The sequence below is a fragment of the Paraburkholderia sp. MM5477-R1 genome (genome assembly GCF_050436385.1).
GTDB lineage: Bacteria > Pseudomonadota > Gammaproteobacteria > Burkholderiales > Burkholderiaceae > Paraburkholderia > Paraburkholderia tuberum.
The window spans coordinates 1195928-1253598 of record NZ_JBNDMC010000007.1 but is presented as its reverse complement, the minus strand read 5'-3'; the positions used below and the strand labels follow the sequence as shown (position 1 = coordinate 1253598).

The following is a 57671-nucleotide window of genomic DNA, read 5'->3' as shown; positions in this document are numbered from 1 at the left end:
GTTCGCGCAGGTCGTTGGTGCTCATACCCTGGAACTGGCGCAGCGAATCGGCGAGCGCACGGCGCAGCATCGCCGCCATGCCCTTCGGATCGCGATGCGCGCCGCCGAGCGGCTCGTTGACGATCTTGTCGATCAGACCGAGCGCCTTCAGACGATGCGCGGTCAGGCCGAGCGCCTCCGCTGCTTCCGGTGCCTTGGCGGCGCTTTTCCACAGGATCGATGCGCAGCCTTCCGGCGAGATCACCGAGTAGGTCGAGAACTGCAACATCAGCACGCTGTCGCCCACCGCGATAGCGAGTGCGCCGCCCGAGCCGCCCTCGCCGATGATCGTCGCGATCAGCGGCGTCTTCAGCTCGGCCATCACGTACAGATTGCGGCCGATCGCTTCGGACTGGCCGCGCTCTTCCGCGCCGATGCCTGGGTACGCGCCCGGCGTGTCGATGAACGTGAAGATCGGCAGGCCGAACTTCTCGGCGAGGCGCATCAGCCGCTCGGCCTTGCGATAGCCTTCCGGACGCGGCATGCCGAAGTTGCGCAGCGCGCGCTCCTTGGTGTCGCGGCCCTTCTGATGACCGATCACCATGCACGCCTGGCCGTTGAATCGCGCGAGACCGCCGACGATCGACAGATCGTCCGCGAAGTTGCGGTCGCCATGCAGTTCATGGAAGTCGGTGAACAGCTCGCTTACGTAATCGAACGTGTACGGACGCTGCGGATGACGGGCGATTTGCGAAACCTGCCACGGTGAGAGGTTCGCATACAGATCTTTGGTGAGCTGCTGGCTCTTCTTGGACAGCCGCTCGATCTCTTCCGAAATATCGACGGCCGAGTCGTCCTGCACGAAGCGCAATTCTTCGATCTTCGCTTCGAGTTCAGCGATCGGCTGTTCGAAATCCAGAAACGTGGTCTTCATTGGTTGTAATCCTTGGACTTACCGGGCAGCGCGTATTCTAACCGCGTGCGCCGATGTCAAAACCATTTCTCAACTATCGATATCATATACGCGATAGTCTTTGAAACGGCTTCGTTTCCTGTTCTTCTTTAGTAGTCGACCGGTAACGGATCGAGACTACGCCACATGTACCAGGTCGCCACCGTGCGCCACGGCTCCCAGTTCGCGGCAACCTCGCGCGCTTCGCTGCGCGTGACGGGTTCGCCGCTGAAATAGTTGACGCTGATCGCGCGGATCAGGCCGAGGTCGTCGAGCGGTAGCACATCGGGACGCGACAGGTTGAAAATCAGGAACATCTCCGCGGTCCAGCGGCCGATGCCGCGAATCTGCGTGAGTTCGGCGATCACCGCCTCGTCGTCCATCGACGTCCACTTGCCGACGTGTAACGCGCCCGACACGAAATGCCTCGCGAGATCGAGCACGTACTCGGCCTTGCGTTTCGACAAACCGCACGCGGTCAGCTTCTCGATACCGAGCTTGATGAACTGCTGCGGCACGAGCTTCGGACACGCGACTTCGACCCTCGCCCACACGGCCTGCGCCGAGGCGACCGAGATCTGCTGGCCGACCACCGAGCGCGCAAGCGTGACGAACGGATCGCCACGACTCAGCAAATGCACGGGGCCGAACTTTGGAATCAGCTTCTTCAAAATGCGATCGCGCTTGACGAGATCCGCGCACGCCTTGTCCCAATACGCGGGACGCGTGACCTCAGGCGCGAGACCGCCGATCTGCACCGGCACCGCGACTTCGTTCGCGAGCGATGCGACACCGGCCGCTTCGCCGCCCGCGCTTTCCGTGCTCGCCGAGGTGGCCGATACGCGCGTCTTGCGCACGACTTCGCCCGCGTTCTTGTCGCGCGCGAGTTCCTGCACGTCGCCGGCGAGCTCGGCCGCGAGTTTGGCCGGCAACGCACCGTTGCCCTTCGCCCGCGACGCCGTTTTCGCGCGTTTCGCAGGCGCGTGCGCAGCTTCAGTGCCCGCGCCATTGAGCGAGCGTTTGGCCGCGTTCTTCTTTGCCGCGGCCGAGTCGGCTTTCGCCGCCGCCCCGCCCGCTTTCGAGGGCGCTTTGTCTACCGCGCCGCCGCCCGCACGAGTCGACTGAGCTGCGGCAGCCGATGCTGCGGCAGCCGACGCTGCGGCTGCCGCACTGGTTTGAGACGCCGCGCGTTTAGCCGGCGTCTTCGTGGCCGTTGCCATCCTGCCTCCTGCCTGGCGAGTCGTTCAGAGGGAAGTACGAGGTGCGCTCACACGCGCCGCCACTCGGTCAACCCGCCGGGTTTGTCTTCAAGGGCAACGCCGGCATCGAGCAATTCGGCCCGGATCCGGTCTGCTGCCGCATAGTCCTTTGCCTGCTTGGCGGCGATGCGCGCGGCGATCTTCGCTTCGATCGCGACGGGCTCGAGCGCGCCTTCGGCTGCAGCACCCGCTGCCTGCTGCAGGTATGCACGCGGTTCGCGTCCGAGCAGCCCGAGCACCGCGCCAAGCGCGCGCAATTGACGGGCCAGCGCGGGGTCGCGCGTGCGGTTCACTTCGGTGGCCAGCTCGAACAGCACCGACACGGCCACCGGCGTGTTGAAGTCGTCGTTCATTGCCGCCTGGAAACGCTGCGCGTACGCTTCGTTCCAGTCGAGCACGGCGCTATCGGGCGTCACGTCTTTCAACGCTGTGTACAAACGCGCGAGTGCATTGCGCGCGTCGTCGATATGTACGTCGCTGTAGTTCAACGGCGAGCGGTAATGCGCGCGCGCGATGAAGAAACGCACCACCTCTGCATCGTACTGCGCGAGCACTTCGCGAATCGTAAAAAAATTGTTCAACGACTTCGACATCTTCTCATTGTCGATCTGTACGTAGCCGTTGTGCATCCAGTAATTGACGAATGTTTGTCCGGTCGCGGCCTCACTTTGCGCGATCTCGTTTTCGTGGTGCGGAAACTGCAGATCCTGGCCGCCACCGTGAATGTCGAACTGTTCACCGAGCAGCGTGCAGCCCATCGCCGAGCACTCGATGTGCCAGCCGGGACGACCGCGCCCGTACTTCGAATCCCAGCCGCTGTCGGCCGGTTCCTCGGGCTTCGCCTGCTTCCACAGCACGAAGTCGAGCGGGTCCTGTTTCGCGTCGTTGGCCGCCACGCGTTCGCCCGCGCGCAGGTCTTCGAGCGACTTGCCCGACAGCTTGCCGTAGCCTGCGAATTTGCGTACCGCGTAGTTGACGTCGCCGTCGCTCGCCTGGTAGGCGTAGCCGTTTTTCTCGAGCGTCTCGATCATGCCGAGCATCTGCGGAATGAAGTCGGTCGCGCGCGGCTCGATGTCCGGACGCTCGATGCCGAGCGCGTCCGCGTCTTCATGCAGCGCGGCGATGAAGCGATCGGTCAGCGATTTGATGGTTTCACCGTTCTCGACTGCGCGCTTGATGATCTTGTCGTCGATATCGGTAATGTTGCGCACGTAAGTCACGTTGTAGCCAAGCGCACGCAACCAGCGCTGCACGATGTCGAACACGACCATCACGCGCGCATGACCGACGTGACAATAGTCGTACACGGTCATCCCGCAGACGTACATCCGCACGACACCTTCGCGCAGCGGCACGAAAGTCTGTTTGTCACGCGCGAGCGTGTTGTAAATGCGCAGAGATTCCATAGAGAGCGGTGCGTGGGCCGAAAGAAGTCCGCATTGTGCTTCATGCGCGCCGCGACCCGCGAAACGAACAGGATAACGGGTGCATCGCATACAGCTGAAACCGGCGCACCTCGTGCGGCGATCAGGCTGCAGACGAGGCTGCGAACCGGGCGGAGACGGCCACGAGTGGCGAAAAGACAGTCGGCGGTTCGACGGAACGCGCAGACCTTTTGTTAGAATGGCTCGGAGTATAACATCCAGACCTGAGCCTATGAAACACTCCAGCGGCCGCGCGCACAGCGCTGCGACCCTCGCCGCGACTGCGTTTGGCAACGTTGTCGGTGGCGTTACTTTCGAAGCGGCGCGTGCCCTCGCGTGGCGCGTCACCGTCGTTGCCGCACTTGCCGCGGTGCCGGTCGCGAGCGCTTATGCGCAGAAGACCGCGGTGATGCCGCAAGGCCCCGCCGTGCGTGACAATACGCCGGAAATCGACGCGTCGATCGCGCAGAAAAACTGGCAAGCCGCGCTGACCCAACTCGATGCGCGCGTCGCCGCGAATCCGCGCGACGCACAAGCGAAGTTCAAACGCGCAAACGTGCTAGTGCATCTGAATCGCGACGACGAAGCGATCACGGCGTTCACCGAACTCACGCAGCTGTATCCCGAGTTGCCCGAGCCGTACAACAACCTCGCCACACTCTTCGCGAGACAAGGCCGGCTGACCGAAGCGCGCGCGGCGCTTGAGATGGCCACCCAGGTCAATCCGAACTACGGCCTCGCGTTCGAGAACCTCGGTGACCTCTATCTGCGCCTCGCCGATGCCGCGTACCGTCGCGCGGAGAGCCTCGGCAAGGCGAGCCCGAGGACCGCGCAGCGTCTCACGGATATCCAGAAGGTCGTGTCGCCGGCAACGCCCGCTGCCGCGGCGTCACAGCCTGCCGCCGAGCAGACGACCGTGCCCGCCGCGCACCCCACGTCGAACATCACGGACAGCCCGAGCTTCCAGTTCGGCGGCCCGAATGGCTCGCTCGCCATGCCGCCGTACATGGCGCCGTCGCGCTGAGCGCCGGGCTCGTTGCCTGCCGCAAGTTTTCTCCAACCCCGAGGACTTTCATGAAATGGTTGATGTTGGCGCTCGGCAGCGCCGCCCTGATCGCAAACGCACCCGCCTTTGCGCAGTCCGGTTCGCAGGCCGCTCATCCTTCCGTGCTGCTGAAGACGTCGGAGGGTGACATCCGCGTCGAGCTGTATCCCGAGAAAGCGCCAAAGACGGTCGCCAATTTCCTCGACTACGTGAAAGCCGGCCAATATAGCGGCACGATCTTCCATCGCGTGATTCCGGGCTTCATGATCCAGGGCGGCGGCTATACGCAGAGCTTCGTCGAGAAGCCGACGCGCGCGCCGATTCCGCTCGAGAGCCGCACCGGTCTGAAGAACACCGCTGGCACGATCGCGATGGCGCGCACCAGCGACCCGAATTCGGCCACCGCGCAGTTCTTCATCAACACGGTGGACAATGCCAATCTCGACTACCCGAATCCGGACGGCAACGGCTACGCGGTATTCGGCAAGGTCACGAGCGGCATGGACGTCGTGAAACGCATCGAAGCCACGCCCACCACCACGCGCGGCCCGATGAGCGATGTGCCGCAGAAGCCGGTCGTGATCCAGTCGGCGACGGTGGTGAGCAAGTAAAAACGAACGGGCAAGCGAACCCGCGCGGCCGAAGTCCGGCCCCAACCAACGCCCCGGCGCGGCCGGTCGTCAGCACATGACGACGCGCCGCGCCTTTTATCCACCTGTTCATCAAAGGATTCCATCATGGTTGAACTGCATACGAACCACGGCCTCATCAAACTCGAGCTGAATGCCGAAAAGGCGCCGAAGTCGGTCGAGAACTTCCTGAACTACGTGAAGGCCGGCCACTACGACAACACGGTGTTTCACCGCGTGATCGACGGCTTCATGATCCAGGGCGGCGGCTTCGAACCCGGTATGAAGCAGAAGCCGACGGCCGAGCCGATCACCAACGAGGCGAACAACGGTCTGAAGAACGAGAACGGCTCGATCGCAATGGCGCGTACCAACGACCCTCATTCGGCGACCGCGCAATTCTTCATCAACGTGAACGACAACGACTTCCTGAACCACTCGTCGCCGACGCCGCAAGGCTGGGGCTATGCGGTGTTCGGCAAGGTCGTCGAAGGCATGGACGTGGTCGAGAAGATCAAGAAGGTCAAGACCGGTTCGAAGGGCTTCCATCAGGACGTGCCGGTCGATGATGTCGTGATCGAAAAAGCTGTCGTCGTCGGCTAAACCGTGAGTGAGTCGCGCCTCATGCGGGCGTCGACTCCTTTGAACTGAAATCAGGCACCTTCAATGCTGCAAGAGACGCCGCTGCGAAGCGTCGCCGCGGGCGTGCCAGGCGAGGGCCAACGCCCGCACGCCGCGCGCCCTTTTTTCTTCCTCTCCGATCTGCATCTGAGCGAGGCGATTCCGCGCACGGTCGCCGCGTTCGAGCATTTCATCCGCGTGAGCGCGGAAGCGGCCGACTCGGTGTTCATCCTCGGCGACCTGTTCGAGTACTGGGTCGGCGACGACATGCTGAGCGAGCCGTTCGTCGCCCATATTGCGGCGCTGCTGCACACGCTGTCCGAGCGCGGCATCGCGCTTTACATCATGCACGGCAACCGCGACTTTCTGCTGGGCAAGCGCTTCATGAAAGCGGCCGGCGCCATCTGGCTGCCCGATCCGTTCGTGATTACCGCGTTCGGCACGCGCATTGCGCTCGCCCATGGCGATGGTCTGTGCACCGCGGATCGCGGCTATCAGTTGTTCAGGTGTTTCGCGCGCAATCGACTCGCGCAGATTCTGTTTCTCGCGTGGCCGTTTCGTTGGCGTCGCAAGCTCGCCGAGAACATGCGCTCGAAGAGCGAGCATGGCCGCACGCGGCCGATGCCGATCAAGTATGACGTGACCCCGCAAGGTGTCGCCGCGCTGTTCAGGAAATCGAAGACCGCGACGATCATTCATGGGCATACCCATCTGCCCGCACGACATCGCGAGCCGGGCGGCACGCGCTGGGTTCTGCCCGACTGGGATCTCGATCACGGCGAGCGCCGGGGCGGCTATCTGAAGATCGATGCCGACGGGATTCGAGCGTTGCCGCTGGATTGACCTCGTGGGTACGGCGTGCGCTTCGCGCTGCCGAGGCGCCGATACCTAGCGCTCCCCCGCCAGCCCCTCCACCTTCCCCGCGATCGCCGCCGATAGCCGCCGCAAATCGAGCAACGCGGCATCCGCGCCTTGCAGACCTTCGAGGCTCGTGCCGAGCCGCTCGAGCGCATCGACGATTTCATCGATACGTCGCGCCTGAGTAGCCGCATGGTCGATCAGACCGTGAATCGCGAGCGAAACCGGATCGTCCGCGTTGGGCGTGATGCCGTATGCGCAAAACGCGCTGATTTCGCTGCCGCGCTTCGCGTCACGCGCGGCGTTGTTCGCATTCGGGTTCGCACCGTTCGCATCGTTCGCAGCCGCCGCGGCCGGCACGATGATCCGCGCCGGATTGCCGAGCGCCGTGCCACGCGCGGGCACCGGCTTCGTCACGACCGCGTTCGATCCGATCTTCGCGTCCGCGCCGACGGTGAAGCCGCCGAGCACCTTCGCGCCCGCACCGACGATCACACCACGCTCGAGCGTCGGATGCCGCTTCGCGCCGCGCGTGAGCGACGTGCCACCGAGCGTCACACCCTGGTAGATCGTGCAGTCGTCGCCGATCTGCGCGGTCTCGCCGATCACGACGCCCATGCCGTGATCGATGAACACGCGCCGCCCGACGCTCGCGCCCGGATGAATCTCGATGCCGGTCATGAAGCGCGCCATCTGGGACACGAAACGCGCGAGCCAGCGGCGCTTCGCGCGCCAGCACGCGTGAGCGATCCGATGCAGCACGAGCGCGTGCAGCCCCGGATAACACGTGAGCACTTCCCATGCGCTGCGGGCGGCGGGATCGCGCTCGCGGATGGTGGCAACATCTTCGCGAAGTCTCGTGAACATGGCAGGGACTGTATTGTTGGGGGAAAACCGTCTGCGTGAGCGAATCCGCGCGGTTTGCGCATGCGGGACTCTGCGTTTCGCGCCATAGCTAACGGCATCGCTGCCGCTTAGCACGGCGGCAGCTTTGCTTCTAACGTTTCGTGGATTGTAGGGCGATTGCGCGAAACCTGCCGGAAGTCCCCGTCACCTGCAAGGTTGTCGTCAGACGAAGGCGGCGCATCAGGTGCGCCGTCACGGGCTGGTCAACGGACCGTCAGCCGGTCCGCCTGGTCTTGAGCAGGATGTGCTTGGCGATGCCGCGCACGATGTTGACCTCCTCGCGCTCGAGGCCCGAGCGCGCGAAGAGCCGCCGCAGCCGTGACATCAGCTTCTTCGGATTGGCCGGATCGAGAAACTCGAGCGCGACCAGTGCGCTTTCCAGATGCGCGAACATGCTCTCGATCTCGTCGCTGGCCGCCATCTGCGCGCGTGGAGCGGCGGATTCGGCCGGCGCCGCGTGTGCTCCCGCGGTGGGTGCGCCGTCGCTCGCTTCGTCGGCGCCGAGGTACGCGGTGCGTAGCTCGTAGGCGAGCACCTGCACCGCCTGCGCGAGATTGAGCGAGCTATAGGCCGGATTGGCCGGAATATGCGCGATCGCGCTGCATCGCTCGACGTCCTCGTTCGACAAGCCCGTGCGCTCGTTGCCGAACACCAGCGCGATCTCGCCGTGCATCGCCTCTGCGTGCGCGGCGGCGGCAGCCGCACGCGGCGTCCATTGCGGCGGACCGTATTCGCGCAGCCGCGCGGTGAGCGCAATCGACCAGTGCACGCCAGTCAGTGCATCGGCGAGCGACGGCACCACGTGCACGGAGGCGAGTACGTCATCGGCGCCGCTCGCCATCGCGATCGCTTCGGGGTCGTTCTGCACGTTCGGCACGCGCGGCGACACGAGCACGAGCCGCGAAAAGCCCATGGTTTTCAGCGCGCGCGCCGCGGCGCCGACATTGCCCGGATGGCTGGGCTCGACCAGCACGAAACGCGTCGACGTGAAGCCGCCGCGCAAATCGGCCACGGCGGGGTCGGAGGAATGGTGGGTGTGATCCACGATGAAACTCGGCTGGCTAGGACTCAAGACGCGTATGGTAGCGCCAACGGGCACTTATGCCGAATCAGGCGCACGCGCGAGCCACGCGCGCGGACGAGGGCGCAGCATCGGACCGGCACCGGCGGGCGCCTGTGCGGTACATCAGCCGCACGTGAGCGAGCACCTGCGCGAGGGCGCCCGGACTCAGGTAAAATACCGCATTTCGCGTCCGGCGCCGACGTTTGCTGAAGCTTGCGTCGAACCGGTCGCACCGTTCTTATTCAATTCGTCTCCGTCGACGGAATGCTCTCCGGTTTGATAGCCGGTCTGCTGTTCCGTGCTGTTTTTGCGTCGTTGCGGCGCCCGTCAGCGCAGTTTCGCGCTTATTTACCGGCCGGCAGCCGTGCTGCCCCGGCACAAGGATCAGTTTATGCATCCCATGCTCAATATCGCTGTGAAGGCCGCGCGCCGCGCAGCTCAGATCATCAACCGCGCATCGCTCGATCTCGACCTGATTCAGGTCAGCAAAAAGCAGCACAACGATTTCGTCACGGAAGTCGACAAAGCGTCCGAAGCGGCGATCATCGAAACACTGAAGACCGCCTATCCCGATCACGCCATCCTCGCCGAAGAGTCGGGCAAGTCGGACCACGATTCCGAATACCAGTGGATCATCGATCCGCTCGACGGCACCACCAACTTCATCCACGGCTTCCCTTACTACTGCGTGTCGATCGCGCTCGCGCACAAGGGCGTCGTCACGCAGGCCGTCGTCTACGATCCGACCCGCAACGATCTGTTCACCGCATCGCGCGGCCGTGGCGCGTTTCTCAACGATCGCCGCATCCGCGTCGCCAAGCGTGACCGCCTGGCCGACTGCCTGATCGGCACCGGCTTTCCGTTCCGCGCGCAGGACAGCCTCGAATCGTACGGCCGTCAGTTCGCCGAGATGACCGAAGCCTGCGCCGGCCTGCGCCGTCCGGGCGCCGCCGCGCTCGATCTGGCCAACGTCGCGGCCGGCCACATGGACGGCTTCTTCGAGCAGGGCCTGAACGCATGGGACGTCGCGGCGGGCAGCCTGCTGATCACCGAAGCCGGCGGCCTGGTCGGCAACTACACCGGTGATTCGGAGTTCCTGCACGTCGGCGAAGTCGTCGCGGGCAACCCGAAGGTCTACGCGCAGATGGTTCCAATCCTGTCGCGCTACAGCCGCACGCGTCAGCAGTCGGCGTAAGGTGCGCCGCCGCGGCCGGTCCGCGGCAACGCATAACGGTTGCAGAGAAAAGCGGCTTCGGCCGCTTTTCTGTTGGCGGCGCTCCAGTGTCCGGAGCGTCGTGCTAAAAAGCGGGAAGTCATTCGGGGCGGTACTCGGCCGGGACCGTTCCCTGCTCCATGCCGCTTTGACCCTGCCCGACTTTCGCCCCGGGCGCAGCCTCCAATCTGCCCCATGAAAAAAGGCTTCCATACGATCATCGCGGCACAGTTCATTTCGTCGCTGGCCGACAATGCGCTGTTGATCGCCGCCATCGCCCTGCTTTCCGTGATGCGCTCGGCCGCGTGGGTTACGCCGCTGCTGCAGATTTTTTTCACGATCTCGTACGTGCTGCTCGCGCCATTCGTCGGCGCGTTCGCCGATTCGATGCAGAAGCGTCACGTGATGTTCATCTCCAACGCGCTGAAAGCGAGCGGCTGCCTGATGATGATTCTGGGCGTTCATCCGATGATCGCCTACGGCGTGGTCGGCTTCGGCGCAGCCGCGTATTCGCCCGCCAAGTACGGCATCCTCACCGAGCTGCTGCCCGCCGAAAAGCTCGTGCAGGCGAACGCGTGGCTCGAATCAGCGACGGTGCTGTCGACGATCGCCGGCACGATGCTCGGCGGTGCGCTGATCAGCACCGTCTTCGAGCATTTCGTCACGCGTGCGCATATGCCGCTGATCCGCTCGGCCGCCGATCTCGCGATGGGCGCGGTCATGCTCACCTACGCGATCGCCGCCGCGATCAACATCTTCATTCCGGACACTGGCGCGCGCTATCCGAACCGGCTGACCGAGCCGAATAAGCTGGTCGGCGATTTCCATCACTGCTTCCGGGTGCTGTGGGCCGACAAGCTCGCGCAGATCGCGCTGTGGGTGACCACGCTGATGTGGGGCGCCGCCGTGACGATGCAGCTGCTGGTGCTCAAATGGGCGAACGTGAACCTCGGGCTGTCGTTGTCGAAGGCGGCGGTGATGCAAGGCGTGACCGGCTTCGGCATCGCGATCGGCGCGGCGGGCGCGGCCGCGCTGATTCCATTGCGCCACTCGCTGAAGGTGTTGCCGGTCGGCGTGCTGACGGGCGCGGTGGCGATCGCGATGGCCTTTTACAACAAGGACCTGTTCCCGGCGGGCGCGGGCCTGCGCTTCGGCACGCACGTCGCGCCCTACTACATTCTGCTGGCCTATCCGCTGATGATCGTGCTCGGTGCGTTGTCGGGCTTTTTCATCGTGCCGATGAATGCGATCCTGCAGCATCGCGGCGCGACGCTGCTGTCGGCCGGTCACTCGATCGCCGTGCAGAATTTCAACCAGAACCTCGCGGTGCTGCTGATGCTCGGCGTGTACGCGCTGCTGCTCACGGCGAAGATGCCCGCGCAGTGGATCATCGTCGTGTTCGGCACCTTCATCACGCTGCTGATGTGGCTCGCGAAACGCCGCAGCGCGGCGAACGAACGCAGGGTGGACATGCGGGCGATGATCGAGGAATGAATGCATCACGGTGCTCCAGCAATGACAGCGCGAGGCTCGGCTCGACGGCCGTAACCCGCCGCGACGGCGCGCACCCCCCGCTTTGATCGAATCGGTCATGCTGACATTCAGCTCTTGTGTTGGGCATCGTCCGTTCGGCCAGGGTCCGCTCGCCGCGCCGGCGGGTTAAACTCACGCCCTGAGCATCTACCGCAAGAAGACACGAAGGATGGGTATTCAAACCGCAGCGGCCAACGACGTCGCACAACACACGCCGATGATGCAGCAGTACCTGCGCATCAAGGCGGAGCATCCGGGCACGCTGGTGTTCTACCGGATGGGCGACTTCTACGAACTCTTTTTCGACGACGCGGAAAAAGCCGCGCGCCTGCTCGACCTGACGCTCACGCAGCGCGGCGCGTCGGCGGGCAATCCGATCAAGATGGCCGGCGTGCCGCATCACGCTGTCGAACAGTATCTGGCCAAGCTCGTGAAGCTCGGCGAATCGGTCGCGATCTGCGAACAGATCGGCGACCCGGCCACCTCGAAAGGCCCGGTCGAGCGCAAGGTCATGCGCGTGGTTACGCCTGGCACGCTGACCGACGCCGCGCTGCTGTCCGACAAGAGCGACGTCTATCTGCTCGCGCTGGGCGTCGCGCACAATCGCCGCGGTGTCGCCACGAGCGTCGGTCTCGCATGGCTCAATCTCGCGAGCGGCGCGCTGCGCCTCGCCGAAGTCGCGCCCGATCAGGTCGCCGCCGCGCTGGAGCGCATCCGTCCCGCGGAAATTCTGGTCGCCGACGCCACCGCCGATTCGACCAGCTGGACACCGCCTGTCAACGCCAGCGCGCTCAAGCGTGTACCGGCCTGGCACTTCGATATCACCTCGGGCACGAAGCGCCTGTGCGACCAGCTCGAAGTCGCGAGCCTCGACGGCTTCGGCGCGCATTCGCTCGGTTGCGCGTGCGGGGCGGCCGGCGCGTTGCTGCTGTATGCGGCGTCCACGCAGGGCCAGCAACTGCGCCATGTGCGCAGCCTGAAGGTTGAATACGAATCCGAATACATCGGCCTCGATCCGGCCACGCGCCGCAACCTCGAACTCACGGAGACACTGCGCGGCACCGAATCGCCGACGCTGTGCTCGCTGCTCGACACCTGCTGCACGACGATGGGCAGCCGCCTGCTGCGGCACTGGCTGCATCATCCGCCGCGCGATTCGGCGGTGGCGCAGGCACGTCAGCAGGCGATCGGCGCGTTGCTCGACGCGCCGCCGGGCGCCGACCTCGATACATTGCGCAGCGCATTGCGGCAGATTTCGGACATCGAACGGATCACCGGACGTCTCGCGCTGCTGTCGGCGCGGCCGCGCGATCTGTCGAGCCTGCGCGATACCTTCATCGCGCTACCTGCATTGCGCGCGCAGCTCGCAGCGGTGGCCTCGAACGCGGATTCGCTCGCGCGCATCGACGCGGCGCTCGAACCGCCGCACGCGTGCGCCGATTTGCTGAAGCTCGCGGTCGCGCAAGAGCCGGCCGCGATGGTGCGCGACGGCGGCGTCATCGCGCGTGGTTATGACGCCGAGCTCGACGAACTGCGCGATATTTCGGAGAACTGCGGACAGTTCCTGATCGATCTCGAAACACGCGAACGCGCGCGCACCGGCATCAGCAATCTGCGCGTCGAGTACAACAAGGTGCACGGCTTCTATATCGAAGTCACGCGCGGCCAGACCGACAAGGTGCCGGACGACTATCGCCGTCGGCAAACGCTGAAGAATGCCGAGCGCTACATCACGCCCGAGCTGAAAACCTTCGAGGACAAAGCGCTGTCCGCGCAGGAACGCGCGCTCGCGCGCGAACGCGCACTGTACGACGCGTTGCTGCAATCGTTGCTGCCGTTCATTCCCGACTGTCAGCGCGTTGCGCTCGCGCTCGCCGAACTCGATCTGCTGGCCGCGCTCGGCGAACGCGCTCGCGCGCTCGACTGGGTTGCGCCGACGTTCTCGGCGAACGCGGGTATCGACATCGAGCAGGGTCGTCATCCGGTGGTCGAGGCGCAAGTCGAGCAGTTCATCGCCAACGATTGCTCACTCGCGACCGAGCGCAAGCTGCTGTTGATCACCGGTCCCAACATGGGCGGTAAGTCGACTTTCATGCGCCAGACCGCGCTGATCGCGCTGCTCGCTTACGTGGGCAGCTATGTACCAGCGCGGCGCGCGGCCTTCGGACCGATCGACCGCATCTTCACGCGCATCGGCGCGGCCGACGACCTCGCCGGCGGCCGCTCGACCTTCATGGTGGAGATGACCGAAGCCGCCGCGATCCTCAACGACGCGACATCGCAAAGCCTCGTGCTGATGGACGAGATCGGCCGCGGCACGTCGACTTTCGACGGCCTCGCGCTCGCGTGGGCGATCGCGCGCCACCTGCTCGCCCACAACGGCTGCTACACGCTGTTCGCGACGCACTATTTCGAGCTGACGCAACTACCCGCGGAGTTTCCGCACGCGGCCAACGTGCATCTGTCGGCAGTCGAGCACGGGCACGGCATCGTGTTCCTGCACGCGGTCGACGAAGGGCCCGCCAATCAGAGCTACGGTCTGCAGGTCGCGCAACTCGCCGGCGTGCCGAACGCGGTGATCCGCGCGGCACGCAAGCATCTCGCGCATCTGGAGCAGCAATCGGCCGCGCAGCCCGCGCCGCAACTCGATCTGTTCGCGACGCAGCCTGCCATGCTCGCTGAAGATGCGGACGACGACCACGAGGCGGCGAGCGACGCAACGCCCGCGTCGCCCGCGTCGCCCGCGATGCAGACACTCGTCGAGCGTCTGCGCGGCATCGATCCGAACGATCTGCGGCCGCGCGAAGCGCTCGATCTGCTGTACGAACTGCATGAACTGGCCGTCGCGCCGGATGCGGACCACTGACACGCCGGGACACCCGCCGCGCCCGCGCGGGCTTCGCGCGGCGCTGCGCCACGTGCTCGCACCAGCAGGCGGCATCGTCGTGCTCGTGGCAGTGTGCGCATGGACCGTGCCGGCGCACGCTGAGGCCTCGCGCTTCGCGTTCGCGGTGATTTCCGGCACGATGCACAGCCCCGCCGACGAAGCCGCCACGCAACGGCTGCTCGAGGCGATCGGCCGCGAGCACGATGTGCGCTTCATCGTCTACGACGGCAATCTGAAGGGGCCAAAGGAAGTTTGCCGCGACGCGCTGTTCGAGCGCCGCCACGCGCTGCTCGACAGCTCGCGCACTGCCCTCTTCTTTATCCCCGGCCAGCATGACTGGGTCGATTGCGGCACGGCGGAAGCCGGCGGCTTCGATCCGGTCGAGCGGCTCGACCAGTTGCGGCAAACGCTGTTCGCCGATCCAACGTCGATGGGGCAGAACCCGATCGCGTTGACGCGGGAGAGCGAGGTGTCGCGCTTCCGCCCGTTCCGTGAAAACGTGCGCTGGGTGGTCAACGAAAAAACGAACGACAAAGCGAACACCAAAGCCGGCGACATCGTCTTCATCGGCCTGAACGCGCCGGGTCCGAACAACCGCTACCTGAGCGCGGGCGGCCGCAACGGCGAGTTCGAAGATCGCGTGATCGCCAACGCATTCTGGCTCGAGCACGCGGCCGAATACGCGAAGCGCCGCGACGCGCGCGCGATCGTCGTGTTCATTCAAGGCGACTTCGACCCGGAGCGCTACGAGCGACCCGAACGGTTCGCCTGGCTGCACTTCGCACATAGCTCGCGCCGCGACGGCTTTCTGGAATTCAAGCGCAGTCTGCTCAGGCTCGCGCAGATTTTCCCCGGACCCGTGGTCGTCATTCATGCAGACGAGGACCGGCCGGCCGGCGGTTTCGTCATCGATCAGCCGCTACGCAACGACAAGGGGACGGTCGTGACGAACCTCACGCGCATTGCGCTCGCGCCGCATGATCGTCTCAACCAATGGATTCAGATAGAAGCGGATTTCGGCAGGAAGCCGCCGTTCAGAGTCAGCGTGCGCGACGTGCCGAAGCAGATGCCGCTGCCCACCACGCCGCCGGTCTTGCCGCCCGCATCGCCGCGCGGCGAATCCGGCGCGTCGATGCCGGTTGCGCCGGAGATGCCGAATGTGGAAGGTTTCGGGCCGGCGTCGGAATTGCCGCCCGTATTGCAGACACCTGGAGAGTCGCAGGAGCAGCAGCCGCGCATCCCGTCCGACCAGGGCGGCGGCGACTATGGGCCCGCTATCTCGATGCCGCCGGGTTCGATACTGCCAGCCTCGCCTGCGTTGCCCGCATCGGTGCCGTCTGCCCCCGCGACGACACCGCGCATGCCCGCAAGCTCAGTGCAGGGTCGGTTTTGAGCTGTCTTCTTCGTCCTCGTCTTCATCGTCGTCGAGAACTTCGAGGCCGTCCGCGCCATGCGCGTGCTCGTGCTGGATTTCGTCTTCAGTTGCCGGACGCACGTCTTTGACGGTCAACGCGAAACGCAGCGCCATGCCGGCGAGCGGATGATTGCCGTCGAGCACGACCTTGTCTTCCGCGACGTCGGTCACCACGTACACCAGCGCATCGATTTCCTCGTCGCCATCTTCGGGGGTGCCTTCGAACTGCATGCCGACTTCGAGCGGTTCCGGGAAGCGATCGCGCGGCTCGATCTTCACAAGGTCAGGATCGTATTCGCCGAACGCGTCTTGCGGCTCAAGCTGGATCTGGGTCTCGAAGCCAGCCTCGTGGCCGTCGAGCTCTTCCTCGATCTTGGGGAACGTGCCATCATAGCCGCCGTGAAGATAGACCATCGGCTCTTCGCTTTCCTCGATCAGATTGCCCTGCGCATCCGACAGCTTGTAGGCGACCGACACGACGGTGTTCTTTGCGATTTTCATTCGATTCTCCAGAATACAACTCACATTATACGATGCCCAGGCGGCCCACCCACCTCCCGGCCGATGCAGGTTCGGCACGCAATTCGCCGTCTGCTGCAAAGCCGGCCACGCGGCCCATTCTTCCGCCCTCGCCCGACGTTCCGACCGCACTTCTCGGCCATCTGAGCCCGTCGCAATTCATGCGCCGCTACTGGCAGAAAAAGCCGCTGCTGATCCGTCAGGCGATTCCGGACATCGAAGCGCCGCTGTCGCGCGACGAGCTGTTCGAGCTGGCCGATCGGGACGACGTCGAAGCGCGCCTGATCACGCACTTCCGCAACAAATGGCAGCTGGAGCACGGCCCGTTCGCGCCCGACGAACTGCCGTCCGTCAAACAGCGCGCATGGACACTGCTCGTGCAGGGCGTGGATCTGCAGGACGACCGCGCGCGCGCGTTGCTCGACCGTTTCCGTTTCGTGCCGGACGCGCGTCTCGACGACCTGATGATTTCGTATGCGACCGATAGCGGCGGCGTCGGCCCGCACTTCGATTCCTACGATGTGTTTCTTTTGCAAGTAAAAGGCAAGCGCCGCTGGCGCATTAGCGCGCAGAAAGATCTGACGCTGCAGCCCGGCTTGCCGTTGAAGGTTTTACAGCACTTCGAGCACGAACAGGAGTGGGTACTCGAGCCCGGCGACATGCTGTACCTGCCGCCGCACATCGCGCACGACGGCATCGCCGAGGGCGAATGCATGACCTGCTCGATCGGTTTTCGCGCGCCCTCCGAAAGCGAGCTGACCGCGCAGTTCCTGTACCACCTGGCCGAGCGCGGAGAGGCCACGGGCAAGGCGGGCGCCCTTTATCGCGACCCACGGCAGGCCGCCGTCGAACAGCCGGCCGAGTTGCCCGCGGCGCTCGTCGAACGGGTGGGCGCGATGCTTGCTAAAGTGCGATGGAATGAGCAGGACATTGCGTCGTTCCTTGGCACGTACCTCAGCGAACCCAAGCCGAGTGTCGTCTTCGATCCGCCGCAACGGCCGCTCAACGAAGCCCGTTTCATCGGCGCGGCGTCGAGATCCGGTCTACGGCTCGATCGCAAGACTAACCTGTTGTATGAACGACGTTTTTTCTTCGTAAATGGAGAAGAAATATCGTGGACCGGCGTGAAAAAATGGCTGTTTGAACTCGCAAATCTGCGGTGCATGAGTGCGATACGCTTTGTAACACTATCACACGATTCATCGGTGACAGCACTGCTACACGAGTGGTATTGTGCGGGCTGGATACAGGTAGGCGAGATTGCGTAACTCTGCCCGCCTGTTATACCGTACGGTGAAATTTTGTATGAGAAAGACAACGTATTGACCCGCATTTATCGACTGTCAGTACGAAAGTGCATATAATTTCCGCCCAAGCCGTAGGGAAGATTCCAGCTCGTCAAAAGAGCATCTCCACCAGCGGCCCAGGTCGGTGTTGGAGCACATTACCGGTTTTATTTTGCGCTGTTGCTTACCTTTAAACCATAAAAGGACGTGATCATGAAGAAATCCCTCCTCGTAGCATCCCTGTTGGCAGTTGTGGCACTCGCTGCATGCAACAAGAGCAACGATCAGGCTGCTGCACCGTCGGAAGCTGCGTCCGCACCGGCGGCAGCATCGCCTGCTGAAGCAGCATCGCCGGCAGTTGCGGCATCGCCGGCCGAAGCAGCATCGCCGGCCGAAGCAGCATCGCCGGCCGAGGCAGCATCGCCGGCTGAAGCAGCATCGCCGGCAGCAGGCGCAAGCCAGTAAGCCGCAACGGTTCGGCGCTGTAGCGGCGCTCCCGCTACAGCGCCTGCGCACGAAACGTTTGGAGGCTGGCCGGAAACGGCGCGGGCCGCAAACGGGCAAAGAAAAACGCCACGGATTCACATCCGTGGCGTTTTGTCATTCAGGGCCGCTTTCCGCTGCGGAGCTCGTCGCATGTGTGGAACACATCCCCCTATCGAACCGGCGCCGCTGGCCCAGCGCTCTCCTCAAAGAACTCACGCACCACGTCGATCTCGCGGGTGCGCTTGAACGGCGGCAGACTCTGCCAGATGCGGCGGCCATAAGGTTTATCGACGAGACGTGTATCGCAGATCATCAGCACGCCACGATCGGTCTCCGCGCGAATCAGCCGGCCGGCGCCCTGCTTCAGCGTGATGACGGCCTGCGGCAGCTGATGCACGGCGAACGGGCTCAAGCCCTTCTTCGTCAGTGCGTCGAGCCGCGCGGCCAGCACGGGATCGTCCGGCGGCGCAAACGGCAGCTTGTCGATCACGACCAGCGACAGCGCGTCGCCGCGCACGTCCACCCCTTCCCAGAAGCTCTGACTGCCGACCAGGATCGCATTGCCGTAGGCGCGAAAGCGGTCGAGCAGTTCGGTGCGGCTCGCATCGCCCTGCACGAGCAGCGGATAGTCCCAGCCGCGCGACTCGATCGCGTCGCGCAGCTTCGCCGAGATACGATCCACCGCGCGCAGCGTCGTGCACAGCATGAAGACGCCGCCGCCCGAGGCTTCGATCGCGGGCAATGCGGCATCGAACACGGCGTCGGTGAACATCGGCGATGACGGCTGTGGCAGATTGCGCGGTACGTACAGAAGTCCTTGCGATGGATAGTCGAATGGGCTCGGCAATGTCATCGAGCGCTTCGAGTTCAAGCCCATCTGCGCCGCATAGTGCGTGAAGTCGCCGCGCACCGACAGCGTCGCCGATGTGAAGATCCACGCGCGCGGCACGCCGGCGCGCTGCTTCGCGAAAATCGGCGCGACCGACAACGGCGTTTCGTGCAGTTGCACCGTGTGCGAGAACACCTCGATCCAGCGCACCTTTTCATTCGGATCGGCGCGCTCCGCGCTGGCGTCACCCTCGCGGGTCGCAACCGCGTCGCGTTCTGCACTCGTGGGTGGCGTGGTCCAGCCGCTCAGCACGTCCTGCAACTCGCGCGCGCGACGCAAACACGCGCCGAGCGATTCGGCTCGCTCGGCCTGGCCCGCCAACGCCGAGGCCAACGCGTCGAGCTCGGCCTCGAGCGTCTCGAGCGCGGCGAACAGCGGGTGATCGTCGGGCAGCTGGCCGATCGACAGACGCACCGAGTCTTCCTTGAACGCGAGCCGCACGTCGCGCGCGGCGCGCTCGAGCGTCGCGCCGAGCTTGACCCAATCGACCGCATCGCGTGCGTGACCGAGGCCCTCGGCCACCGAATCGCGTGCGAGTTCGAGAAACTGCGCGGTCGATAGCGTCTCGCCGAAAAACAGCGTCGCGGTTTCGGGCAACTGGTGCGCTTCGTCGAAGATGACCGTATTCGCAGTCGGCAGCAGCTCCGCCATGCCGGTATCGCGCAGCATGATGTCGGCGAAAAACAGATGATGGTTGACCACCACGATATCGGCCTGCTGCGCTTCGCGGCGCGCCTGCATCACGAAGCAGTCCTTGTAGTGGGGACACTCCTGGCCGAGACAGTTGTCGCGCGTCGACGTGACCATCGACCACACCTGCGCCGTTTCCGGCACGCTCGCGAGTTCGGCCTTGTCGCCAGTGCGCGTGATCTTCGCGAAGCGCACGATGTCCTGCAGATACGAGGTCTCCTGGCGCGACGGCAGACGGCCGTTGTCCGCGGTGCGTTGCAGGTAGTAATGGCACAGGTAGTTCGCGCGGCCCTTCAGCATCGCGACCGACACCGGCACCGCGAGCGCGTCGCGCACGGTCGGAATGTCGCGCTGGAACAGCTGATCCTGCAGATGCTTGGTGCCGGTCGAGACGATCACCTTGCCGCCCCACAGCATGGCCGGCACGAGGTACGCATAGGTCTTGCCGGTGCCGGTACCCGCCTCTACGATCAGCGTATTCTCACCACCGTCGACGCCATCGGCTTGCGCGTTGCTCCCGGTCGACTCAGAGACGGCTTCAGCGCCGGTCTGATGCAGGCGCCGCGCCGGGCGCTTCTGCGTCTCGAACATCGCGGGCTCGGGCATCGCGCGGCCCGACGCCTCCATCGCCGCGGCAACCGCGCGCGCCATCTCGATCTGCGACGCACGCGGCCGATAACCGTCGATCTGCCGTGCGAGCAGACCGTTGTCGGCGAAGATGTCGTCGAGCTCGCTCGCGCGGCGCCCATTCAGCGACACACCTGGCACCGGTGCTGCCGCGCGCGGCGCGGGCGTGCCCGAAGCAGATGCGTTGTCCGGCGCGGCCCGGGATGAAGTGTCATGCGATGAATTCAAGGCAAGCGTTCCTGCTAAGTCCGGCTCGCGCGCTGCGCGCCCGGCGCCTGCCAGGCCGCGAACTCAGGCGCGCGCGTCCGGTTCGAGCTGCAATTGCAGCAAGATGATGGTGTCCTTGACTTTAAGTTTGCGCTTTTTCAGGCGCTGCAACTCGAAGTCGTCGATGCCGGGTTCATCCGACATCCGGTCGATCAACCGGTCGAGTCCACTATGCTCCGATTCCAGTTGCAGAATGCGGTCGCGAAGTGTGTTTGCGTCGATGACGTGATGACGATCGCGCATGCTCGCCTCCTCTGGTCGGCGGCACGAACCGCGTGCGCGCGGTCCGATGCCTGAGGTTGCTGTCCGCCTCAAAACGCATTACGGCGACTACGGCGGCCCTGGCCACGACCGCCACGGCTTACTCTACGATACAGCCACTACAGCACGCTTACTGTTGCTCTTGTTGCTGCTTTTGCTGCTCTTCGAGCTGTTGCTGCTTCAACTCGTCCTGACGCTTCTGCCCGGCCTTCTCGGCGGCCTGCTTTTGACGTGCTTCGACATCGAGCCTGTGCTGCGCGGCCTCGGCCTGCTTCCGCTCGAAAGTCTCCTGTTTCTGCTGGCGCTCCGCGGCCTTTTGCGCACCCTGCCGACGCGCTTCCTCGAGCTTGCGCTGGTAGTCGCTCTGCTTCTGGTCGTAGGCCTTCTGATTGGCCGCCGCCTGCGCAGGCGTGACACCACGCTGCGCCTGATCGAGCGCGTGCTGGCGCTGCTTCTCCTCGTAGGCCTGCGCATTGGCTTCGTGCTGCGGTGCCGCGGCGTTGCGCTGCGCCTGATCGAGCGCGTGCTGACGTTGCTTCTCCGCGTAGGCCTGCGCATTGGCTTCGCGCTGCGGCGCCTCGGCGTTGTGCTGCGCCTGATCGAGCGCGTGCTGACGCTGCTTTTCCTGATACGCCTGCTCGTTGCGCGCGTCTTCGGCGGCACGTTGCGGCGCTTCCGCCTCGTTTTGCGCGCGCCGCAACGCGGTGCGTTCGTCGCGTTCACGGGCGCGCTGCGCACGCTGCTCGGCGTCAAGCGCGAGCTGTTCCTTGCGGATGTCCGCCTGCACGCTGCGCATCGCGTCGCGTGCGCGGTTCAGACAGTGATTGACGAAGAAGCGGCTGTAGCAGTTGTGTTGCGCGACAGCGAATTGATAGTTGTTGTCGTCGGTGCGCTGATTGAGCACCTGTTGCCGCTCGTCGAACGACTTGTCCAGCACGGCTACGTCACTTGCGCTTTGAGGGCCGTCGGCGGTTGCGGCGGCTTGCGGGCCCGAGCCCGCGACGGGCGCCGTACCTTGCGCGGGCGTCGCGCTTTGCGCCGCGGCCGACACCGGCACAACGAGCGCTGCGGCGATCACGCACGACGCGGCAGCCGTTAAAGCCGACCGACCGAACGAGCGCAAAGAAACCAGCGGCAATTGAGACGAACCCGGCGGTGAACCCGGCAGTGAACCTGACGCCAGCGAAGAGACCAGGCGGTTGAGGGACAAGGAGATTGGCAACGTCGTAGAGGGTCAACGGAACATGCCCGAAATTCTAACACCCCACGGTTGAGCCCTTTGGCATTTATGGCAAAATGCCCCGCTCTAGCAACCTGGTCGCGGCGCACGCCCGGCCTGCCCCGATTTGCCGCCCGCGCGCGGCCCATCACTGAGTCCGCAGGAACACCAAGACCTTATGACGGAAACCGTAGCACTCAAGATCGTCCAGCGCATCGCCACCGAACTGTCCGTCCAGCCGCGCCAGGTCGCGGCCGCAGTGGGACTTCTCGACGAAGGCGCGACCGTTCCGTTCATTGCGCGTTATCGCAAGGAAGTGACCGACAATCTCGACGACACGCAACTGCGCAATCTCGAGGAACGCCTAGTCTATTTGCGCGAGCTGGAAGACCGGCGCGCGGCGATCATCGCGAGCATCGACGAACAGGGCAAGCTCACCGACGAGCTGCGCGGCGCGATCGAAGGCGCCGACAGCAAACAGGTGCTCGAAGACCTCTATCTGCCATACAAACCGAAGCGCCGCACGCGCGCGCAGATCGCGCGCGAAGCCGGCTTGCAGCCGCTCGCCGACGCGCTGCTCGGCAATCCGCTGCTCGATCCGCAAGCCGAAGCCGCGGCGTACGTGGACGCGGACAAAGGCGTCGCCGATGTGAAGGCCGCGCTCGACGGCGCGCGCGACATCCTCTCCGAACAATTCGGCGAGACCGCCGAACTGCTCGGCAAGCTGCGCGACTATCTGTTCAACCAGGGCGTGGTGTCGTCGAAGGTCGTGGAAGGCAAGGAAACCGCGGAAGAAGAGAAATTCCGCGACTACTACGACTACGCCGAAACGATCCGCACGGTGCCGTCGCATCGCGCGCTCGCACTGTTCCGCGGCCGCAATGCCGGCGTGCTGATGATCAAGCTCGGCCTCGGCGAAGAGCTCGACGCGCAGGTGCCGCACCCGGGCGAAGCGCTGATCGCGCGGCACTTCGGCATCGCCAATCAGAACCGCCCCGCCGACAAGTGGCTCTCCGACGTGTGCCGCTGGTGCTGGCGCGTGAAGGTGCAGCCGCACCTCGAAAACGAGCTGCTGACCAATCTGCGCGACGAAGCCGAACACGAAGCGATCCGCGTGTTCGCGCGCAATCTGAAGGACCTGCTGCTCGCGGCGCCGGCTGGTCCGAAGGCCGTGATCGGTCTGGATCCGGGCTTGCGCACCGGCGTGAAGGTGGCGGTGGTCGACCGCACCGGCAAGGTGCTCGCGACCGACACGATCTACCCGCACGAGCCGCGCCGCGACTGGGACGGCTCGCTCGCGAAGCTCGCGCGAATCGCCGCGCAAACGCAGGCCGAGCTGATCAGCATCGGCAACGGCACCGCGTCGCGTGAGACGGACAAGCTCGCGAGCGAGCTGATCGCGCGTCATCCGGAGCTGAAGCTGCAGAAGATCGTCGTGTCCGAAGCCGGCGCGTCGGTGTACTCGGCGTCCGAGCTTGCCGCGAAGGAATTCCCCGCCATGGACGTGTCGCTGCGCGGCGCCGTGTCGATCGCGCGACGTCTGCAGGACCCGCTCGCCGAGCTCGTGAAGATCGAGCCGAAGGCGATCGGCGTCGGCCAGTATCAGCACGACGTGAACCAGCGCGAACTCGCGCGCTCGCTCGACGCGGTCGTCGAAGACTGCGTGAATGCGGTCGGCGTCGATGCGAACACCGCGTCGGTCGCGCTGCTCGCGCGGGTGTCGGGTTTAAACGCAACGCTCGCGCGCAACATCGTCGACTATCGCGATGCGAACGGGCCGTTCCCGTCGCGCGAGCATCTACGCAAGGTGCCGCGTCTCGGCGACAAGACCTTCGAGCAAGCTGCCGGCTTCCTGCGCATCAATAACGGCGAGAATCCGCTCGACCGTTCGTCGGTGCACCCGGAAGCGTATCCGGTCGTCCAGCGCATCCTCGCGAAGATCAGTAAGCAGGTCGGCGAAGTGCTCGGCAATCGCGACGCGTTACGCGGACTGTCACCCACCGAATTCGTCGACGAGCGTTTCGGTCTTCCAACCGTGCGCGACATCCTGGTCGAACTCGAGAAGCCGGGCCGCGATCCGCGTCCCGAGTTCAAGACCGCGACGTTCCGCGAAGGTGTCGAGAAGGTCAGCGATCTGATCCCGGGCATGGTGCTCGAAGGCGTCGTGACGAACGTCGCGGCGTTCGGCGCGTTCATCGACGTCGGTGTGCATCAGGATGGCCTCGTGCACGTGTCGGCGATGTCGACGAAGTTCGTGAAGGACCCGCATGAGGTCGTGAAAGCCGGTCAGATCGTCAAGGTCAAGGTGCTCGAAGTCGACGTGAAGCGCCAGCGTATCGCACTGACGATGCGTCTCGACGACGAACCCGGTGCAGCGGCCGCGCGCAGCGGCGGCGGTGCGCAGCAGGATCGCGGTGGCTCGGGCGGCAGCTTCAATCGCGGCGGAGCGGGACGCGGTGCGCCGCAACGCTCGCGCGAACCGGAGCCGGGCGGCGCGATGGCGGCTGCGTTTGCGAAGCTCAAGCAGAAGTGAGCGTCACGGACCGGAGCACGTCGTCGCACGCGCTCCGGTCCGTGACATGACTGCGTCGCGCGCTCAACCGCTTGCACGCGCGCATGAACAAAAAGCCCACGCATTGCGTGGGCTTTTTGTTTGCGCACCCGCACGTCACGCGCGAGCCGTCAAATCTCGATCTTCGTTCCCAGTTCCACGACCCGGTTAGCCGGGATGCTGAAGAAGTCGGTCGGCTTCGCGGCGTTCTGATGCATCCACGCGAACACACGCTCGCGCCATACCGACATGCCCGGCAATTGCGTCGGCACCACCGTTTCGCGTGCGAGGAAGAATGACGTGTCCATCAATTCGAAGCTCATGTCGTGCGTGCGGCCGACGTCGAGCAGCACCGCCTTCACGTCGGGCGTTTCGTTAAAGCCGTAGGCTGCCTTCACCAGCCACAGGCCACCGTTCATGTCCTTCACGGTCACGCGATCGGCGTCCTTCACGTACGGAATGTCGCGCGTGACGAAGGTCAGAAAGATCGTGCGCTCGTGCAGCACCTTGTTGTGTTTCAGATTGTGCAGCAGGCTCACCGGCACCAGCGAATCGCTGCCGGTCAGATAGATCGCGGTGCCCGACACGCGATGCGGCGGATGCGCGAGCAGGCCTTGCAGGAACGGCATCAGCGGAATACCGTCGGCGGCCGTGCGTTCCTTCACGATCATCCTGCCCTTGAACCACGTCATCAGCAGGAAGAACAGCAGGCCGCCGATGCACAGCGGCAACCAGCCGCCCTCTTCGACCTTCAGCAGGTTCGCGCCGAAAAAGCCCAGGTCGACCACCATGAACACGCCGATGATGAGCCCAACCAGCAGTTTGTTCCAGTTCCACACCTTCACCATCACGACGCAGGCAAGGATCGTCGTGATCACCATCGTTGCCGTCACCGCGATACCGTACGCGGCCGCCAGATTGTCCGAGCTCTTGAACGCGATCACGATGCACAGGATGATGAACAGCAGCATCCAGTTCACGACCGGCACATAGATTTGCCCGATCGCGAGTTCGGACGTGTGCAGGACCTTCATGCGCGGCACGTAGCCGAGCTGGATCGCCTGGCTCGTCAGCGAGTACGCGCCCGAAATCACCGCCTGCGACGCGATCACCGTCGCGACCGTCGACAGCACGACGAGCGGCAACAACGCCCAGTCCGGCGCGAGCAGGAAGAACGGATTTTCGATCGCCTTTGGGTCGTGCATCAGCAGCGCGCCCTGGCCGAAGTAGTTCAGCACGAGCGAAGGCATCACGAGCACGTACCACGCCATGCGGATCGGCTGCGCGCCGAAGTGGCCCATGTCCGCGTACAGCGCCTCCGCGCCGGTCAGCACCAGCACGACCGAGCCGAGCACCACGTAGGCCTGCAGCACGTGCGCGGCCATGAACGTGTACGCGTAGTAGGGATTGAGCGCCTGGATCACATTCGGCGACTGCACGATGTGCCACAGGCCGAGCACGGCGAGCACGAGGAACCAAAGCGTCATGATCGGCCCGAACAGACGGCCGACCGTGGCCGTGCCGTGCCGCTGGATCCAGAACAGCACGATCAGGATCACGACGGTCAGCGGAATCACCAGATGCGCCAGATGCGGCGCGGCGATTTCGAGACCTTCGACCGCCGAGATCACCGAGATTGCCGGCGTGATCACCGCGTCGCCGTAAAACATGCAGGCGCCGAAGATGCCGAGCATCATCAGAAGGCCGGCCATTTTCGATTTCTGATCGACCGAGCGCATCGCCAGCGCCATCAGCGCGAGGACGCCGCCCTCGCCGTTGTTGTCGGCGCGCATCACGAACAGCACGTACTTGACGCCGACCACGATCACGATCGCCCAGAACAGCAGCGAAATAACGCCAAGGATCGACTGATCGGTCAACGGGATGCCGTGCGACGGACTGAAGGCTTCCTTCAGCGCGTACAACGGGCTCGTACCGATGTCGCCGAACACCACTCCGATCGCGGCAATCGCAAGGGAAGGCAGTGGCTGTTTGTGTACGTGATTGTTATCTGTCATGGACGCGAGGAAATCCGTTCCGGGGCGGAAAAAACGACCGCTATTTTAAACTGCCCATCCGGTACCGCCCGGCTTGTTGTGGATACGCCACGTGGATGTCCGCGCAGTGTAGCACTGCGATATGGACGCGCCTGTCGCGGTGCGGACGTCCTGGCGCCGCGCGTGACGCATAAAAAAACGGAGCCCGACTGGGCTCCGTTTTGTGACACCGCGATGCCGCACGAGATCCGATGCGACAAAGCGTGAGGCGCGCGGCTTCGCGTCAATTGCCCGACGCCTCATCGGCCTGGGCGATGCCGCGCTTGATCCACGCGCCGAGGTTATGCGGACGCACCGTGTCCCACTCCTCGAACGGCTGATGAATCCACGGGTTGGTCGGCAGATACTGCACGTGGTAATCGGGCTTCACCTTCGAGCAGCCCTTGTACCACAGCACGGCCGAGCGCACCGCGGTGATGGCCGGATAGCGTTCCTTCAGATGCTGCTGCACGCGCGCGAGCGTGACGCCCGAATCGACGAGGTCGTCGACGAGCAGCACGTTACCGTGCAGTTCGCCGCGCGTCATCGTGATGTATTGCGCGATGTCGAGTTCGCCCTGCTGCGTGCCGGCCGCCTCGCGATAAGAGCTCGTTGCCAGAATCGCCAACGGCAGATCGTAGATGCGCGACAGCTGGTCGCCGACGCGCAGACCGCCGCGCGCGAGGCACAGGATCTTGTCGAACTTCCAGCCCGATTCGTGCACGGCAAGTGCGAGCATCTCGATCAGCCGGTGATATTCGTCCCAGCCGACCCACAGGTTCTTGTCGTCGTTGCGCGGATCTTTCATCGCGATCATGGGTACACCTTGCATCGCTTAGACCTTGAACGGATGACGCAGCAGAATCGTTTCGTCGCGGTCCGGACCGGTGGAGACCATGTCGATCGGAATGCCCGCGACTTCCTGCACGCGCGTCAGGTACGCACGCGCGTTGGCGGGCAGCTTGTCCCACTCCTTGATGCCGACCGTGCTTTCCTTCCACCCCGCGAAGGTTTCGTAGACCGGTACGCAGCGCGCGACTTCCGTCGCGCCGCGCGGCAGCAGATCGACGTCGTGGCCGTCGATCGTGTAGCCGACGCACAGCTTCACTTCGTCGAGACCGTCGAGCACGTCGAGCTTGGTCATGCACAGCCCCGTCACGCCGTTGATCTGGATCGAGCGACGCAGCGCGGAGACGTCGAGCCAGCCGGTGCGGCGCGGACGGCCGGTGACCGAGCCGAATTCCTTGCCGACGGTGGCGAGTTCGAGGCCGATCGGGTCCTGGCGCGAGGCATTGTCCGCATCGTACAGTTCGCTCGGGAACGGGCCCGAACCGACACGCGTGCAGTACGCCTTCGTGATGCCGACGATGTAGTTGAGCTTCTGCGGACCGACGCCCGCGCCCGCCGTCGCGGCACCCGCGACGCAGTTGCTCGAGGTGACGAACGGATAGGTGCCATGGTCGATGTCGAGCAGCGTGCCCTGCGCGCCTTCGAACAGCAGATTGCCGCCGTTCGCGTTGACGTCGTAGAGACGGCGCGACACGTCGGTGACCATCGGCTTCAGTCGGTCGGCGTAGCTCAGCATCGTGTCGAGCGTTTGCTGGAAGTCGACCGCGGCGGCGCCGAGGTACTGCGTGAGCACGAAGTTGTGATAGTCGAGGTTTTCGCGCAGACGCTCGGCGAAGGCTGGCGCGTCGAACAGGTCCTGCACGCGCAGGCCGCGGCGCGCGACCTTGTCTTCGTAGGCCGGGCCGATGCCGCGGCCGGTCGTGCCGATCTTGCTCGCGCCGCGGCGCGCTTCGCGGCCCTGGTCGATCGCGACGTGGTACGGCAGGATCAGCGTGGTGGCTTCGGAAATGAACAGGCGCTTCTGGACGTCGATGCCGGCGGCTTCGAGTTCGCCGATTTCCTTGAACAGCGCTTCCGGCGACAACACGACGCCATTGCCGATGTAGCACGCGACGCCGGGATGCATGATGCCCGACGGAATCAGACGCAAGATGGTTTTCTTGCCGCCGATGATAAGCGTGTGACCGGCATTGTGACCGCCCTGGAAGCGAACGACGCCCTGAGCGTGGTCCGTCAGCCAGTCGACGATCTTGCCCTTGCCCTCATCACCCCATTGGGTACCCACGACGACGACGTTGCGCCCGGGGTTCACATTCACTGCGCTGGCAGACATGTTGTTTCGTAAGCTGGTTAAAAACGTATTTTACCTGGGTTCGCGGAAGCTTCCGGAATTTTTCCGTTTCCGCTCAACGGTATGCACGTTATGTTGAGTATTGGAAGGGATGCGCGGCCGCGCAGAGTCGCTCGACCGCGCGCGATTCGGGCGGTGGTTGCGCCGCCCTCGGGCGAACGTCGGGGGACGGGTCCCCGGCAGCGTAGATCGGAACGCGCGGCTCAAGCGCGCGGTTCAACCACCCATGCGCCATTGCGCTCGACCAGCACCCGGTCGAACGCGAATTCATCGAGATCGTGCTTGTGGCCAGGCAGCGCCTGGATTACCACTTCACCGCCATCGCGCAATGCCGCGACCGCCACGCGCAACGCTTCGTCGTGCCGCCACGGCGCGAGGATCGCGCTGCTGCGCGCTTCGACCGGCGAGATCCGCGCGACTTCGCGCAGATCCAGCGAAAAGCCGGTTGCCGCGCGAGCGCGGCCATAGGCCTGACCGACGTGGTCGTAACGGCCGCCGCGCGCGACCGCGTTCGGCACGCCGTCCACGTAAGCGGAGAACATCACGCCGCTGTGGTACGCGTAGCCGCGCAGATCGGCGAGGTCGATCATCACTTCGGCGCCGTCGACCTGGCTCGCGAGGAACGCGAGGTCGTCGAGCGCGCGGGTGATCGCCGGTGAATTCGGCAGACGCGCGCGGGCCTCTTCGAGCACCGACGCGTCGCCGTACAGCGTCGGCAGCGCGCGCAGCGCATCGCGAATCACCGGCGAGAATTGCGCGGTCATCTCGACAAGGCGCGGCACGTCCTTGCCGGCCAGCGCGTCGTAGAGCGCCGGGCCCAGTTCCTCGGCGGCCGGCTCGGCTTCGATCAGCGCCGCCAGCACGCCCGCGTGACACAGGTCCAGACGCACCTTCGCGAGGCCGGCGAGACGCAGCGCGTCGAGCATCAGCTGCTGGATTTCGAGGTCCGCTTCGAGCCCCGCGTGGCCGTAGATTTCCGCACCGATCTGGATCTGCTCACGCGTCGCATGCAGGCCGCGCGGGCGCGTATGCGCGACGTTGCCCGCATAGCAAAGACGCGTGACGCCCTGGCGGTTCAGCAGATGCGCGTCGATGCGCGCGACCTGCGGCGTGATGTCGGCGCGCAGACCGAGCGTGCGGCCCGACAGCTGATCGACGAGCTTGAAGGTCCGCAGATTCAGATCGTGCCCACCGCCCGTCAGCAGCGACTCGAGGTATTCGAGCAGCGGCGGCATCACCATCTCGTAGCCGTACGAGCGGAAACGGTCCAGCAGATGACGCCGCAATTCTTCGATCTTGCGGGCCTCCGACGGCAGCACGTCGGCGATATTCTCAGGAAGCAACCAGGTCGACATCGATACAGTCCTACGGCGTTGAACACGGCGTCTTGCAGCGCCGATGATGAGTGTGAATGACGTAGAGCGGCTTGATTCTGGCGGCTGACACAGACGCTCGGGCGGCGCTTTGCGGCACGCGCGCGACGCGCGGCGGCGTGGCAGGTCAGTACGCGTTTTGCTCGGGCCGGCAAAACACGCCGCAACACGCGGCGTTCATCAGACAAGCAAGCCGGCTTCAGGTCGCGATGAACAGTAGAACCAGCCCGAGCAACATCACGATGAGCCCTCCGACACGAATCTGATGCGGCGGTCGTTCCGCTATTTTACGGAACGTGTCGCGCCAGGCGGTTGGAAAAACGAACGGAAACATCCCCTCGATAATCAGCATCAGCGCGATCGCGAGCAATAACGAACCAGCTATGTCCATGCGAGTGAAGCGGCCGCGATGCGGATGCCGCGGCCTTCGGTAATCAGCGTTTGCGCGCAGCAGGCGCGGAAGCGTCCGGGGCGACGCCGCCGGTCGGGCTACGCATGAAGCGGAAGAACTCGCTACTGGAGTCGACCACGATCAGGTCGCCCGGCTTGAAGGTCTTCCGGTACGCCTGCATGCTTTGATAAAACTGGTAGAACTGCGGATCCTTGCCGAACGCTTCGGCAGCGATCTCCGCGGCCTTTGCATCGCCTTCGCCGCGAATGCCCTGCGCCTGCGCGAGGCCGTCGGCGAGCACCGCCTGCTGCTTCGCGAGCGCGTCCGCGCGGATCTGGTTCGCTTCGGCGGCGCCCTTCGCTCGCTCGTCCGCCGCGACCTGCTGGCGCGCGGCGATCATGCGCTTGAATACCGAGTCGGCCACCGCTGCCGGGAAATCGACGCGCGTGAGTTGCACATCCACGACCGATACGCCGAGCGATGCCGCGCCCTTGTCCATCGCACCGCGGGCCTGTTCGGCGATCGCCGGTTGTTTGGCGAGCGCGTCGGACAGCGTGAACTTGCCGAACGCGTCGCCGAGCGCGCCGCGCGACAGCAGCGCGAGCCGGTCGGGCAGACTCTGCGGATCACCCTTCGTTTCGGCGATCAGCTTCAGCGGATCGGTCACGCGGAACTTGATCACCGGGTTGACCAGCAGATCGGTTTTGTCGGACGTGACGTAATGATCTTCGTCGGGTGCGTCGAGCGACTGGATGCGATTGTCGACGAACGCGACCGTTTGCAGCGGCGGCGGCAGCTTCACGTGCAGCCCCGGGCCGAGCAGCGTGGGCGTCGCGTCGCCGCGCGCGGACAACACAGCCATATGCCGTTGATCGACGACGAACACCATCGACGTTGCCGCGAACAGCACGATGACGAGCGCGACGACGAGCGCAATGATTCGGTTCATATTCTTGTGCGCTCCTTATTGAACGTCGTCTTCGCGCATGCGATTGCGGAACGCTTCGCGCGAGCGCAGCGACGCGGCGCTCGGCCGGCTCGCTGGCGCAGGCGCGGAAGCGGCGGGTGCGGATGCGCCAGCGGCGGCGGAGCCTGCCGCGGCACCGGTCTCAGCGGCCGACGCGGCCGACGGCGCGGCCGCACTCGCCGCTTGCGGCGCGCCCGCGACAGCAGGACCCGAAGCGGCGGCGCCCGCCGCCGCGGCCTGGCGTTCGCGGTTCTGCTCGACGAGCCTGTCGAGCGGAAGATACAGCACGTTGTTGCCGTTCTTCGCGTCGACGAACACCTTGGTCGCGTTCGCGTAAATCTGCTGCATGGTTTCCATGTACAGGCGGAAGCGCACGACGGCCGGCGCCTTCGCGTATTGGGCGTAGACCTGGTTGAAGCGCTCGGCCTCGGCCTGCGCCTGCGCGACCGTGGTCTGGCTATAGGTTTTGGCTTCCTGGACCTGACGATCGACGTCGGCCTGCGCGCGCGGCAGAAGATCGGCCGCATAAGCCTGCGCATCGCGTTTCGCGCGTTCGTTTTCGTCGTGCACCTTCGCAGCGTCGGCGAACGCGGGTTGCACCTGCTCGGGCACCTGCACGCTCTGGATCGTCACGCCCGTGACTGCCAGACCGGACTGGTACTGATCGAGCGATTGCTGGATCGCCGCGATCAGCTGCTGGCGCAAAGTTTCGTGATCCTGATCGAGGATATCGCTAGTGCTCTGCGCGCCGACGATACCGCGCACCGCCGCCTGCGCGGCATGCATCACGCTCTGATCGGGATCGACGCTGCGAAACAGAAAGTCGTTCGGCTTGCGCACCTGGTACTGCACGGCGAAGCGCACGTCGACGATGTCGCCGTCGTGCGTGAGCATTGACGCGTCCTTCACGTTCGCGAGACGCACCACATTGCTACGGCCGATCTCGACCTGGCGGATCTGCCCGACATTGACGAACTCGTGGGACTCGAACGGAAACGGCAGACGCCAGTGCACGCCCGGCGCCGCGGTATAGCGATACTTGCCGAACTGCAGCACGACGGCCGCCTGGCCATCCTGCACGACGAACACACCGCTGCCGAGATAGATCGCGATCAGCACGCCGATCACGATGCCGACGCCGATGCGCGCGCCACGGCCGTTGTCAGGACGGCCACCGCCGACACCGCCGCCCCTGCGCCCGAAAATCCGGGACAGACGGCGATTGAAATCACGCCACATTTCGTCGAGGTCGGGCGGACCTTCACCGTCGCGTGCCGGTCGCTTCGGATCGTTCGGCCGTTGCCGGTCGCCGTTGCCGTCGCCCCGGCCCCAACGCGGATCGTTCAGTGAAAGCAAGGCGCGCATACGCAGCCAGATACTCCGCTCGTTGTAATCGTTCACCTGTGTTCGTTCACCAGAGTAGACAGCGGGTCAGTGCAATTGGAACGGGTCAGTGCCCGAGTTCTGGAACCTTGTGGTCGTCGCGCAGTTGCGCCGCGCGGTCATCTTGCGACGCATCGAACGGCATGTCGGCAAGCGGTTCGGCTGTAGCGATTTCGGCGATGGCAGCGCGCAATGCATCCAGCCCCTGCCCGGTGCGCGCGCTCAAAAAGACGCGCGAAATATTACCATACTCGTCCCGCTCGACCGCGTCGCCAGGGGCTGCCAGCTCTGGCACCGCGTCGATCTTGTTGAACACGAGCACCTGACGGATCGTGTCCGCGCCGATCGCGTGCAACACCTCGTTGACCTGATCGATCTGGTCGAGCCGCACCGCGCTCGATGCATCGACGACATGCAGCAGCAGGTGCGCGTGAATGGTTTCCTCGAGCGTCGCGCGGAACGCGGCGACGAGCTGGTGCGGCAGCTCGCGGATGAAACCGACGGTATCGGACACCACCACCTGCCCCGCTTCGTCGCCCAGATACACGCGCCGCGAGGTGGTATCGAGCGTGGCGAACAACTGGTCGGCGGCATACGCCTGCGCCTTGGTCAGCGCGTTGAAGAGCGTCGATTTGCCGGCGTTCGTGTAGCCGACGAGCGACACCGACATCGTCTGGTTGCGATGCCGCGCCCGGCGTTGCGTGCCATGCTGGCGGCGCAGCTTGTCGAGGCGGATCTTGAGCGCCTTGATGCGCTCGCCGATCAGCCGGCGGTCGGTTTCGAGCTGCGTCTCGCCTGGACCGCGCAATCCGATACCGCCCTTCTGACGTTCGAGGTGGGTCCACGCGCGAATCAGCCGGGTCGATAGATATTGCAGCTGCGCGAGTTCGACCTGCAGCTTGCCTTCGTGGCTGCGCGCGCGCTGCGCGAAAATGTCGAGGATCAGACTGGTGCGATCGACCACGCGCCGATTAAGCGCCCGCTCCAGATTGCGCTGCTGCGCAGGCGCCAGAGCATGGTTGAAGATCACGAGTTCGATGTCGTTTGCTTCGCACGCAAGGCGCAATTCTTCGGCCTTGCCGCTGCCGACGAACATCTTCGCGTCGGGACTGGAACGGCGTCCGGTGAGGGTGACCAGGGGGTTCGCGCCCGCGCTTTGCGCGAGCAGGCTGAGTTCTTCGAGACTGGCTTCGAAATCGATCTTGCCGAAGTCGATGCCAACGAGCGCTGCATTGATCAAATTGGAGGGTATCAAAATGACGCGGCCGGGAGTGATCGCCAACGGGCGACAGTGTGCCGGCCGCGGCGAGGGTTAGGACTGTTCGGAATCCGGGTGGAAATTCACCGGACGGGCAGGCACGACCGTCGAAATGGCGTGCTTGTAGACCATCTGGGTGACCGTATTCCGGAGCAACACGACGTACTGGTCGAACGATTCGATGTTCCCTTGAAGCTTGATGCCGTTGACCAGGTAGATCGACACCGGCACATGCTCTTTACGCAGTGCGTTCAAAAACGGGTCTTGTAACAATTGCCCTTTGTTGCTCATAGCAAACTCCGTATTTTTTTGCAGGTTGACTGAATTGACGGCGAAGAAAAAGAGATCCGCCGCCAACCGCTACACTATAGCTGATTTTCATTTCGACGCGCGGGCCCGGGACCCCCGGCCAAACCCAGCATACACGCGGGTTTCAGCCCAGGTTTAAGACCAGCTTCAGCTTGCTTCAGCCTTTGTCCGCGTAAGGGTTCGTCGACGATCTGAACTCTATTCGCAATGGAGTCCCCGTCAGCTTGAAAGTTTCCCGGAAGCGATTTTCGAGGTACCGCTTATACGTGTCGGTGATCGCGTCGAGCGCATTGCCGTGAATCACGATAATCGGCGGATTCTGTCCGCCCTGGTGTGCGTAACGCAGCTTCGGACGCACTGGACCGCGACGGCGCGGCTGCTGGAATTCGACCGCCTCGATCAGCGCGCGCGTCAGCTTCGGCGTCGGCAGCTTCGACATCGCGGCCGTGTACGCGTCGTCGACCGAACGCATCAGCGGCCCGATTCCGGTTTTTTCCGCGGCGGAAATGAAATGGAATTTGGCGAAGTCCAGAAATTTTAGTTTGCGTTCGAGGTCGGCTTTGGTGCGCTCGCGCACATGCGGATCGAGACCGTCCCATTTGTTCACGCCAACCACCAGCGCGCGGCCCTGCTCGACGACGAAGCCAGCGATGTGCGCATCCTGATCCGAGATGTCCTGACGCGCGTCGAGCAGCAGGATCACGACGTTCGCATCGGAGATCGACTGCAGCGTCTTCACGACCGAGAACTTTTCGATCGCCTCGAACACCTTGCCGCGGCGGCGCAGGCCGGCCGTGTCGATCAGCGTATACGGCTTGCCGTTGCGCTCGAAATCGACGTAGATCGAGTCGCGCGTAGTGCCGGGCATGTCGAACGCGATCACGCGCTCTTCGCCGACCAGCGCATTGATCAGCGTCGACTTACCAACGTTCGGCCGGCCGACGATGGCGATCTTCACGCCGCGCGCTCCCTTGTCTTCCTCGCTCTCTTCCGGCTGACCGGCATACGCGACTTCGAGCGCCTCGTTGATCATGTCGGTGACGCCGTCGCCGTGCGCGGCCGAAATCGCGCGCGGATCGCCGAGACCGAGTTCGTAGAAGTCGGCCGCGACGTTGGCGTACTTCATGCCCTCGGCCTTGTTCACGACGAGGAAGATCGGCCGGCCGACCTTGCGCAGATAGTCGGCGATCGACTTGTCCTGCGGCGCGAGACCGTTGCGCCCATCGACGATGAACACGACGACGTCCGACTCTTCGACCGCCTGGCGGGTCTGGCGCGCCATCTCGTGCAGGATGCCGTCTTTCGCGACCGGCTCGAAGCCGCCGGTGTCGACGACCAGATACGGCCGCTCGCCGGCGCGTCCTTCGCCGTAATGGCGATCGCGCGTGAGACCGGGCAGGTCGGCAACCAGCGCATCACGCGAACGCGTAAGGCGGTTGAACAGCGTGGATTTCCCCACATTGGGGCGCCCAACGAGGGCAATAACGGGTTTCATCTGATGTTGTTCACGGTGAAACGCGGGATCGCAACCGATCGCGCGCGTAGCGACGCCAGGCGGGCGCCACGGGGTGGCGTTCTGACGAAATTATCACGAATTCAGCCTGCTCCGGATGCGCGATCGATATGCGCATCCAGGCGGACGGGCGTGGGCTGCACAGACGCCGCCGGGGGCGCCTGCTTCAGACCGGGCTGCTCGACGGCTGACGCGCTCGTGTTCGAGGGCGTCTTTAATTTGCAAGGCCGTCGACGAAGCGCACGCGCCGCCTTGCGTGCCGGCGGCCACAGCCTCGATCCGACTTGCCGGACCAGCCCGTCCGGCGATTTTTTCTATTGAGCCTGCCCGATCACGCGACGGGCAGCGTGGCAACCCGACGCAGGAGCCGCACGCCAAAGCCGGCGCAGACTTCAATTAAAAAGCGCGCGGCCGGCAAAGCCGGCCTGCGCGCCTGACATCATCTATCGCGATCAGCGCGGACGATAGCCGAACAGGCCGCCGTCGCGCGTCTGTACGACCAGCGTGTCGCCAGCCAGCACCGGCGCCGCGGTAATCGCGCTGCCGTCGGTCTTCACTCGTGCGACGAGCGTGCCGTCGACGGTCGACAGGAAATGCACGAAGCCCTTGTAGTCGCCGAACACGGCCGCGCGGCCGAGCAGCGTCGGCACGCTCAGGTCGCGGTTCTTCAGCGTGTCGTTCTTCCACAGCACCGAGCCGTTGTTCACGTCGAATGCGGACACGACCGACCAGTCGTCGGCGGCGACCACGCTGCGCTCATCCTGCGCGAGGCCGGTCGTGCTCGAGAACGGCTTGCCCCACAGCGCGCGGCCCGAGTTGGCGTCGAAACAGCCAATCTGGCCCTGGAACGTCACCGCGCAGGTCTCCGAACCCACCAGCGTGGGCGGGCCGGTCACGTCGTTGATACGCTCGACCTCGGTCACGCCCTTCGGATACGACACCGGCGTCTGCCAGTAGGCGTCGCCCGTCTGCAAGTTGATCGCGGCGAACGAGCCGCCCGGGAAGCCGGCCAGCACGGCCGCGTCACCTGCGAACGTCATGCCCGACGACACGCGCAGGTTCAGCGGCACCGCGCGGTTGCGGAAGTTCCACTTCTGCTCGCCGGTTTGCGCGTTGAACGCGACGATCTGGCCGTCGATCGTGCGCACGATCACGAGGCCGTTGCCGACGAGCGGCGGCGTAATGATCTCGCCCGGCGCCTTCGCGGTCCACAGCTGCTTGCCGTCCGCGCCTAGCACGTAAACGTCGCCCTTCAAGCCACCGACCGCGGTGAGCGTGCCATCGCTGCCGACGCCCGCCGACAGATCATCGTGCAACTTGACGCGCCACACGTCCTTGCCCGTTTGCGCGTCGATCTTGGCGACCGTGCCATTCGTGCCGGCAGCATACACGGCATTGCCGAGCGCAACCGGCGAGAACAGGTAGCGGCCCGCCTTGCCGACGCTCGCCGACCAGGACTGCTGCACGTCGAGCACGGGTTTGAACTCGGTGAGCGGCGTCGGCACACGGCGCTCGTCTTTCGTGGATGAGCAAGCCGCCAGCGTGAGAACGGTCATCGCACAGATAACGGGCACGGCGTAACGTTTCAGCAGATTCATCGGTGGACGAAGCATTCAGGAAATTGGATTAAAGGAGACCGCCTTGCGGTCGTGGCTCGCGGCGCGCCGCGCGGGACGGTCAGCCGCCAAGCGCATCCAGCTTGAACTGGATCAGCTGGCGCGCCGAACTGTCGCTGTTCGACAGCGAGTCGAGCGCGAGCTTGTAGGCCGCGCGCGCGTCGTCGCGCTTGCCCTGGGCGGCGAGCAGGTCGCCGCGGCGGTCCGCCACGACGCCCTTGAAGGCATCGGATTGTGGCTCGGCCAGGAGCGCGAGGCCCTGGTCGTATGCCTTGTCGTCGAGCAGCAGCGATGCCATGCGCAGCTTCGCGATCTGCTTGAACTCGTCGTCCTTCGCGTGATCGATCGTCCATTGCAGCTGCGCTTTCGCGCCGGCTTCGTCGCCAGCGGCGTACAGCGCCTTGGCGGCGCCGAGCGCGGTCATCTGCGCGTAGGCAGTACGGCCGAACTTGTCTTCCATGTCGGCGGCGACGCGCGCAATCTGCGCCTTATCGCCCGATGCCGCGGCTTGCTGAACCTGGTCATACAGCACCGCGGCTTCCGCGGCCTGACGACGCTGCCAGAAATTCCAGCCGTTCCAGCTCGCGCCTGCCAGCAACACCACCAGCACGATCCACGTGGTCGCATTGCCCCACTGCGTCCACCATGCCTTCAGACTTTCAATCGATTCTTGTTCGTCGTGGTAACTCATCGCCCGGCGATTTCCTCATTCTTGCTACGTGTGCGTGTCGAGCCAGCCGGCCCAACGACATCGCGATCAGTCGTCGCCGTCTTCGGCGGATGCAACCATCGCATTGATTAGATATTCGGTCAAGTCTTCGGCGGGCACGTTCTGTTGCTCGTTCTTACCGCCGTGGGCTTGCGTATCGCGCAGCGGTTTCACGCCGACAGTGCCGTTGGCGATCTCATCTTCGCCGAGCACGACCGCGAACGCGGCGCCGCTCGCGTCGGCGCGCTTCATCTGCGACTTGAAGCTTGCCGACTGACCGTCCGCGCTGCAATGCAGGATCACGTCGAGACCGGTATCGCGCAGACGCTCGGCGATGATGAACGCCTGCTCGCGCGCGGTGTCGCCCTGATGGACCACGTACACGTCGCAACCTTCGTCTTCCGGCACGAGCTGTTCTTCCTTCAGCAGCTCGAGAATCCGCTCGACGCCCATCGCCCAGCCGCACGCAGCCGTCGGCTTGCCGCCGAGCTGTTCGATCAGCGGATCGTAGCGGCCGCCCGCCGCGACCGTGCCTTGCGCGCCGAGTTTGTCGGTCACCCACTCGAACACGGTCAGATTGTAGTAATCGAGACCGCGCACGAGACGCGGATTGATCGTGAACGGAAGGTTGTTCGCCTTCAGCAGACGCTGCAGAGCTTCGAAGTGCGCGCGCGATTCTTCCCCAAGAAAATCGATCAGCTTCGGCGCGTTCCGCGCAACCTCCTGCAGCGCAGGATTCTTCGTATCGAGCACGCGCAGCGGGTTCGTATAGAGACGGCGCTTCGCGTCTTCGTCGAGCACGTCCATGTGCTTTTCGAGATACGCGATCAGTTCGACACGATGCGCGGCGCGCTCTTGAGCGAGGCCCAACGAGTTGATTTCGAGCTTGATGCCAGTCAGGCCGAGATCGTCCCACAGACGCTGGCACATCATGATGATTTCCGCGTCCGCATCCGGACCCGCGAAACCGAGCGCCTCGACACCGACCTGGTGGAACTGGCGATAACGGCCGCGCTGCGGACGCTCGTGACGGAACATCGGACCGATATACCACAGACGCTTCGGGCCATCGTACAGCATGTTGTGTTCGATCGACGCGCGCACCACGGCCGCCGTGTTTTCCGGGCGCATCGTCAGGTTTTCGCCGTTCAATGCGTCGGTGAAGCTGTACATCTCTTTTTCGACGATGTCGGTCACTTCGCCGATACCGCGTGTGAACAGCTGCGTATGCTCGACGATCGGCGTGCGGATATTCTGGTATCCGTACGAACGCAGCATCGACTTGACGGTGGTTTCGAAAAATTCCCAGAGCCCGGCTTCCTGCGGAAGGATGTCGTTCATGCCCTTCACGCCAGACAGCTTCTCGAGCTTTTTCTTCTGTTCAGTCATCTGTGTTTCGATAGCCGGTTTTTAGTTGAGCGCGTCGGCGCGGCCATAGCGGCGCTCGACGTAGTCGCTCACGATTTGCTGGAATTCTTGCGCGATGTTCTCGCCGCGCAGCGTCTTCACCTTTTCGCCGTCGATGAACACCGGCGCGGCCGGATTCTCGCCCGAGCCCGGCAGGCTGATGCCGATATTCGCCTGCTTCGATTCGCCCGGACCATTGACGATGCAGCCCATCACCGCGACGTGCATCTGCTCGACGCCGGGATACTGGTCGCGCCACACCGGCATCTGCTGACGCAGGTAGGTCTGGATCTGCGACGCGAGTTCCTGGAACAGCGTGCTCGTGGTGCGCCCGCAGCCGGGGCACGCGATCACCATCGGCGTGAACGAGCGCAGGCCCATGGTCTGCAGAATCTCCTGACCGACGATCACTTCGCCTGTGCGCGACGCGCCCGGTTCCGGCGTCAGCGAAATACGGATCGTATCGCCGATGCCCTGCTGCAGCAGAACCGACAGCGCCGCGGTCGACGCGACGATGCCCTTCGAGCCCATGCCCGCTTCGGTCAGGCCAAGATGCAGCGCGAAATCGCAACGGCGCGCGAGTTCGCGGTACACGGCAATCAGATCCTGCACGCCGCTAACCTTGCACGACAGGATGATCTGGTCGCGCCCGAGGCCGAGTTCGACCGCACGTTCCGCCGAGCCGATCGCCGACTGGATCAGCGCTTCGTACATCACGCTTTGCGCTTCCCACGGAGTGGCGCGCGAGCCGTTTTCGTCCATCATCTTCGCAAGCAGGTCCTGGTCGAGGCTGCCCCAGTTCACGCCGATGCGCACCGGCTTGTCGTATTTGACCGCCGTCTCGATCATCTGCGCGAACTGCGTGTCGCGCTTCGCGCCGTGCCCGACGTTGCCCGGATTGATCCGGTACTTCGACAGCGATTCCGCGCAGCCCGGATAGTCGCGCAGCAGCAGGTGGCCGTTGTAATGGAAGTCGCCGACGAGCGGCACCATCACGCCCATGCGGTCGAGTTGCTCGCGGATCGCCGGCACGGCCGCCGCCGCTTCCGGCGTATTCACGGTGATACGCACCAGTTCGGACCCGGCTTGCGCCAGTTCCTTGATCTGGATAGCGGTACCGATCGCGTCGGCGGTGTCGGTGTTGGTCATCGACTGCACGCGCACCGGCGCATCGCCGCCGATGGTCACGAGCTGACCACCCCAGCGGACGTTGACCGCATGCGACTTGCGCCGCATCGCGGGGCCGCCGAACACCGGCTCGTCTGAAACGATCTTGCTACAGGATTGGGATTGAGCTTCGGTTTGCATCGAAAAACCCATTTACGCCGCACGCGCTATGCAAAAACGCAGCGCCTGAATTGAAAAAGCGCCGCGGACCGGTTGACCGCGGCGCGTACCGTATCTGTCAAGGCAGCGCAAAGCGCGCCACGTTGCCCTTGGCTGTCGCATATTTCGACGGATCGACCGGCTGGCCGTCGAGCGTCACCGACTCGAGACCCGCCTTGTTGCCGACCGTGACCTTGAACGGACCGACACCCGTCACTTGCTTCGGATCGCCGGCATGCACGAGGCCGGAGAACAGTTCCTTGCCGTTCTTGTCACGCACGCTGAACCAGCTGTCCTGCGTCACGCGCAGCGCGACGACCGCCTCGCCGAGCGCTGGCGTGACCGCCGGTGCCGACGCGTTCGCCACGACCGCCGGTGCAATTGCGCTCTCCATGGCGGCCTGTGCCCGAGCCTGCGAGCCGGCCGTCGGTGCCGGCGTTGCCGCTGTATTCGCTGCCGGGGCCGAGCCCGGCGCGGTGCCAGTGGCAAGCGGAGCCGGCATCGGCGTTGCCGACGCAGACACCGCATTATCCGCGCTCGCCGCGTTGTCAGCCGTGGCCGCCGCGTCGGGCGCCGATGCCCCTTCCGCCGCCGTCGCCGGACCCTGAGCGACCGCGCCCGAAGCCGCCGTGTCGCTGATAGTCGAACTATTCGCGCTTGCCTTCAGGCGCGCGAGCCACGCGGACGAATCACCGCCGTTAGTGCGCCACATCCCGAGTGCGATGACCGCGACGACGATCGCCGCAATGCCCCACAGCCACGAACGGCTCTTATGCCCGCTGTCGCCGAGCGACAGCGAAACCTTACCGCGCGGCAGATCCTTGCCCGATGACGCCGGCATCGACAGATTCGGCGCCGGCACGCCCTTCTCGCGACGCAGCGCCGCCGTAAAAGGCGCCGGATCGGCGCCCAGCATTTTCGCGTAGCTGCGCACGACGCCGAGTGCGAACGTCGTGTCCGGCAGATGGTTGACGTCGCCCGCCTCGAGCGCGCTCAGCTTGACGACCGACACCTTCAGCCGCGCCGACACGTCCTCGATAGTCCAGCCTTTCGACTCGCGCAACTGGGTCAAGCGCGCGCCAACCGCTGCCAACGAATCAAGGGCCGGCTGCACGACAGGCTGGACCACCGCCCTTGCAACGGGTGCCGGATGGCCATCGCTCGTGTCTGTCTCGTGCGGCTGCGGGTGCTGCGGCTCACTCATCCCAAATCCTTTCGCGTCGATTCTTTTAATCGTGCGACCGGACGGGCTCGAGCGTCACGTCCAAATCGCAGACCGTTTATAACAAAATGTGCGGCTTTGTGTACCGCTCCCGATCGATTCTGCAAACTTTCTTTTAATCGCCGGTGGCATGGGAGCATTTTTGCGCTCGCGGTATTTTCCGCCGAACGCCGACGCCCTGCCGCCCCTCGCGATTACACGGCGCGAACCTCAATCACCTTCGCCGCCTTCCCGGTGCGCTCAGCAAGACGCGTGCGGTCTTTGACCGCGCCGGCCAGCTGACCGCAGGCAGCATCGATATCGTCGCCGCGGGTCTTGCGCACAGTGGTGACCACGCCAGCGTCCATCAACACCTGCGCAAACCGCTTGATCTGTTCCGGCTTCGAACGGATAAGGCCCGATTCGGGGAACGGATTGAACGGAATCAGATTGAACTTGCACGGCACGTTACGCGTGACGGCGAGCAACTCGCGCGCGTGCGCCTCGCTGTCGTTCACGCCATCGAGCATGCAGTATTCGAACGTAATGAAATCTCGCGGCGCGACTTTCAGATAGCGCTCGCACGCCGCCATCAGCTCGCGCAGCGGATACTTTTTGTTGAGCGGCACCAGCACGTCGCGCAGCGCGTCGTTCGAGGCATGCAGCGACACCGCGAGCGCCACGGGCAGATCCGCGCCGAGCCGGTCCATCATCGGTACGACACCCGAAGTGGACAACGTGACGCGCCGGCGCGACAGGCCGTACGCATTGTCGTCGAGCATCAGGCGCATGGCCGGCACGACCGCGTCGTAATTGAGCAGCGGCTCGCCCATCCCCATCATCACGACGTTCGTGACGACGCGCTCGCCCTTGCCGTCGCCGCCCATCGCGCGGCCGCCAGCATCACCACGCGACGCGCGCAGCGCAAACTCAGCCATGCGCAACTGGCCGATGATTTCGCCGGTGGTGAGATTGCGGGAGAACCCCTGCTTGCCGGTCGAGCAGAACCGGCAGTTGACCGCACACCCAGCCTGTGACGACACACACAGCGTGCCGCGCGTTTCTTCGGGGATGTAGACGGTTTCAACGGCGTTGCCGTTTCCGACGTCGATCAGCCACTTGCGTGTGCCGTCCGACGAAACGTGGTCGCTGACAACGCCCGGCATCGTGATCGCGGCGCGCCCTTTGAGCTTTTCGCGCAAGGACTTCGCGAGATCGGTCATGCCGTCGAAGTCGGCAGCGTTGTATTGATGAATCCAGCGCTGCAATTGCTTGGCGCGAAACGGTTTCTCGCCCAGGCTGTCGCAATAGGCGACGAGCCCTTGGGCGTCGAGGTCGAGAAGGTTGACGGAGGGACTGCTCGTCATATCGAATCCTGCCATTTCATTGCGAGACTACGTTCATGCAACAAGCTGCATGAACGCCGTGCCCGTTCGCGCCCATTCCTGCTGCTTTTACCTTACTACTTTGCCGTGCAACGCGCGCGATTCATGCGATAAAACAACTCGGCTGCACGAAACGCGCCAGGCGGACACGGCTTACGACCGAGGCCACCGCCTGACCTCAGCGCGAGGCGCTCAACGCGAGTAGACGTTGACTTGGGGGAAGAAGAATGCGATTTCAATCGCGGCCGTTTCCGGTGCGTCCGAGCCGTGCACCGCGTTGGCGTCGATGCTGTCCGCGAAGTCGGCACGGATCGAGCCCTTTTCTGCCTTCTTCGGGTCAGTCGCACCCATCAGATCCCGGTGTTTCAGGATCGCGTTTTCGCCTTCCAGCGCCTGCACGACCACCGGACCCGAGATCATGAATTCAACGAGGTCCTTGAAGAACGGACGTGCTGCGTGCACGGCGTAGAACTTCTCGGCGTCAGCACGCGACAGATGAACCATGCGCGATGCCACGATCTTCAGACCAGCGTTTTCAAAACGGGTATAGATCTGGCCGATCACGTTCTTGGCCACTGCGTCCGGTTTGATAATCGACAGGGTGCGCTCGATCGCCATAAAAACTCCAAAAAATTAAGAAGTTACAGATTCAAATGAATCCGCTATTGTAGCATGTTCCCGTGCATCATTGCGATTGAACCCTTACAGCACTGAAAGGATCAAAGCAAAGGGCGCGAAATACTGGTAGCGTAGGCGATGTGGGCGACTGGAGGTATTGAAACTCCGTGCTGCCGCGCTAATCTTACGGATGAACGGTGCGCCCGCCGGCGCTTCGCAAATTGCCGTATCACCATCACGAAACACGCTTCCGAGGTAAGGAGAGATCATGAACGAACATCCGTATATGTTTGGCCGCAACGGCGCGGTCAGCACGGTCGAAACACGCAACCGCGTGCTACGGAATACCTACTGGCTGCTCGCGCTGTCCATGATTCCGACCGTGCTCGGCGCGTGGGTGGGTCTTGCCACCGGCTTCTCACTGTTCGCCGCCACCAGCCCCGCCATGAGCATGCTGGCATTCTTCGCGATCGCCTTCGGCTTCATGTTCGCGATCCAGCGCACCAAGGACAGCGCCGTCGGCGTCTTCGTACTGCTCGGCTTCACGTTCTTCATGGGGCTGATGCTGTCGCGCATTCTCGCGTTCGTGCTCGGCTTCTCGAACGGCCCGTCGCTGATCATGCTCGCTTTTGGTGGCACCGGTGTGATCTTCGCGGCCATGGCGACCATCGCCACGGTCAGCAAACGTGACTTCTCAGGCCTCGGCAAGTGGCTCTTCATGGGCGTGATCGTGATCCTGCTGGCTTCGGTCGCGAACGTGTTCCTGCAACTGCCGGCGCTGATGCTGACGGTTTCAGTCATGGCAATCGTGATCTTTTCCGCCTACATCATGTTCGACGTGCAGCGCGTCGTGAACGGCGGCGAGACGAATTACATCACGGCGACGCTGGCGATCTACCTGGATCTGTACAACGTGTTCGTCAATCTGCTTGCGCTGCTCGGCATTTTTGGCGGCAACCGCAATTAAGTTTGCCCGGTCGTGCGGCGTGCCCCACGCCGCACTCGACGCTCAAATTAGAAGCCCATAACGATTGCTCGTTATGGGCCTTTTCATTACCTGCCCACCCAGTGCATGGCGTGCAGCGCGACTGGACGCCAACCGGGCGCCACAGTCAGACCGTCACACAGTCACACCGTCAACCACGCGAAACCTTCGCTCTGCGACGCAACCACCACCTCCGTGGGAGCCGCGTCAAGCACGCCCGCCAGCGCCGCCTGCGCAAGTTCCGGCAGATTGTTCTGCTGGCTCAGATGCGCCGCGACCAGATGCCGCAAGCGCGAGCGGTCGAGCGACGCCAGGATTTCAGCCGCCGCGTGATTGTTCAGATGCCCGTGATTGCCGCCGATACGCGCCTTCAGCGACGGCGGATAACGACTGCCCGCGAGCATCTGCACGTCATGATTGCATTCGAGCACGAGCGCGTCGCAGCCACTCAGCACCGCGCTGATATGCGGCGTGGACGTGCCCACGTCGGTGAGCACGCCAAGCCGGCTCGCGCCGTTCGAGAACACGTATTGGAGCGGTTCGCGGGCGTCGTGCGGAACGGTATAAGGGAGAACGCTGAGCTCTCCGATCGATACCGCCTCGTCGCCCCACAGCACCTGCAGGTCAACATCGGCTTCGTCGGCGCCCACCGCGCGCGCGGTGCCCCAGCTCATGTACAGCGGAATCGACCACTTGCGCGCCAGCGTCAATGCGCTGCCGATGTGATCGCTATGTTCATGCGTAATCAGGATCGCGTCGAGGTGCTCGGCACTCGCGCCGAGCCGCGTCAGACGCCGCTCGACTTCGCGCGCGGAAAAACCGCAATCGAGCAGGACACGCGTGGTGACCGCACCGCTGCGCGCCTCCACCAGCAGCGCATTGCCTTCACTGCCGCTGCCGAGACTTGCGAAGCGCACGACCCGCCTTAGTTCAGTTGCGCGTGCAGCAGCGACACGATGCGCTGCGCGTCCGACGACGTGTCGATCTGCCCATTCGCGTCGACGACCGCGACCTGCGTCACTGCGTCGCCCTTCGCGCGCACGTTGACGAGGAATTCCTGGCCCGGCTTGCGCGTCGAATTGCCGCTGTAGAACAGTTTGCCGAACAGGCCTTCCTTCTTCAGTTCCTGCATCGAATCCGCGTAGCGCACGTAGTAGATGCCCTTCTCGCGATCGCGGTTGTCGACCGTAAAGTTGGTGCGATCGAGCGCGAGGCCCACACGCAGCCAGGCACGGTCGAACGACTCCTGCAGATCGAGCGTCGACGCACCCGCGTTCTGCTCGATCGTGGTCGGCGCGGCGGCGGTGCGCGCGTCGGTCAGCAACTGCTTCGATTGTGCTTCAGTCAGGCCGAACTTCTGCATCAGCTTGGCGAGAAACAGCGCCTCGAGCGCCGGATCACGCGGACGCTCTTCCCAGCGCGAAGACGTCTTGTCCTGCCCGGTCATCACCTCTTCCATCGCGCTGTGCGTGATCGAGATATCGGTCGCGCTGTCCGGACCGCGCGATACCAGCGTGCGGAAACTGTCGCGGGTGCCCGACGAATAGGCGAAGTCGATGACCTTGCCGATCGTGCGGCGGAACCAGTCGTCCGGAATGTTCGCGCGGTTTTCCGCCCAGTCGGTCGTCATGATGCCGGTGGCCGGCGCATCGGTCTTCAGCACGAAGCCGTTTTCCTGCCAGAACTCCTGCAGCTGCGGCCAGAGCTGTTCCGGGGAACGGCCGTCTACCACCAGCCAGCGACGGTCGCCGTCGCGCTCGATATGCATGCCGAGCGGATCCTGCGCGTTCGGCTGACCTTCGGTCGCGTTGCCGGCCGCCGTGACAGCGCGCGTCGGCGTGCCACCAAGCGCCAGATTGGCCGGCGGTGCCACATAGCGCTGGTCGTTCGGCGACGTGCTCAGATCGCTCGGCACGGCGAGCGGCGGCGCGCTCGAGGTCGCCTTGTAGTTGACGCGGTCGGAAGCGAACCAGTCGTTCAGCGTGTCACAGCCGGCGAGCGTCGACAGGGCAAGCGCCAGCGCCGCCATGCGGGTTGCGTGGAGGGAAAGTGCGGAACGTTTCATGAGGTCCTTCGTGATGCTGGAACGCGATGCCTCGTTCGATCTGCCGGGAACGTGGGCTGAAGCGACGTCGGTTAATGAAATGCCGGTGGCGGTCTTGCGTGGGCGGCGGGACGGTCGCCCGTTCAGCCGAGCAGGCCCGCTTCGCGCAGCGCGCCGCGCACCACTTCGTGGTATTGCGCGTCGAGCGGCGTGAGCGGCAGGCGGATGCCGCCCTGCACACGCCCCAGTTGCTGCAGCGCCCACTTCGCCGGAATCGGATTCGCTTCGGCAAACAGGTACTTGTGCAGTGACAGGAGTTTCAGATGAATCTCGCGCGCGGTCTTCACGTCCGCGGCGAGCGCGGCCTTGCACAGTTCGCTCATTGCGCGCGGCGCGACGTTCGCGGTGACCGAAATATTGCCGTGACCGCCGAGCAGCATCAGCGCGATCGCGGTGGGGTCGTCGCCGCTATAGATGCCGAAATGCGCCGGCGCCGACTTGATCAGATGCGCGGCGCGGTCGATGTTGCCCGTGGCCTCCTTCACGCCGACGATGCCCGGCACCTGTGCGCAGCGCAGGATGGTCTCGTTGCTCATGTCGGCGACGGTGCGGCCCGGCACGTTGTACAGAATCACTGGCAGATCGACGGTTTCGGCGATCTTCGCGAAATGGCGGTAGATGCCTTCCTGGGTCGGCTTGTTGTAGTACGGCACGACCTGCAGCGTGGCATCCGCGCCGACGTCCTTCGCGTGTTGCGTGAGTTCGATCGCCTCAGCGGTGGAATTGGCACCCGCGCCCGCGATGACAGGAATGCGTCCAGCGGTGTGCTCGACTGCGGTCTTGACCATGAGCACGTGTTCTTCGACCGACAGCGTGGCCGACTCGCCGCTCGTGCCGACCACGACGAGCGCATTCGTGCCTTCCTCGACGTGCCAGTCGATCAGTTTGCGAAACGCCGGCAGATCGAGGCTGCCGTCTTCGAGCATCGGAGTGATGATGGCAGGAATGCTGCCGCGGATCTGAACGCCGTCCTGGTGACCGCTGTGGTTGCCGTTAGTCATGAAACGCCATGAATATGATCAGGTAAACCGCGATTGTAGCGGATTAGCCAGCCAACTCGTAACAAGGTGGCGCTGTTGCCCGTGCGGGATCATGCGCCCTGGCCGTTTCCCGAACCGCGCAGATGCGCTGAACGTAGGCCGGACGCGGCTCGGCGAGAAATCCGTCCTGAAATGCGATCACCCGCAGGTGGCCCCGCACGGTGTCGAGGAGCTCGCCAGGCGCGAGCAAAAACGCCGGATTGGAGGGTTTGCCGACGCTTTCGTTTCCTTGCGCGAAGGTCTCGTAAACCAGTACGCCGCCGGGCGCGAGCGCGCGCAGCAACTGCGGAAAAAGCGGCCGGTGCAGGTAGTTGGTGACCACGACGGCGGCGAACGCCGCATCGGCCGGTAGTGGCCACGTCGCGCCTTCGAGATCGGCCACGAGAAGTGTGACGAGCGGCGCGTCGCGCAGCAGGTCGAGAGCAACCGCGTCGCGATCGATCGCGGTGACCGGATGGCCGAGCGACGCAAAAAAGCGCGCATGCCGCCCGGCCCCCGACGCGACGTCGAGCACCGCGCCGCCCGGCGCGATCAGGTGCGCCCAGTGACGCACCCAGCGCGACGGTTCACCGAGGCCATGCAAGCCACTGGTAACGGGCGTGCTCATCGCTGCACCGCGGCGCGTCGGGTGTGCATCAGCTGTACGACAGCCCCATCGCCTCACGGACGTCGCGCATCGTTTCGGTCGCGAACCGGCGTGCCTTGTCGCAGCCATCGGCGACGATCGCGCGCAACAGCGACGGGTCGTCCATGTACTTCTGCGCGCGCTCGAGCATCGGCTGCTGCTCGCGCAGAATCCCTTCGACGACCGGCTGCTTGCAATCGAGGCAACCGATGCCTGCCGAGCGGCAGCCCTTCTGCACCCACTCGTGGGTCGCTTCGTCGGTATAGACCTGATGCAACTGCCACACCGGACACTTGTCAGGGTCGCCCGGATCGGTGCGGCGCACGCGCGCGGGGTCGGTCGGCATCGTGCGGACCTTCTTCGTGATGGTTTCCGCGTCTTCGCGCAGGCCGATCGTGTTGCCGTACGACTTCGACATCTTCTGGCCGTCGAGACCCGGCATGCGCGACGCCTCGGTCAGCATCGCCTGCGGCTCGACGAGGATGATCTTGCGCGAACCTTCGAGATAGCCGAACAGGCGCTCGCGATCGCTCATCGACAGGCTTTGCGATTCCTGCAGCATCGCCCGCGCGCGTTCGAGCGCTTCGTCGTCGCCTTCCTGCTGATACGCGTTGCGCAACTCGTGATACAGCTTCGAGCGCTTGCCGCCGAGCTTCTTCGCGGCTTCGTTCGCCTTCTCCTCGAAGCCCGGCTCACGGCCGTACAGGTAGTTGAAACGACGGGCGATTTCGCGCGTCATCTCGACGTGCGGCACCTGGTCTTCACCGACCGGCACGAGCGAGCCGCGATACAGCAGAATGTCCGCCGCCATCAGCACCGGATAGCCGAGGAAGCCGTAGGTGGACAGGTCCTTGTCCTTCAGCTTTTCCATCTGCTCCTTGTAGGTCGGCACGCGTTCGAGCCAGCCGAGCGGCGTGCTCATGCCGAGCAGCAGCGCCAGCTCGGCATGCTCGGGCACCTTGCTCTGGATGAACAGCGTCGCCTGCGCCGGATCGATGCCGGAAGCGAGCCAGTCGATCAGCACGTCCCACACGTTCTTTTCGATCACTTCGGGCGTTTCGTAGTGCGTCGTCAGTGCGTGCCAGTCGACCACGCAGAAGAAGCACGGGTATTCGGACTGCAGCCGCACCCAGTTTTTCAGCACGCCGTGATAGTGGCCGAGGTGCAGCGACCCGGTGGGCCGCATGCCGGAGAAGATACGGTCTGGGAACATGGTTATTTAGAAAAGCGAAACAAGTGGAGTCAGAATTGCGGTGATCGCGCTATACCCGAGCGTCACGAGTGGCCTCAACCAGAAACGCGTGAGCGTACCCGTCATCACCAGCGCCATCACGATGAAAAAGCCGTACGGCTCGAGCCGCGACAACGCGATCGATTGCTTCGGCGGCAACAGGGCCATCACCACGCGGCCGCCATCGAGCGGCGGCAGCGGAAACAGGTTCAGCACGCCGAGCACGAGATTGACGCCGACGCCCGCGCCCGCCATGCGCGTGAAAAACGGTTCGTTGACATTGAGCCCCGCGAGCGCAACGCCGAACACGCCCCAGAACAGCGCCTGGATGAAATTGCACATGGGCCCGGCCGCCGCGACCCATAGGCTGCCCCAGCGCGGGTTGCGCAGATTGCCGAACGCGACCGGCACCGGCTTCGCATAGCCGAACACGAACGCGCCGCTCGTCGCGAAGTACAGCAGCAGCGGAATGGCAATCGTGCCGAGCGGATCGATGTGCCGCATCGGGTTCAGCGACACGCGGCCGAGCACGTACGCGGTGTTGTCGCCGAGCCAGCGCGCGACGTAGCCGTGCGCAGCCTCGTGCAGCGTAATCGCGAAGATCACCGGCAGCGCGTACACCGCAATCGTCTGTATCAGGGAAGAATCCATAGCTCGCTATTGTAACAATGCGCTCGCGCGTGTCTGTCCGCTTTCGCTCACGACGCTCACGCCGTTTCCTCGAGACCGAACGGCGCGAGCGAGCCGCGCCCTGCCCGCACCAGCACCGGCTCCGAGCCGGTCAGATCGATCACGGTGGACGGCTCGCACACGCACGCGCCGCCGTCGATCACCAGATCGAGCTGCTTTTCGAGCCGCGCGCGGATTTCCTCGGGGTCGTTCAGCGGCTCGGTTTCGCCGGGCATGATCAGTGTCGAGCCGAGCAGCGGCTGGCCAAGCTCCTCGAGAATCGCGAGCGTGATCGCGTGATCCGGCACGCGCAGGCCGATCGTCTTGCGCGACGGATGCGACACGCGCCGCGGCACTTCCTTGGTGGCCTGCAGCACGAACACGTACGGACCCGGGGTCACCGACTTAAGGAGCCTGTACTGCCAGTTGTCCACCATAGCAAAATTGGCGAGCTCCGACAGATCACGCACGAGCAGCGACAGTAGTTGCTTTTCGTCGAGTCCGCGGATGCGCCGCAGGCGTTCGACCGCATCCTTGTCGTCGAGACGGCAGGCGAGCGCGTAGGTCGAATCGGTCGGCAAGGCGACCACGCCGCCGCCGTTGATGATCTGCACGGCCTGCTTGACGAGACGCGGTTGCGGATTGTCGGGGTGAAGCCGAAAGTATTGGGACATGGAGACTCACGATGGCGGCAGACGAACTGCGGCGGATGGGCTGCGGCGAGCAGAGCGCGTGCCGCATCCAGCCGGCCCGCGCGCGCGCCGTGCCGCTCCGGCACGGCGCGCGGTCACAGCCAGCGTTCCCAAACGGGCTTCAGATCGGCGGGTAGCGGCGGCAGTGCACCGAGTTCGATGCGGCCTTCGCCAGGCGCATGGAAGTCCGAACCGCGCGAGGCCTCGAAGCCATAGCGACGCGCGACGTCCGCATATTCGCGGTACTGGTCGGGCGTGTGGCTGCCGGTCACGACCTCGATCGCCTCGCCGCCGAGGTCGATGAATTCGCCAAAGAACGCGTCGAATTCGAGTTGCGAATATGCGTAACGACCGGGATGCGCGACGATCGCGACGCCGCCCGCGGCCTGGATCCAGCCGAGTGCGTCGGCGAGCCTGGCCCAGCGGTGCGCGACGTAAGCCGGCTTGCCGTCGCCGAGATAGCGGTCGAACACTTCCTGGGTGTTTGCGCAGTGGCCGTGCTCGACCAGGAAGCGCGCGAAATGCGTGCGCGACATCATGTCGGGATTCGATACGTAATGCAGCGCGCCCTCGTACGCGTCTGGAATGCCGAGCGTGGCCAGTTGCTCGCCGATTGCTTCGGCGCGCGCGGCGCGGCCGTCGCGCGTGCGGGCGAGACCGTCGATCAGGATCTGGCTGCCCGGATCGATGCCGAGTCCGACGATGTGCACGGTGCGCCCCGCCCACGTGACCGAAATCTCGACGCCGCTCAGGTAATCCATGCCGAGAGCCTCGGCCGCGGTGCGCGCCTCGTGCTGGCCGCCCACTTCGTCGTGATCGGTGAGCGCCCACAGCGTCACGCCGTTAGCGTGCGCGCGGCGCGCGACGTCGGCCGGCGCGAACTGGCCGTCGGAAACGGTGGAGTGGCAGTGAAGATCGGCGTTCATCGTGGTCCTGGAAGGGTTCTGCGGTCATTTTACTGCAATGCAGTAAGGGGCCGCAGGGGTATCTCGCGACGCCAGTGCCGGTTGCCGGCGTGCCGCGAGGTCAAGACCAGTCAGCGCCGATCCCGCGACCTCCGGGCGACCCACGAGCGCCGTTTCAAACGTAGCTTCAGGCGCGGTGTCAGGCGCAGAACCCCTCGATCAACGCGGCGATCTGCTCCGGCTGGTCGTGATGCACCATGTGCCCCGCGCCGTCGATGATCTTCTCGCGCCAATCGGGAAACGCCTGGAAACGCGCCTTGAATTCGTCGAGCGGAATGTCGCCGGCGATCTGCGCGAGCGTCGGCGAGCCGGCGGCCTCGACGTGCAGCACCTTCGCGCTGACCTTACGCCATACCGCCATCACCTCGTCGAGGCGATACAGCGTCGGGCCGCGGACCTTGTGCGCCGGATCGGCGAGCAGCATGAAGCGCCCTTCGCCATCCGGCTTCGACCAGTGCTGCGCGAGAAACTGCGCACGCCGCGGAACGAGGCGCGGATTGGTTTTGATCAGGCGGGCGGCGACCTCGTCGAGCGACGCGTAGCGCTTGAGCTGCGGTGGATCGCGCAATTCGTCGAGCCAATTGAGCAGGCGCTTCGGCGCCTGCGCCGAATGCGATGGCGCGAGCCCGAAGCCTTCCAGATCGACCACGCGCCGTACCCGCTGCGGCCGCACGCCCGCATACAGGCACACGACGTTCGCGCCCATGCTGTGACCGACGAGGTTCACCTGGCCGTCGGGCGCGCAGTGGTCGATCAGCGCGTCGAGATCGCCGAGATAGTCCTGCACCCAGTAGCTGCCGCCGCCGCGCTCGGCGACCGGCCAGTCGGACAGACCGAAGCCGCGCATGTCGGGCGCGATCACCTGCCAGTCGCCACCGAGCGCATCGACGACGAACTGGAACGACGCGCCGACGTCCATCCAGCCGTGCAGCATGAACAGTATCCGCGCATCGGGATGGCCCCAGCGCCGCACGTGCAGCCGGACGCCGCGCGCGGCAACGAACTCAGAGCGGGATGTATTCATGAACGGCGCACCCGTAAAAAAGAATGGTCGTTCGATTATAGGAACAGCGGCGCAAGAAGTGGTAACGGTTTATTGACGCGATGCTCAGTCGTCCGTTGCCTGCATGGCTTGCTGCGCATCCTGACTCGCGAGCGCGGCGAGTTCGGCGTCGTCGAAACCAGCGTCGCGGCGCGCTTCGAAATTGAACGGGCCACGCAGTTTCGGCGCGTGATACTGGTCGGCGAGACGCAGATAGGTGTGGTGCGGATCGAGGCCGTCCGCGTCGCACAGGTGACGGAACCAGCGGTTGCCGATCAGCACGTGGCCGATTTCATCGCGCAGGATCACGTCGAGAATCGCCGCCGACGCGTGATCGCCGGCCTGCTGCAGACGCGCGCGGATCGGCGGCGACGCGTCGAGGCCGCGCGCTTCGAGCGTACGCGGCACGAGCGCCATGCGCGCGAGCACGTCGCCACGGGTGCGCTCGCACATGTCCCATAGGCCGCCGTGCGCCGGGAAGTCGCCGTACGCGTGGCCATATTCGGCGAGACGCGCGGCGAGCAGCGAGTAGTGATACGCCTCTTCGGCGGCGACTTTGAGCCAGTCGGTATAGAACCCGGCGGGCATGCCGGGGAAACGCCAGATGGCGTCGAGCGCCAGATTGATCGCATTGAACTCGATGTGCGCGAGCGCGTGGAGCAGCACCGCGCGGCCCTGCGGCGACTGCATGCTGCGTCGACCGAGTTGGCGCGGTTCGACCAGTTCGGGCCGTTCGGGGCGGCCCGGCAGGCCAGCGGGCTCGGCGAGATCGAGGCCGGAGTCACAGAGCGCGCGACCGTCGAGTACCGCAGCGTACAACTCGGTGGCCGCCGCGGCCTTCGCGGCCGGATCCCGCTCGCGCAACGCCGCGAGCGCGGCGCGGCGCGCGCACGGCGGCTCGTCGTGAGAATTCGATGCGCGAGAAGCGACAGAAACGGGCGAAGCGGCGGACGTCATGACAAACGGATCGGCGTTGGAAGCGGTAAACACGGCGGACAGACGGCGGCTGAGCCGCGCGCGAGCGGCCAAGCGGCTCATGCACACAACCGTTTACAATACCCGATTCGACCAACCGGCGCGCTTTCGGGCACGCCCGTCAGTTGGCGACGCAAGACCGCCAACCTCGCGCCGCGCCGGCTGCGCGCCGCCCCGCCCATGCGTGGCAACCGATCAGACCATCATCGTGAACAGGATCGGAGTCACCGAAGGCCCGGCTCTGACCAACCAGGAGACATTGTGACGATTTACAAGCTGGGCGAAGCCGCCCCGATCATTCATGAAAGCGTGTTCGTCGCGGATTCGGCGAACATCATCGGCAACGTAACGCTCGAGGAGAACGCGAGCGTGTGGTTCGGCGCGACACTGCGCGGCGACAACGAGCCGATCACGATCGGCGCCGGCAGCAACGTGCAGGAAAGCGCGGTGCTGCACACCGACCCCGGCTATCCGCTGACGGTCGAGTCGAACGTGACGATCGGCCATCAGGCGATGCTGCACGGCTGCACGATCAAGGAAGGCGCGTTGATCGGAATTCAGGCGGTGGTCTTGAATGGCGCGGTGATCGGCCGCAACTGTCTGGTCGGAGCGGGCGCCATCGTCACCGAGGGCAAGGTGTTTCCCGACAATACGCTGATCCTCGGCGCGCCCGCGAAGGCGGTACGCGAACTGACGGAAGCGGATATCGCCAACATGCAGCGCGGCGCGGCAAGCTATGCCGGGCGCCGCGAGTATTTCAAGGCGCAGCTCGTACGCATCGGCTAGACGGCCGGCGCGCGGTGCGCAAAGGCGCGGCGTCATGCCGCGTCATTCCAGTGAGGAAAAGTTGTGAGCGACCAGTTGCAAAAATTCATGTTCAGCGCGGCGCCGGTGCGCGGCGAGATCGTTTCCCTGCGCAATACCTGGCAGGACGTGCTGATGCGCCGCGATTATCCGGCGCCCGTGCGAACGATTCTGGGCGAAATGATGGCCGCGTGCGCGCTGCTGTCGGCGAACCTGAAGTTCGACGGCACGCTCGTCATGCAGATTTTCGGCGATGGCCCGGTCAAGATGCTGGTCGTGCAGTGCAGCTCGAACCTGACGATGCGCGCCACCGCGAAGCTGTCCGGCGAAGCCGCCCATACGATCGACGACACGACCTCGCTCATCGATCTGGTGAACGCGAGCGGCTACGGCCGCTGCGTGATCACGCTCGACCCGACCGCCAAGCAGCCCGGCCAGCAGCCGTACCAGAGTATCGTGCCGCTGTCGGGCGTGGACGGAGCGCTGAAGTCGATCGCCGAGGTGCTCGAGCACTATATGCATCACTCCGAGCAGCTCGACACGCGCATGTGGCTCGCGGCGAACACCGAGCGCGCGGTCGGCATGCTGCTGCAGAAACTGCCGGGCGACGGCGGCATCGTCCCGCATCCGGGCGAGCTCGACGCGGATACGTGGGAACGCGTGTGCACGCTCGGCGGCACGCTGTCGCACGACGAGCTGCTGAAGGAAGAACCTGAGACGGTGTTCCGACGCCTGTTCTGGCAGGAAAACGTCCAGCATTTCGAGCCGGTTACCGCGCGCTTCGAATGCACGTGCTCGCGCGAAAAAGTCGGCGCGATGCTGAAGATGCTTGGCCGCGATGAAGTCGACAGCGTGATCGAGGAACGCGGCCACGTCGAGATTCACTGCGAGTTTTGTAATCAGCGCTACGAGTTCGACCCGGTCGACGTCGCGCAACTTTTCGTGGCCGGCGGACTCTCACAGGGTGTGACGCCGGCGGCCGCGCAACGGCACTAGACCGCGCTTTCGCCGAAGCGGAGTACGTGCCCGTGAACTGATCGGGCTCTTCAACGCAAGTCCTGACCGCGCCGCCCCATGCCTCGTCACGGCTCGGGCGGCGCGTTGCTTTTGAGCGCGGCGTTGATACTTTCGAAGGATGCGGTACTGCGCGTTGGAAGACGCTTGCTCGAGCCTCGGACCGATGGAGATTCGACCATGAAGCACACGCTTTCGTTGATCCTTGCCGTCCTCACGGGCAGCGCGGTGCTGGCCGGCTGCTCGATCGATCCGCGTGGCCCAGCGCCGATTCTGAGCCGTCTGCCGCCCGATCAGGCCGAAGCCATCAGTCATACGCAGACGCTGACACCGGAGGAACGCGCGCGCTATGACGCGATCGAGCAACAGGTCATGTTCGAACAGAATCAGACGATGGCCGCGGACGCCGCCGCGCAAGCCTGGTCGCGCTACTACTCGCGTTCGCCGCCCGTGAGGTTTTCCGCGGGCTTCTCGAGCGGCGGCTGGGGACGTGGCTGGGGAACCGGGATCGGCGTCGGGTTCGGGCCGTATTGGGGCTGGTAGGGCGAACACGGCAGCATAAAAACAAAAAAGCGCGGTTCAGGATGAACCGCGCTTTTTTTGCGCCTTCCTGCGAGGCCGATGCGAAATATCGAACCTCAGTGCACCGGCTTCTTCTCCTTCGCAGCCGCTGCCTTCCCGCCATGCTTGCGATCCGGCTTCGCGCGCGACTCCGGATTCGGCACCACATGCAGCGGCGCGGCCGACACCTCACCGCGTGTCGAGGTGTTCGCCGACGGCGTATTCGCCAACGGCAACGGCTGGTTCGGCGACACGAACTGCACGAACACTTCGCCGTCCTTGACCATGCCCATTTCGTAGCGCGCCCGCTCTTCGACCGCGGCCGTGCCATTCTGCAGGTCCTGCACTTCGCCCTGGATGCGCTCGTTGCGCAGCTTCGCGTCGGCATTCTTCTGCAGTTGCTGCGCGAGTTGTCCCTGCAACTCATGCACGCGCAGCCAGCCGCCGTGCCCCCACCAGAGCGGGTACTGGATCAACGCCAGCAGAACGATCAGGACAGCAGTGACAAGCCGCATGAAGTAAGCACAATAAATACGCGCCGCCCTGCGCTATACGCAGGGCGGCGAGGTCAATCAGAAACGAAGGATAACCGGCTCATCGATCGGCGTGAACAATCTGGCGAAGACCGCTTAGCGCAGATTGTAGAAGGCCGACTTGCCCGGGTAGCTCGCGATATCGCCGAGATCTTCCTCGA

The 57671-nt window shown here is 64.5% G+C and carries 53 protein-coding genes (2 of these 53 running past the window's edge); 15 read left to right on the top strand and 38 right to left on the bottom strand.

Annotated elements, in window-relative coordinates; translation table 11 throughout:
* From OKW35_RS34680 to cysS, 3 genes are all read right to left on the bottom strand, one after another.
* Positions 1-913 carry the 5' portion of an acetyl-CoA carboxylase carboxyltransferase subunit alpha gene (locus OKW35_RS34680; protein ID WP_184057263.1) on the bottom strand. Its footprint begins 59 nt before the window's first position, so 913 of the gene's 972 nt are visible here — the first part of the coding sequence; it begins with the start codon at positions 911-913; its stop codon lies beyond the left edge, outside the window.
* 128 nt (positions 914-1041) lie between these two features.
* Entirely contained in the window at positions 1042-2151 is a 1110-nt protein-coding gene (locus tag OKW35_RS34675; protein ID WP_429334793.1) for a DNA-3-methyladenine glycosylase family protein, read from the bottom strand.
* A gap of 47 nt (positions 2152-2198) precedes the next feature.
* Positions 2199-3596 (bottom strand): cysteine--tRNA ligase, encoded by a 1398-nt coding sequence (cysS, locus tag OKW35_RS34670; protein ID WP_429405267.1) that lies wholly within the window; start codon positions 3594-3596, stop codon positions 2199-2201.
* 250 nt (positions 3597-3846) lie between these two features.
* On the opposite strand from cysS, the gene OKW35_RS34665 reads away from it, so the two are divergent.
* The 4 genes from OKW35_RS34665 (at position 3847) to OKW35_RS34650 (ending at position 6752) form a co-directional block, all read left to right on the top strand.
* Complete coding sequence (locus OKW35_RS34665) at positions 3847-4638, top strand: tetratricopeptide repeat protein (protein ID WP_429554432.1); 792 nt, start codon at positions 3847-3849, stop codon at positions 4636-4638.
* 50 nt (positions 4639-4688) lie between these two features.
* Complete coding sequence (locus tag OKW35_RS34660; RefSeq protein WP_184022474.1) at positions 4689-5270, top strand: peptidylprolyl isomerase; 582 nt, start codon at positions 4689-4691, stop codon at positions 5268-5270.
* 126 nt (positions 5271-5396) lie between these two features.
* Positions 5397-5891 carry a peptidylprolyl isomerase gene (locus OKW35_RS34655; RefSeq protein ID WP_090800697.1) on the top strand — a complete coding sequence of 165 codons (495 nt, stop codon included), beginning with the start codon at positions 5397-5399 and terminating at the stop codon, positions 5889-5891.
* A 63-nt stretch (positions 5892-5954) separates the two neighbouring features.
* Positions 5955-6752, top strand: a complete 798-nt coding sequence (locus OKW35_RS34650) for a UDP-2,3-diacylglucosamine diphosphatase (protein ID WP_090800699.1) — start codon at positions 5955-5957, stop codon at positions 6750-6752.
* A gap of 45 nt (positions 6753-6797) precedes the next feature.
* On the opposite strand, the gene cysE is transcribed toward OKW35_RS34650, so the two are convergent.
* Both cysE and OKW35_RS34640 read right to left on the bottom strand, forming a co-directional pair.
* A complete protein-coding gene (gene cysE / locus OKW35_RS34645; RefSeq protein ID WP_429554431.1) occupies positions 6798-7634 on the bottom strand; it encodes a serine O-acetyltransferase in 837 nt (278 codons plus the stop codon).
* Positions 7635-7887: 253 nt separating this feature from the next.
* Positions 7888-8718, bottom strand: a complete 831-nt coding sequence (locus tag OKW35_RS34640; protein ID WP_090800702.1) for an RNA methyltransferase — start codon at positions 8716-8718, stop codon at positions 7888-7890.
* A gap of 409 nt (positions 8719-9127) precedes the next feature.
* On the opposite strand from OKW35_RS34640, the gene OKW35_RS34635 reads away from it, so the two are divergent.
* The 4 genes from OKW35_RS34635 (at position 9128) to OKW35_RS34620 (ending at position 15762) form a co-directional block, all read left to right on the top strand.
* On the top strand, positions 9128-9931 hold the full coding sequence (locus tag OKW35_RS34635; RefSeq protein ID WP_184057275.1) for an inositol monophosphatase family protein: 804 nt from the start codon (positions 9128-9130) through the stop codon (positions 9929-9931).
* 213 nt (positions 9932-10144) lie between these two features.
* Positions 10145-11443, top strand: coding sequence for a lysophospholipid transporter LplT (gene lplT, locus OKW35_RS34630; protein WP_184057277.1), 1299 nt, complete (start codon positions 10145-10147; stop codon positions 11441-11443).
* 208 nt (positions 11444-11651) lie between these two features.
* Positions 11652-14348: a DNA mismatch repair protein MutS gene (mutS, locus tag OKW35_RS34625; protein ID WP_429554430.1), complete on the top strand. Its 2697-nt coding sequence runs from the start codon at positions 11652-11654 to the stop codon at positions 14346-14348.
* The gene (locus tag OKW35_RS34620; RefSeq protein ID WP_429554429.1) at positions 14314-15762 is read left to right on the top strand and encodes a hypothetical protein; all 1449 of its coding nucleotides are present in this window, start codon (positions 14314-14316) and stop codon (positions 15760-15762) included. The genes mutS and OKW35_RS34620 overlap by 35 nt, the downstream gene beginning before the upstream one ends.
* On the opposite strand, the gene OKW35_RS34615 is transcribed toward OKW35_RS34620, so the two are convergent.
* Positions 15742-16284: an FKBP-type peptidyl-prolyl cis-trans isomerase gene (locus OKW35_RS34615; RefSeq protein WP_184048969.1), complete on the bottom strand. Its 543-nt coding sequence runs from the start codon at positions 16282-16284 to the stop codon at positions 15742-15744. The two genes, OKW35_RS34620 and OKW35_RS34615, sit on opposite strands and share 21 nt — an antisense overlap.
* Before the next feature lie 32 nt (positions 16285-16316).
* Here OKW35_RS34615 and OKW35_RS34610 point away from each other — a divergent pair, with 32 nt between their 5' ends.
* Together OKW35_RS34610 and OKW35_RS34605 are read left to right on the top strand one after the other, a co-directional pair.
* Complete coding sequence (locus OKW35_RS34610) at positions 16317-17570, top strand: cupin domain-containing protein (protein WP_184057281.1); 1254 nt, start codon at positions 16317-16319, stop codon at positions 17568-17570.
* Positions 17571-17801: 231 nt separating this feature from the next.
* Positions 17802-18053 carry a hypothetical protein gene (locus tag OKW35_RS34605; protein WP_167368596.1) on the top strand — a complete coding sequence of 84 codons (252 nt, stop codon included), beginning with the start codon at positions 17802-17804 and terminating at the stop codon, positions 18051-18053.
* A 190-nt stretch (positions 18054-18243) separates the two neighbouring features.
* On the opposite strand, the gene OKW35_RS34600 is transcribed toward OKW35_RS34605, so the two are convergent.
* The 3 genes from OKW35_RS34600 to OKW35_RS34590 form a co-directional block, all read right to left on the bottom strand.
* Entirely contained in the window at positions 18244-20508 is a 2265-nt protein-coding gene (locus OKW35_RS34600) for an ATP-dependent DNA helicase (protein ID WP_429554428.1), read from the bottom strand.
* A gap of 63 nt (positions 20509-20571) precedes the next feature.
* Positions 20572-20790 (bottom strand): DUF465 domain-containing protein, encoded by a 219-nt coding sequence (locus OKW35_RS34595; RefSeq protein ID WP_013089766.1) that lies wholly within the window; start codon positions 20788-20790, stop codon positions 20572-20574.
* Positions 20791-20938: 148 nt separating this feature from the next.
* A complete protein-coding gene (locus OKW35_RS34590; RefSeq protein ID WP_429554427.1) occupies positions 20939-21886 on the bottom strand; it encodes a hypothetical protein in 948 nt (315 codons plus the stop codon).
* A gap of 319 nt (positions 21887-22205) precedes the next feature.
* Here OKW35_RS34590 and OKW35_RS34585 point away from each other — a divergent pair, with 319 nt between their 5' ends.
* A complete protein-coding gene (locus tag OKW35_RS34585; RefSeq protein ID WP_429554426.1) occupies positions 22206-24560 on the top strand; it encodes a Tex family protein in 2355 nt (784 codons plus the stop codon).
* 149 nt (positions 24561-24709) lie between these two features.
* Here OKW35_RS34585 and OKW35_RS34580 read toward each other — a convergent pair whose 3' ends face one another.
* From OKW35_RS34580 to ndk, 17 genes are all read right to left on the bottom strand, one after another.
* On the bottom strand, positions 24710-26596 hold the full coding sequence (locus tag OKW35_RS34580; RefSeq protein ID WP_429554425.1) for a potassium transporter Kup: 1887 nt from the start codon (positions 26594-26596) through the stop codon (positions 24710-24712).
* A gap of 262 nt (positions 26597-26858) precedes the next feature.
* Positions 26859-27431 carry a phosphoribosyltransferase gene (locus tag OKW35_RS34575; protein ID WP_167368598.1) on the bottom strand — a complete coding sequence of 191 codons (573 nt, stop codon included), beginning with the start codon at positions 27429-27431 and terminating at the stop codon, positions 26859-26861.
* A gap of 18 nt (positions 27432-27449) precedes the next feature.
* A complete protein-coding gene (locus OKW35_RS34570) occupies positions 27450-28796 on the bottom strand; it encodes an adenylosuccinate synthase (protein ID WP_429489395.1) in 1347 nt (448 codons plus the stop codon).
* A 221-nt stretch (positions 28797-29017) separates the two neighbouring features.
* Positions 29018-30169: an ATP phosphoribosyltransferase regulatory subunit gene (locus OKW35_RS34565; RefSeq protein WP_429554424.1), complete on the bottom strand. Its 1152-nt coding sequence runs from the start codon at positions 30167-30169 to the stop codon at positions 29018-29020.
* Positions 30170-30386: 217 nt separating this feature from the next.
* Complete coding sequence (locus OKW35_RS34560; protein WP_090800720.1) at positions 30387-30578, bottom strand: DUF2065 domain-containing protein; 192 nt, start codon at positions 30576-30578, stop codon at positions 30387-30389.
* A gap of 43 nt (positions 30579-30621) precedes the next feature.
* Positions 30622-31527, bottom strand: a complete 906-nt coding sequence (gene hflC / locus OKW35_RS34555; RefSeq protein WP_184057287.1) for a protease modulator HflC — start codon at positions 31525-31527, stop codon at positions 30622-30624.
* Positions 31528-31542: 15 nt separating this feature from the next.
* Positions 31543-32946, bottom strand: coding sequence for an FtsH protease activity modulator HflK (gene hflK, locus OKW35_RS34550; protein ID WP_184057289.1), 1404 nt, complete (start codon positions 32944-32946; stop codon positions 31543-31545).
* 49 nt (positions 32947-32995) lie between these two features.
* Positions 32996-34210: a GTPase HflX gene (gene hflX, locus OKW35_RS34545; RefSeq protein WP_429554423.1), complete on the bottom strand. Its 1215-nt coding sequence runs from the start codon at positions 34208-34210 to the stop codon at positions 32996-32998.
* 30 nt (positions 34211-34240) lie between these two features.
* Positions 34241-34477, bottom strand: coding sequence for an RNA chaperone Hfq (gene hfq / locus OKW35_RS34540; protein WP_006051315.1), 237 nt, complete (start codon positions 34475-34477; stop codon positions 34241-34243).
* A 175-nt stretch (positions 34478-34652) separates the two neighbouring features.
* Positions 34653-35990 (bottom strand): ribosome biogenesis GTPase Der, encoded by a 1338-nt coding sequence (der, locus tag OKW35_RS34535; RefSeq protein WP_187612662.1) that lies wholly within the window; start codon positions 35988-35990, stop codon positions 34653-34655.
* A gap of 470 nt (positions 35991-36460) precedes the next feature.
* Positions 36461-37606 (bottom strand): outer membrane protein assembly factor BamB, encoded by a 1146-nt coding sequence (bamB, locus tag OKW35_RS34530; RefSeq protein ID WP_184057293.1) that lies wholly within the window; start codon positions 37604-37606, stop codon positions 36461-36463.
* A gap of 79 nt (positions 37607-37685) precedes the next feature.
* Complete coding sequence (locus tag OKW35_RS34525) at positions 37686-38315, bottom strand: YfgM family protein (protein WP_090800729.1); 630 nt, start codon at positions 38313-38315, stop codon at positions 37686-37688.
* A 66-nt stretch (positions 38316-38381) separates the two neighbouring features.
* A complete protein-coding gene (gene hisS, locus OKW35_RS34520) occupies positions 38382-39722 on the bottom strand; it encodes a histidine--tRNA ligase (protein WP_429554422.1) in 1341 nt (446 codons plus the stop codon).
* Between the two features lie 21 nt (positions 39723-39743).
* Positions 39744-41060, bottom strand: coding sequence for a flavodoxin-dependent (E)-4-hydroxy-3-methylbut-2-enyl-diphosphate synthase (gene ispG, locus OKW35_RS34515; protein WP_184057297.1), 1317 nt, complete (start codon positions 41058-41060; stop codon positions 39744-39746).
* An 85-nt stretch (positions 41061-41145) separates the two neighbouring features.
* Positions 41146-42270 (bottom strand): helix-turn-helix domain-containing protein, encoded by a 1125-nt coding sequence (locus OKW35_RS34510; RefSeq protein WP_429405238.1) that lies wholly within the window; start codon positions 42268-42270, stop codon positions 41146-41148.
* Positions 42271-42482: 212 nt separating this feature from the next.
* A complete protein-coding gene (gene rlmN, locus OKW35_RS34505; protein WP_184057301.1) occupies positions 42483-43634 on the bottom strand; it encodes a 23S rRNA (adenine(2503)-C(2))-methyltransferase RlmN in 1152 nt (383 codons plus the stop codon).
* A 210-nt stretch (positions 43635-43844) separates the two neighbouring features.
* Positions 43845-44270 (bottom strand): nucleoside-diphosphate kinase, encoded by a 426-nt coding sequence (gene ndk, locus OKW35_RS34500; RefSeq protein ID WP_184057303.1) that lies wholly within the window; start codon positions 44268-44270, stop codon positions 43845-43847.
* Positions 44271-44538: 268 nt separating this feature from the next.
* On the opposite strand from ndk, the gene OKW35_RS34495 reads away from it, so the two are divergent.
* Positions 44539-45237 (top strand): Bax inhibitor-1/YccA family protein, encoded by a 699-nt coding sequence (locus tag OKW35_RS34495; RefSeq protein WP_018417558.1) that lies wholly within the window; start codon positions 44539-44541, stop codon positions 45235-45237.
* A gap of 161 nt (positions 45238-45398) precedes the next feature.
* Here OKW35_RS34495 and OKW35_RS34490 read toward each other — a convergent pair whose 3' ends face one another.
* The 10 genes from OKW35_RS34490 to OKW35_RS34445 form a co-directional block, all read right to left on the bottom strand.
* A complete protein-coding gene (locus OKW35_RS34490) occupies positions 45399-46172 on the bottom strand; it encodes an MBL fold metallo-hydrolase (RefSeq protein ID WP_090800741.1) in 774 nt (257 codons plus the stop codon).
* An 8-nt stretch (positions 46173-46180) separates the two neighbouring features.
* Positions 46181-47320 (bottom strand): outer membrane protein assembly factor BamC, encoded by a 1140-nt coding sequence (bamC, locus tag OKW35_RS34485; protein ID WP_184022417.1) that lies wholly within the window; start codon positions 47318-47320, stop codon positions 46181-46183.
* 122 nt (positions 47321-47442) lie between these two features.
* Positions 47443-48360 carry a 4-hydroxy-tetrahydrodipicolinate synthase gene (dapA, locus tag OKW35_RS34480; RefSeq protein WP_090800745.1) on the bottom strand — a complete coding sequence of 306 codons (918 nt, stop codon included), beginning with the start codon at positions 48358-48360 and terminating at the stop codon, positions 47443-47445.
* A 43-nt stretch (positions 48361-48403) separates the two neighbouring features.
* Positions 48404-49006 carry a class I SAM-dependent methyltransferase gene (locus OKW35_RS34475; protein ID WP_184057305.1) on the bottom strand — a complete coding sequence of 201 codons (603 nt, stop codon included), beginning with the start codon at positions 49004-49006 and terminating at the stop codon, positions 48404-48406.
* A 28-nt stretch (positions 49007-49034) separates the two neighbouring features.
* On the bottom strand, positions 49035-50237 hold the full coding sequence (locus OKW35_RS34470) for a tryptophan--tRNA ligase (RefSeq protein ID WP_129959391.1): 1203 nt from the start codon (positions 50235-50237) through the stop codon (positions 49035-49037).
* Between the two features lie 6 nt (positions 50238-50243).
* A complete protein-coding gene (locus tag OKW35_RS34465) occupies positions 50244-50906 on the bottom strand; it encodes a site-2 protease family protein (protein ID WP_090800750.1) in 663 nt (220 codons plus the stop codon).
* Between the two features lie 56 nt (positions 50907-50962).
* Positions 50963-51598 carry an L-threonylcarbamoyladenylate synthase gene (locus OKW35_RS34460; RefSeq protein ID WP_090800752.1) on the bottom strand — a complete coding sequence of 212 codons (636 nt, stop codon included), beginning with the start codon at positions 51596-51598 and terminating at the stop codon, positions 50963-50965.
* A 113-nt stretch (positions 51599-51711) separates the two neighbouring features.
* Positions 51712-52542: a 3',5'-nucleoside bisphosphate phosphatase gene (locus OKW35_RS34455; protein ID WP_184057307.1), complete on the bottom strand. Its 831-nt coding sequence runs from the start codon at positions 52540-52542 to the stop codon at positions 51712-51714.
* 178 nt (positions 52543-52720) lie between these two features.
* Positions 52721-53605, bottom strand: a complete 885-nt coding sequence (locus OKW35_RS34450) for an alpha/beta fold hydrolase (protein WP_429554421.1) — start codon at positions 53603-53605, stop codon at positions 52721-52723.
* 84 nt (positions 53606-53689) lie between these two features.
* The gene (locus tag OKW35_RS34445; protein WP_429555111.1) at positions 53690-54580 is read right to left on the bottom strand and encodes a ferritin-like domain-containing protein; all 891 of its coding nucleotides are present in this window, start codon (positions 54578-54580) and stop codon (positions 53690-53692) included.
* A 279-nt stretch (positions 54581-54859) separates the two neighbouring features.
* Here OKW35_RS34445 and OKW35_RS34440 point away from each other — a divergent pair, with 279 nt between their 5' ends.
* From OKW35_RS34440 to OKW35_RS34430, 3 genes are all read left to right on the top strand, one after another.
* A complete protein-coding gene (locus OKW35_RS34440) occupies positions 54860-55384 on the top strand; it encodes a gamma carbonic anhydrase family protein (RefSeq protein WP_184004143.1) in 525 nt (174 codons plus the stop codon).
* Positions 55385-55447: 63 nt separating this feature from the next.
* Complete coding sequence (gene hslO, locus OKW35_RS34435) at positions 55448-56398, top strand: Hsp33 family molecular chaperone HslO (protein WP_429355751.1); 951 nt, start codon at positions 55448-55450, stop codon at positions 56396-56398.
* 198 nt (positions 56399-56596) lie between these two features.
* Positions 56597-56959, top strand: a complete 363-nt coding sequence (locus OKW35_RS34430; protein WP_090800761.1) for a hypothetical protein — start codon at positions 56597-56599, stop codon at positions 56957-56959.
* A 95-nt stretch (positions 56960-57054) separates the two neighbouring features.
* Here OKW35_RS34430 and ftsB read toward each other — a convergent pair whose 3' ends face one another.
* A complete protein-coding gene (gene ftsB, locus OKW35_RS34425) occupies positions 57055-57492 on the bottom strand; it encodes a cell division protein FtsB (RefSeq protein WP_090800763.1) in 438 nt (145 codons plus the stop codon).
* 114 nt (positions 57493-57606) lie between these two features.
* A protein-coding gene (gene eno / locus OKW35_RS34420) for a phosphopyruvate hydratase (RefSeq protein WP_018417543.1) crosses the window boundary here: on the bottom strand, positions 57607-57671 show its 3' portion. The gene runs 1219 nt beyond the window's last position; only the last 65 of its 1284 coding nucleotides appear in the window; the start codon falls outside the window, past its right edge — the gene reads right to left on this strand; the stop codon is at positions 57607-57609.

Excerpts from the sequence above, each read along its gene's own strand:
- cysS (WP_429405267.1), bottom strand. The coding sequence starts at position 3,596 with ATGGAATCTCTGCGCATTTACAACACGCTCGCGCGTGACAAACAGACT.
- OKW35_RS34650 (WP_090800699.1), top strand. The coding sequence starts at position 5,955 with ATGCTGCAAGAGACGCCGCTGCGAAGCGTCGCCGCGGGCGTGCCAGGC.
- OKW35_RS34585 (WP_429554426.1), top strand. The coding sequence starts at position 22,206 with ATGACGGAAACCGTAGCACTCAAGATCGTCCAGCGCATCGCCACCGAA.
- OKW35_RS34675 (WP_429334793.1), bottom strand. The coding sequence starts at position 2,151 with ATGGCAACGGCCACGAAGACGCCGGCTAAACGCGCGGCGTCTCAAACC.
- hfq (WP_006051315.1), bottom strand. The coding sequence starts at position 34,477 with ATGAGCAACAAAGGGCAATTGTTACAAGACCCGTTTTTGAACGCACTG.
- OKW35_RS34575 (WP_167368598.1), bottom strand. The coding sequence starts at position 27,431 with ATGATCGCGATGAAAGATCCGCGCAACGACGACAAGAACCTGTGGGTC.
- OKW35_RS34475 (WP_184057305.1), bottom strand. The coding sequence starts at position 49,006 with ATGAGCACGCCCGTTACCAGTGGCTTGCATGGCCTCGGTGAACCGTCG.
- hflC (WP_184057287.1), bottom strand. The coding sequence starts at position 31,527 with ATGAACCGAATCATTGCGCTCGTCGTCGCGCTCGTCATCGTGCTGTTC.
- hisS (WP_429554422.1), bottom strand. The coding sequence starts at position 39,722 with ATGACTGAACAGAAGAAAAAGCTCGAGAAGCTGTCTGGCGTGAAGGGC.
- ispG (WP_184057297.1), bottom strand. The coding sequence starts at position 41,060 with ATGGGTTTTTCGATGCAAACCGAAGCTCAATCCCAATCCTGTAGCAAG.
- OKW35_RS34450 (WP_429554421.1), bottom strand. The coding sequence starts at position 53,605 with ATGAATACATCCCGCTCTGAGTTCGTTGCCGCGCGCGGCGTCCGGCTG.
- OKW35_RS34580 (WP_429554425.1), bottom strand. The coding sequence starts at position 26,596 with ATGACAGATAACAATCACGTACACAAACAGCCACTGCCTTCCCTTGCG.
- OKW35_RS34455 (WP_184057307.1), bottom strand. The coding sequence starts at position 52,542 with ATGAACGCCGATCTTCACTGCCACTCCACCGTTTCCGACGGCCAGTTC.
- der (WP_187612662.1), bottom strand. The coding sequence starts at position 35,990 with ATGAAACCCGTTATTGCCCTCGTTGGGCGCCCCAATGTGGGGAAATCC.
- OKW35_RS34605 (WP_167368596.1), top strand. The coding sequence starts at position 17,802 with ATGAAGAAATCCCTCCTCGTAGCATCCCTGTTGGCAGTTGTGGCACTC.
- OKW35_RS34565 (WP_429554424.1), bottom strand. The coding sequence starts at position 30,169 with ATGTCGACCTGGTTGCTTCCTGAGAATATCGCCGACGTGCTGCCGTCG.
- OKW35_RS34570 (WP_429489395.1), bottom strand. The coding sequence starts at position 28,796 with ATGTCTGCCAGCGCAGTGAATGTGAACCCCGGGCGCAACGTCGTCGTC.
- OKW35_RS34660 (WP_184022474.1), top strand. The coding sequence starts at position 4,689 with ATGAAATGGTTGATGTTGGCGCTCGGCAGCGCCGCCCTGATCGCAAAC.
- dapA (WP_090800745.1), bottom strand. The coding sequence starts at position 48,360 with ATGACTAACGGCAACCACAGCGGTCACCAGGACGGCGTTCAGATCCGC.
- ndk (WP_184057303.1), bottom strand. The coding sequence starts at position 44,270 with ATGGCGATCGAGCGCACCCTGTCGATTATCAAACCGGACGCAGTGGCC.
- OKW35_RS34560 (WP_090800720.1), bottom strand. The coding sequence starts at position 30,578 with ATGGACATAGCTGGTTCGTTATTGCTCGCGATCGCGCTGATGCTGATT.
- bamB (WP_184057293.1), bottom strand. The coding sequence starts at position 37,606 with ATGAATCTGCTGAAACGTTACGCCGTGCCCGTTATCTGTGCGATGACC.
- OKW35_RS34595 (WP_013089766.1), bottom strand. The coding sequence starts at position 20,790 with ATGCGCGATCGTCATCACGTCATCGACGCAAACACACTTCGCGACCGC.
- OKW35_RS34495 (WP_018417558.1), top strand. The coding sequence starts at position 44,539 with ATGAACGAACATCCGTATATGTTTGGCCGCAACGGCGCGGTCAGCACG.
- OKW35_RS34445 (WP_429555111.1), bottom strand. The coding sequence starts at position 54,580 with ATGACGTCCGCCGCTTCGCCCGTTTCTGTCGCTTCTCGCGCATCGAAT.
- OKW35_RS34470 (WP_129959391.1), bottom strand. The coding sequence starts at position 50,237 with ATGTTCCCAGACCGTATCTTCTCCGGCATGCGGCCCACCGGGTCGCTG.
- OKW35_RS34460 (WP_090800752.1), bottom strand. The coding sequence starts at position 51,598 with ATGTCCCAATACTTTCGGCTTCACCCCGACAATCCGCAACCGCGTCTC.
- rlmN (WP_184057301.1), bottom strand. The coding sequence starts at position 43,634 with ATGACGAGCAGTCCCTCCGTCAACCTTCTCGACCTCGACGCCCAAGGG.
- ftsB (WP_090800763.1), bottom strand. The coding sequence starts at position 57,492 with ATGCGGCTTGTCACTGCTGTCCTGATCGTTCTGCTGGCGTTGATCCAG.
- OKW35_RS34615 (WP_184048969.1), bottom strand. The coding sequence starts at position 16,284 with ATGAAAATCGCAAAGAACACCGTCGTGTCGGTCGCCTACAAGCTGTCG.
- OKW35_RS34510 (WP_429405238.1), bottom strand. The coding sequence starts at position 42,270 with ATGAGTGAGCCGCAGCACCCGCAGCCGCACGAGACAGACACGAGCGAT.
- bamC (WP_184022417.1), bottom strand. The coding sequence starts at position 47,320 with ATGAAACGTTCCGCACTTTCCCTCCACGCAACCCGCATGGCGGCGCTG.
- OKW35_RS34635 (WP_184057275.1), top strand. The coding sequence starts at position 9,128 with ATGCATCCCATGCTCAATATCGCTGTGAAGGCCGCGCGCCGCGCAGCT.
- lplT (WP_184057277.1), top strand. The coding sequence starts at position 10,145 with ATGAAAAAAGGCTTCCATACGATCATCGCGGCACAGTTCATTTCGTCG.
- cysE (WP_429554431.1), bottom strand. The coding sequence starts at position 7,634 with ATGTTCACGAGACTTCGCGAAGATGTTGCCACCATCCGCGAGCGCGAT.
- OKW35_RS34430 (WP_090800761.1), top strand. The coding sequence starts at position 56,597 with ATGAAGCACACGCTTTCGTTGATCCTTGCCGTCCTCACGGGCAGCGCG.
- OKW35_RS34465 (WP_090800750.1), bottom strand. The coding sequence starts at position 50,906 with ATGGATTCTTCCCTGATACAGACGATTGCGGTGTACGCGCTGCCGGTG.
- OKW35_RS34610 (WP_184057281.1), top strand. The coding sequence starts at position 16,317 with ATGCCCAGGCGGCCCACCCACCTCCCGGCCGATGCAGGTTCGGCACGC.
- OKW35_RS34655 (WP_090800697.1), top strand. The coding sequence starts at position 5,397 with ATGGTTGAACTGCATACGAACCACGGCCTCATCAAACTCGAGCTGAAT.
- OKW35_RS34620 (WP_429554429.1), top strand. The coding sequence starts at position 14,314 with ATGAACTGGCCGTCGCGCCGGATGCGGACCACTGACACGCCGGGACAC.
- OKW35_RS34525 (WP_090800729.1), bottom strand. The coding sequence starts at position 38,315 with ATGAGTTACCACGACGAACAAGAATCGATTGAAAGTCTGAAGGCATGG.
- mutS (WP_429554430.1), top strand. The coding sequence starts at position 11,652 with ATGGGTATTCAAACCGCAGCGGCCAACGACGTCGCACAACACACGCCG.
- OKW35_RS34665 (WP_429554432.1), top strand. The coding sequence starts at position 3,847 with ATGAAACACTCCAGCGGCCGCGCGCACAGCGCTGCGACCCTCGCCGCG.